Source organism: Janthinobacterium sp. UMAB-56 (assembly GCF_900095265.1).
In the GTDB taxonomy this organism is placed as follows: Bacteria; Pseudomonadota; Gammaproteobacteria; order Burkholderiales; family Burkholderiaceae_D; genus Janthinobacterium.
The window spans coordinates 1-56,232 of record NZ_LT607663.1 but is presented as its reverse complement, the minus strand read 5'-3'; the positions used below and the strand labels follow the sequence as shown (position 1 = coordinate 56,232).

Sequence of the window (56,232 nt, the reverse complement as noted above, 5' to 3'; positions counted from 1 at the left end):
GCAGCGACAGGTCCAGCGCACTCGTGCCCTCGATGATGACGCTGTCGGCGGCGATCGCCTCGCCCGGTTTCACGAGCATGATGTCGCCCACGGCCAGGCTGGCGGCCGGCACCAGGGTCGTGGCGCGGTTGTCGGGAAAGCCCGGCATCAGCGAGGCCGAGGCAGGCAAGGCGTGCTGCAGTCGTTCCAGCGCCGAAGCCGCCTTGCGGCGCGCCTGCAGCTCGAAGTAACGGCTGCACAGCAAGAGGAAGATGAACATCGTGGCCGAGTCGTAATACACCTCGCCGTGGCCCGTGAAGGTCGCCACCACGCTGCCGAAGAAGGCTGCCAGGATGCCCAGCGCCACCGGCACGTCCATGCCCAGTGTGCGCGCGCGCAGGCTGGCCCAGGCGCCCTGGAAGAAGGGCATGGCCGAATAGCAGATGGCCGGCAAGGTGAGCAGCAGGCTGGCCCAGCGCATCAGGCTGGCCATATTTTCGTCCAGCGTGCCATCCTCGGCGGCCAGGTAGGCGGGCGCCACATACATCATGACCTGCATCATCGACAGGCCGGCCACGAACAGCTGGCGGCCCAGGGTCTTGCTGGCCTTTTGCAGGCGCTCGCCATGGCGCACGGCGTCATACGGATAAGCCGTGTAGCCGACTTGCCGCACGGCTTGCAGGATGTCGCCCGGCTCGCATTCGGCGCGGCTCCAGCGCACGTACAGGCGCTCGGTGGCGACGTTCAGGCTGGCCGCCTGCACGCCGGGCAGGCGCGTCAGCTGGCGTTCGATCAGCCAGACGCAGGCGGCGCAGCGTATGCCTTCGACGGACAGGGTCGCTTCGCAGCTGCTGGCGTCGCGCGCGAATTGCGCGTCGTCATTGCTGTACAAACGCAGTTCGGGCGGCATCAGGGTGGCATCAAACGCGTTGACGGCGTACTCGTCGCGGTCGCGGTAATACGCGCTCTGGCCGATGTCGACGATGGTTTGCGCCACCGCTTCGCAGCCGGGGCAGCACATGGCGCGCGGCAGCTCGTCTATGGTGACGAGCCATTTACTGCCGGCAGGGACGGGCAAGCCGCAGTGGAAACAGGTAGTAGGTTTCAAGACAGCATTCATACGATTCTTTTCATGGATGACCCGTCACGCACAGGGCGTCGAGCCAGCCCAGCGACACGCCGTTAGCGGCGCGCAGCAGGCCCAGCAAGCCAAAGCCCAGCACCAGCAAGCCGCTGGCGATGCGCACGGGGCGGCGCTGCATCTGTGCGCGCAGCCGCGTGCCCAGCAAGCCCATGCCCAGCAGGGTGGGCAAGGTGCCCAGGCCGAAGGCGGCCATGGTGGCCGCGCCGTTGAGGGCCGAACCTTGCAGCATGGCCGTCAGCAGGGCGCTGTAGACCATGCCGCACGGCACCCAGCCCCACAGCCCGCCCACGGCCAGCGCCTTGAAAACGCTATCCATGGGCATCAAGGGCTTCAGCAGTGGCCGCACGCGGCGCCAGACGACGTTGCCGGCCGCTTCCAGGTGGGCCAGGCCACGCCAGGCATCCATCAGGTACAGGCCCAGGGCGACGAGCATCAGGTTGGCCAGCCAGTAGCCGGCCACCTGCAGTGACGCCATGTGCAGCATGCCTGCGCCGGCCAGGCTGCCAGCCAGGGCGCCGGCCAGCATATAGCTGCCTATGCGCCCGCCGTTGTAGGCCAGCACGCGCAGCACGTTCGATGGCAAGGCTGTCTGCATTGCAGGGCGCGCCACGGCGATGGAAATGACCGGGCGGACTGGCGCCGTCGGTGCGCCACCGCTGAGCGACAGGGCACCGACGATGCCGCCGCACATGCCGATGCAGTGCACGCTGCCGGCCAGGCCGACCATGAACATGGGCACGAGGCTCAGGGCGTTCATCGGGCGGCGTTACACCGTTTTCGAGTAGCGCAGCGGCTGCACCGCATCCGGCGCCGCGTTGGCGCGGGCCTGCGTCAGGTAGCGGTCGAAGACCATGCAGATATTGCGGATCAGCAAGCGCCCTTTCGGCGTCACCGTCAGCCAGTCTTCCTCGATGACGAGCAAGCCATCGCGCGCCAGTTCACGCAGTTTTTCCAGCTCGGCGGCGAAATAGCTGCGGAACTTCACGGGATGCGCTTGTTCGATGGTGGCGATCGACAACTCGAAATTGCACATCAGCATCTGGATGATGATGCGGCGCAATAAATCGTCCGTATCGAGCTTGATGCCGCGCGCGATCGGCAGCACGCCTTCGTCGAGCTTTTCATAGTACGCATCCAGCGTTTTCTCATTCTGGCTGTAGACGGCGCCGACGGAGCTGATGGCCGACACGCCGCAGGCGATCAGGTCCGCTTCCGCGCGCGTCGAGTAGCCCTGGAAGTTGCGGTGCAGGCGGCCCTGCCGCTGCGCCACGGCCAGGTCGTCCGTCGGCTTGGCAAAATGGTCCATGCCGATGTAGACATAACCGGCCGCCGTCAGGCGCGCGATGCACAGGCCCAGCATGGCCAGCTTGGTGGCGCTGTCGGGCATGTCGGCGTCGAGGATGCGGCGCTGCGGCTTGAACAAATGCGGCATGTGCGCGTAGTGGTACAGGGCGATACGGTCGGGGCTGGCGTTGATCACCTTGCGCAAGGTTTCCGTCATCGTCTCCAGGCTTTGCTTCGGCAAACCGTAGATCAGGTCAATGCTGATCGAGCGGAAACCGGCGTCGCGCGCCGCTTGCATGATGGCTACCGTTTCCGCTTCCGGCTGGATGCGGTTGACGGCTTTTTGCACGTCGGCGTCGAAATCCTGCACGCCCAGGCTGATGCGGTTGAAACCTTGCGCACGCAGGGAAAACACGCGCTCGCGCGACACGGTGCGCGGGTCGATTTCGATCGAATATTCGCCGTCTTCATCGGAAGCGAACTCGAAATGCTGGCGCAAATGCAGCATCAGCTCGTCCATCTGCTTTTCGCTCAGGTAAGTCGGCGTGCCGCCGCCGAAATGCAGCTGTTCGATCTGGTTCATGCCGGCAAACAGCTTGCCCTGCATGGCGATTTCCTGTTTCAGGTAACTGAGATAGGTGGCGGCCTTGCTGCGGTCTTTGGTGATGATCTTGTTGCAGGCGCAGTAGTAGCACAAGGTGTCGCAGAACGGCACATGCACGTACAGCGACAGCGGACGGCGGCCGCCGCGCAGGCGCAGCGCGGCCAGCGCTTCGAGGAAATTGCCGTAGCCGAAGTCGGCATGGAAGCGGTCGGCGGTCGGATACGAGGTGTAGCGGGGGCCGGACTGGCTCATCTTGCCGATGATGAGCGGATCGAACTCGACCACGGCATCCAGGTCGGCGGAAGCACTGCTGAGTAGTGTAGGCATGATGTGTGTAAAGTCTTGAAAGGTTTAGGCGGCCAGGCGTTTCATGGCAGGTTTGCCGGCGTTCGCGGCGCCTCCCTTGCCGCCAGGCATGGCGACACGGCGCGGTGGCGGCATCTTGCCGAAATTGAACAGGCTCACGGCTTGCGACAGGCTGGCCGCTTCTTCCGCCAGGCGCGTGGCGGCTGCGGCGGCTTCTTCCACCAGAGCCGCGTTCTGCTGCGTCACCTGGTCCATGTGGGCGATGGCCTGGTTGACCTGGTCGACGCCGATGCTCTGTTCGCGCGAGGCGATGGAAATTTCCTGCATGATGGCCGTCACCTGCTTGACGGAGCTGACCACCTGTTCCATGGTGGCGCCGGCGCGGTTCACCTGCAGCATGCCGGCGCCCACCTTGCCGACGGAAATTTCAATCAGCTGCTTGATGTCCTTGGCCGCCACGGATGAGCGCTGCGCCAGGTTGCGCACTTCGCCCGCCACGACGGCGAAGCCGCGGCCCTGTTCGCCCGCGCGGGCCGCTTCCACGGCCGCGTTCAGGGCCAGGATGTTGGTCTGGAAGGCGATGCCTTCGATCAGGGCGATGATGTCGACGATTTTCTTCGACGAGGTATTGATCTCGTCCATGGTGGTGATCACTTCGGCAACGATCTCGCCGCCCTGCACGGCCACTTTCGAGGCGGCCACGGCCAGCTCGTTCGCCTGCACCGAGTTGTCCGCGTTCTGTTTCACCGTCGACGAGAATTCCTCGATGCTCGACGCCGTTTCTTCCAGGCTGGCCGCCTGCGATTCCGTGCGGCCCGAGAGATCCATATTGCCGACGGCAATTTGCTTGGTGGCCACGGCCATGGTTTCCACGTTGATGCGCACGTCGCGGATGGTGGCGATCAAGTTGCTGTTCATCTGTTGCAGCGCGCGCAGCAATTGTCCCACTTCATCGGTGCTTTCCGTTTCAAAACTGCCCGACAGGTCGCCGGCGGCGATCGCCCGCGCGCCGTTCAGGGCCTTGCCCAGCGGCTTGAGCACGGACATGCGCAAGGTGTACCAGAGGAAAACGTTGATCAGGAAGCCAAACAGGGTGGCGCCGAAGATGGCGTAATTGGTGATCTTGCCGCCGCTGGCGAACAGGCTGATGACGCACACCAGCAGTTGCAGACAGTTGACGATGGAGGTGGCGGCCCAGATGCGCAGGTTGAGCGACATGTGCGTCAGCTTGTGCACCAGGAGCGCCAGGCCCGGGCGCACGATTTGCCCGTTCTTGATGATAATGTTGCCACCTTCCTTGTTGCGGATGGCGGCGTAGGCTTCTTCGGTCGCCTTGACCTGGTCTTTGTCGGCTTTCACGCGCACCGACATGTAGCCGATGGTCTTGCCTGCTTCGCGGATGGGCGTGACGTTGGCGCGCACCCAGTAAAAGTCGCCGTTCTTGCAGCGATTCTTGACCAGGCCCGTCCACGGCGTACCGGCCTGGATCGAGGTCCACAGGTCGGCAAACGCTTCGGCCGGCATGTCCGGATGGCGTACGATATTCTGGGGCGAACCGAGCAGCTCTGCCTCGCTGAAGCCGCTGACCTGGCTGAAGTAGGGATTCACATACACGATATTGCCGTTCATATCCGTTTTCGACACGATGGCCTGATCGTCCAAGACGAGGACTTCACGGTTAGTCACTGGCAAATTTTGGCGCATGGTCGCGGCTTCCTGATCAGTTAAACAGCTAATTGGTGAGTAAGACTTGCACAATTGCAAGAATGGAGATCAGTGTAAGGAGTCGCCTGCGCAAATTTATTGATGTAGATCAAAATCCTCCAGATTGGTCGTGCTTGCACGCATTTAGCGATAGCAATGCAGCATTGTTTTAAAGTCACTGTTTGTCGGCGGCGGCTAATCCACGCCCGCCGTCAGCGGTCGCAAGCCGCCCACGGCATAGCCTTGCGCGTAATCGATGCCCAACTCGCGGATGACGGCCAGGGTTTCCGCGTTTTCCACGTATTCGGCCACCGTTTTCAAGCCCATCACGTGGCCCACTTCATTGATGGCCTTGACCATCGCGCGGTTGATGGCATTGCTGGCGATGTCGCGCACGAAGACGCCATCGATTTTCAGGTAGTCGACGGGAAGCGCCTTCAGGTAGCCGAACGAGGAAAAGCCGCTGCCGAAGTCATCGAGCGAGAAGCGGCAGCCCATGGCCTTGAGCTGGCGCATGAATACTTGCGCCTTGGGCAGGTTGGCGATGACGGCCGTTTCCGTGATTTCAAAGCAGATTTGCTCGGGCGCAATGGCGTACTGCACGAACTGCCCGGTGATGTAGTCTTGCAGGCCCGTGTCGGCCAGCGACATGCCCGACAGGTTGACGGAATACAAGGCCGGGGCGCGGCGCAGGCTTTGCGCCAGCGCTTCCAGGGGCGGCAGGCTGTCGCGCACGCTCCGGATATGCGCGCAGACGGCGCGAATGACCCAGCGGTCGATGGACAGCATCATGTCGTAGCGTTCGGCGGCGGGAATGAAGGCGCCCGGCAAGATCAGATCACCCTGGCTGTTGCGGATGCGGATCAGCACTTCGTAGTGCTGTTCCGGGCTGTCGTGCAGGTGCACGATGGGCATGGCGTATAGGCGGAAATAATTGTGTTCGAAGGCTTCGTTCAGGCGTGAAATCCACAGCATTTCACCATGCCGCTGCGCCAGCATGACGTCGGACTCCTGGTACACGTGCAGGCGGTTGCGCCCCTGTTCCTTGGCCAGGTAGCAAGCCTGGTCGGCGGCGCTCAGCAACTCGCTCATGGACTTGCTGTCCTGGTTGATTTCCACGATGCCGATGCTCACGCCCAGCTCGAAGCTGCTTTCGTCCCAGGCGAAGTGGAATTGGCGGACGGACTGGCGCAGCTGGTCGCCGATCAGGCGCGCATGGTCGAGCGGACAGTGGGGTAGCAGCACGCCCAGCTCGTCGCCACCGAGGCGGGCCAGGATGTCGCTGTCGCGCATCTCTCCCTGCAGCATCTTGGCCAGCAACTGCAGCAGCACGTCGCCGGCGCCGTGGCCGCAGGTGTCGTTGATGACCTTGAATTGGTCCAGGTCCAGGTACAGCAGCGCATGCGCGTGGCCTTCCTGCTTGGCCGTGCGCAGTGCGCCGGCCACCAGGCGTTCGAACTCGCGCCGGTTGATCAAGCCCGTCAAGGTGTCGTGCGTGGCTTGCCACGACAACTGCTGGCTCAGCTTGCGTTCGTGGCTGACGTCGCGAAACACGACGACGGCGCCGAGGATGTCGCCGTCGCGCGACCAGATGGGGGCGGCGGAATCCTCGATGGCGATGCGCCGCCCTTCGCGCGTGATCAGCTGCGAGCGGCTCGATATGCCGATGGCCTGGCGCTGTTGCAGGCAGCGCATGGCCACGTGCTCGATGGCGGCGCCCGTGCGTTCATCGGCCAGCGGCAAGGTCAGTCCGATATCCAGGCCCTGCGCCATGTCATTGGTCCAGCCCGTCAATTGCTCGGCCACGCGGTTCAGGTAGCGCGTCTTGCCCCGCGGATCGGTGGTGATGACGCCGTCACCGATGGAGCTGAGCGTCACTTCGGCCAGCTCCTTGCGCTCGGCGATCATGAGTTCGCGCAGCATGTGCTCGGTGACATCCCAGATGATGCCCAGCGTGCGCTCGGGATGGCCGCCGCCATCCATGAAGACCTGGGCCTTGGCCGCCAGCCAGTGTTCGCTGCCGTCGGGCCAGACGATGCGGTATTGCAGGGCGTAGCTGCCACGCCGGCGCACGCCATCTTGCAGCACGCCGACGACCTTGTTGCGGTCGCTGACGTGCACCCAGTCGAGAAAGGTGCGGAATGGCTGTGTCAGCGCGCGTTCTTCCCGGCCCAGCAAGGCGGCGCCCTTGGCCGACCAGCTGACCGTGCCATCAATGACCTGGCCATCGACGATGCGCGAATCCCAAAGCGCCATGTGGGCCGCCTCCAGTGCCATCTGTAAACGTTTCTGCTGGTCGCCCATCACCCTCTCCCGACATGGATACAAAGATAGATGCGCCGCCGGTGTTTAAGTTCCCGGCGCCTCGGCCGGTGCGCCAGCCGAGGCGCGCGCCACGTCGCGCACATTCTTTTGCACGGCCACGGCCGCAAACAGGCTGAGCAGAAATGCCATGGCATAGAAACCCTTCTCGCTGTTTTGCAGGCTGGCGTTCCACAGGCCCACCGTCAATAACAGCAAGGCCAGCAGTACGGAAACCCAGCACAGGCCGAAGTAAATCCCCGTCACGGCGATACCCTCGCTGCGGTCGCGCACGGATTTTTGCAGCGAGATGGCGGCGAACAGGCCATACATGAGCAGCGTGAAGTAATAGCCCTTTTCGTTGAGAGCCATGCCGGCATTCCACAGGCCGGACACATAGGTGATGGCGCCGATCAGCAATGCCGCCCAGGAGGCGCCGATGAAGGCGCTGCTGGGACGGTGGATGGGGGTAGTCTGCATAGGGTCTCCATGGACAGCGGGCGCCGCCGGCATGGCCGGGACGGCAGGCACGGATGCGCCCGCCGTCCCATCAGACCAGAAAGCTCATTTGTGCGATTTGAGCCTGCGCAATAAAGCCGACACGGCCGTGACACCGGCCAGCACCAGGCCACCGGCGATGACGCCGGCCACGGCGTTGATCAGGCTGGGCGTGACGGCTGCCAGCACGGGGCCGATGCCGGCTACGCCGCCGAGGGCAATTTCCGCATGGTGCAGCAGGCCGCTGGCCCACGGCCAGCCGTGCGTCAAAATGCCGCCGCCGACCATGAACATGGCCAGCGTGCCCACCACGGAGAGAAATTTCATCAGTTTCGGCGCCGCCGACACCAGCATGCGGCCAAAGCCGCGCACGGCATTCATCAGCGCGCCGGTACCCTTGCGCGCGGCCAGATAAAATCCCGCGTCATCGAGCTTGACGATGCCGGCCACCAGGCCATACACGCCCACCGTCATGATGATGGCGATGCCGACGACGACGGTCACCTGCTGGGCGAAGGTGGCCGTGGCCACCGTGCCCAGGGCGATGACGATGATTTCCGCCGACAAAATGAAGTCGGTGCGGATGGCGCCCTTGATCTTGTCCTTTTCCAGCGCCACCAGGTCGACTTGCGGGTCGCGCAGCGCCTGTGCCAGTTCGGCCTTGTGGCTGTCGTCCGGATGTAGATACTTGTGGGCAATCTTCTCGAAACCCTCGAAGCACAGATAGGCACCGCCCACCATCAGCAGCGGCGTGATGGCCCACGGCGCAAATGCGCTGATGGCCAGCGCGGCGGGTACGAGGATGGCCTTTTTTTTCAGCGAGCCGATGGCGACGGCCCACACGACGGGCAGTTCGCGCTCGGCGCGCACGCCGGCCACCTGCTGCGCGTTCAGGGCCAGGTCGTCACCGAGCACGCCGGCCGTCTTCTTGGCGGCCACCTTGGTCATCAGGGAAACGTCGTCGAGGATGCTGGCGATGTCGTCGAGCAGGGCCAGCAGGCTGGAGCCGGCCATCTCAGCGGGCTCCCGCAGTGGTGGCAGAGAATCTTGGTACGAGGAAACTGTTGTTTTTCATGATGTTATTCTTGGTTGTACGGCAAGGGAAGGCGTGACGGTGATCTTACCTCAGGCTGAACCGGCAGGGCCGCACGGGCTGGGTTAAAATTGCTCCTCGTCACCATTTTTGGACATCGTATGCACCTGGCCACCTGGATCACCTTTGTCATCGCGGCCTCCATCATCGCCGTCTCGCCCGGCTCGGGCGCCGTGCTGTCGATGTCGCACGGCCTGTCGTACGGGGTGAAAAAAGCCAGCGCCACCATCCTCGGCCTGCAGCTGGGACTGCTTGTCGTGCTGGGCATCGCCGGCGCCGGCGTGGGTTCCCTGCTGCTGGCTTCCGAAGTGGCCTTCAATATCGTCAAGACGGTGGGCGCGCTGTACCTGATCTACCTGGGCCTGTCCCAGTGGCGCGCCAAGGCGGCCGTCACGGGCGACCTGCATGCCGATGCTGTCGTGCCTTCCATGCGCCGGCGCGTGCTGACGGGTTTTCTGACCAATGTGACGAATCCGAAGGGCATCATCTTCATGGTGGCGGTACTGCCGCAATTCATCAGCCCCACGGCGCCGCTACTGCCGCAACTGCTGATCCTGGCCGTCACCATGTGCACGATCGATCAGATCGTGATGCACAGCTACGCTTTCCTGGCATCGTCGATGCAGCGGTTTTTCCGCGACGCGCGCGCCGTGAAAAAGCAGAACCGCTTCTTTGGCGGCTTGCTGATGGCCGTCGGCGCCGCCCTGTTCTTCGTCAAGCGTGGCAGCCAGGCGGCTTCCTGAACCAGGACAACTTGCAAACATTTGTAAGCCCGCTTGCGATGCCGGCCGGATGCGGATGTAATCGCTAGCAATCACCCTTGTAAGTCCTGCCTGGAGCGCTGCCATGCGTCCGATCCTGTCTTTCCCCCTCCTCAACACCGTGTGCGCCGTACTGCTGTCGTCGGCGTGCTCCCTGGCTCTGGCCGGGGACCCGCCCGCCCGCGTGGGGCGCATTTCTACTGTCGAAGGGCAGGTGCTGGTGCGCGCCGGCGATGGCGAGGCGCAAAACGCCCTGCTGAACTGGCCCGTCACGACGGATAACCGCTTGACCACCCAGCGCGGTGCGCTGGCCGAATTGCGCGTGGGCGCAGCGGCCGTGCGCCTCGATGGCGATTCCGAGCTGGAAGTGAGCGAACTCGATGACGACAGTTTCAAGCTGCATCTTGGCTATGGCACAGTCAGCGTGCGGGTGCGCAATCCCGATGCGCTGCGCGGCTTCGCGCTGACCACGGCCCAGGCGCGCGTGACTCTCACCGAGCCGGGCTGGGTACGCATCGAGGCGGGGCGCCCGCCTGGCACCAGCGTCATCAGCGTGCTCGACGGGGCGGCCGAGGTGGATGGCGCGACGGGCAGCGTGACCTTGCGGGCGGGCAAGCGCGCCGAGTTGACGGACGAGCAATTGCGCACGGGCGCCGTGCAGAGGGTCGCCTTCGACAACTGGCCCGTAGCCTTGCCTGCCGCCGCGCCGGCCTTGCGCTATGTCACGGAAGATACCACCGGCTATGAAGAGCTGGACCGCTATGGCGCCTGGCAGGACGATGCGCAATATGGCCCCCTGTGGCTGCCCAGCACGGTGCCGGCCGGCTGGGCGCCCTACAGCGACGGGCGCTGGACGTGGATCGCGCCATGGGGCTGGACCTGGGTCGACAATGCGCCGTGGGGTTATGCACCCTCGCATTATGGCCGCTGGGTGCTGCTGGGCCACCGCTGGGGCTGGGCCCCTGGCCGCGAGCGCGCCCGCGTGCCTTGGGCGCCGGCCCTGGTGGGCTGGGTCGGTGGTGTTCATGGGCCGAATGCTCGGCCGCAGCAAGGATCGCGCCCCGACGTGGGCTGGTTTCCCTTGGCGCCGCACGAGCGCTACGTGCCCGGCTACCGCGCCAGCGCGGATTATGAACGCCGCATCAACCGCGTGGCCGAAGGGCGCCGCTCCGTGGCGGGTGAACGCGAACGCAGTCACCGCACCATCATGCCGCCACCGGTGCTGCAAAGCATGCCCTTGAGCACGCCGCCTGCGCCGGCGGGCAACTGGCAGCGCCCCGTGGAGGCGCCGCGCCAGCAAGATGGTTTCCGCCGCGACTGGGTCAACCGCCCTGGCCGCTTGCAGACGGACGATGGCCAGACGCACATGGCGCCGCGTCCCATGCAGCCGAATCGGCCACCCGTGCCGGTCCAGCCGCCGCAGCCCCTGATGCCGGCGATGCCGGCCTTGCCACCGGTGCAAGACCAGGTGGGCCGCCCCGGGTGGAGCGGCGAGGAGCGGCCCCGCGCCGAACGGCCTCAGCCGCGCCCTGGCATCGAGCGTCCCTTTGATGCGCGCGGTAGCGAGCGCGCCAATCCGCCGCGGGAGCGCAACCATGAGCGCGGCGGCCCCGGCCGCAATGGTCGGATGCAGGAAGCGCAGCGTTGACAGAGCTTGCCGCACCGCCTGTCGCGCCGTATCGACATTCAGGCCGAAAAAGCGGCAGTTCGTCGCATGCAGAGGGTAATGGCGGCGTATTTTGTCTACAGTACGACCACTGCTTCTCCACTGCATGACAACACCGATTTTTCCGGCTATTTTGTTCAAACGAAATAGTTTTCGCCAGCTTACAAAGCTGGCTTTTTTTTTCCGCCACGCCGGCGCCATGGCAACGGGCGCAGGCGCTGCCAAAGTTGGCTACAATACGCTTTTATGCAGTCGCCGCGCGCCATGCGCCGCGCCGCCTGTTCTGACCGGCACTGATTGGATTTCCCATGCAAACGACCCCACCCACCGAAGTCACGATTCCTCCCAGCGAATCGCTGATTGAATACCCGAGCGACTTTCCCATCAAGATCATGGGCCCGACGCATGTCGACTTCGCCCCGACCATGCTGGAACTGGTCATCAGCCACGATCCGACCTTCCACGTGGGCCGCATGGAAGAGCGCCCCTCGGGCAAGGGCAATTACACGGGCCTGACCGTCACCGTGCGCGCCATCAGCCGCGAACAGCTCGACGCGCTGTACATGGCGCTGTCGGGCCACCCGATGGTCAAGATCGTCATGTAAGACATGCTGTTGCCCTGGCGGGCTGGCGTTTCGTCAGCCGCCACACCAGGGCAAAGGCCGCGCTGGCCGCCGCCGTTACCCATAGCAGCGGTTTTTCGCTGCCGTCCGTGATGGCAGCGATGATGGCGCCGCAGCCGGCCGTGAGCGCCATCTGGACGAAGAAGAACAGGCCAGAGGCGCTGCCCGCCTGGGCGCCATACGGCTGCAGCACGGCCAGCTGGCAAGCCGGGATGGCCATGCCCACCGACACCATCACCAGCAGCATGGGCGCCACCAGCGACGCCACGTACTGCGGCGCCAGGCTGCCAGCCAGCAACAAGCAAGCCGCGCCCGCCACATTCAACAGCACCGCCACACCCAGCAGATAATCGGCACCCAGACGCGGTCCCAGGGCGCGGAACAGGCTCGACCCTGCGATATAGCCGCTGACCGTCAGCGCGAACACCAGCGCATAGGCGCCGGGCGACAGATGCATGCCTCTTTGCAACAACACGGACGATTCCGCGATGAAGGGGAAATACGTGCAATACACGCAGCCGATGGCCAGCGCATAGCGCAGGAAATACGCGTCGCCCAGCAGGCGTCGGTATAGCGCCAGGGTATTTCCCTGTGGAACGACGCTGGCCGGCTTGGTTTCCGGCACGTAGGCGGCGATCAAGCCCAGCGACAGCGCGCCCAGCAGGCACAGCACGCCAAATACGGCGCGCCAGCCGAACGCCGCATCGAGCACGCTGCCGGCCAGCGGCGCCAGGATCGGCGACAGGCCCATCACCATCGAGATTTTCCCCAGCATGCGCGCCTGCGTGGCGGCATCGAAGCGGTCGCGCACCATGACCCGGCCGATGATGGTGCCGCTGCAGCCGCCGAACGCCTGCAGCACGCGCGCGGCGATCAGCACATGCACATCGGAAGTGAGGCTGCAGACGATGCTGGCGAGCACATAAATGCCGGTGCCGGCCAGCAGCACGGGACGGCGGCCGTAACGGTCGGCCAGCGGCCCGCAAGCCAGCATCGAGGCGGCCGAGCCGGCCATGAACAGGCTCAGGGTCAGTTGCAGCTGGGCATCGCTGGCATGCAGGGCATCGGCCATGGCCGGCAGCGATGGTAAATAGATGTCGATGCTGATGCGCGACAGGCAGACCAGCAGCAGCACGATGCCGCCCCAGGCCCATACAGCGAGTTGTTTCTGCATTGTTTTACACGATCCTCTCATGTGTTCCTTCATGCGTGCGCCCCGCTGGCGCACCAGAACGGTGAGAGTAGAACGGTTGTGGTGTAATGCGAAGTGCCAGTCATCAGAAAACGCATTGGACCACTTGGACGATTATCATGCCGCGAGGAAAATCACCGCACGCCCTGGATTTGCCCCGCCCCACCAGCTGGCTAGCCAAGGCGGGCGTCAACAAGCAGGATGGCGCCTATGAAGCGCTGCGCTCGGCCATCCTGACGAAGATGCTGCCGGCGGGCAGCCGTTTGCCGTCCAGCCGCACCCTGGCCGAACGCTGGGAGTTGTCGCGCGGCACCATTGAAACGGTATTCGACCGCCTGCATGCGGAAGCGTACGTGACGCGCGTGCCCGGGTCCGGCACGCGCGTGTGCGCCGTGGTGCCGGAACGTTTCCTGATGGCAGGCTTCGGCGATGCCGCCCCGGCCGCGTCGGCCGTCGTGCCCGCATCGGCCCCGGACACGGGCGTGCGCGACGGCTTGCCCTTCGTTGCCCGGCGCGCCGACGCCAGCCTGTTTCCCATGGCCGCCTGGTCCAAGTGCGCCACGCGGGCGCTGGCGGCTGCCACGCCGGAGCAGCTGTGCAGCGCCGATCCGGCCGGCTTGCCCCAGTTGCGCCAGCAGATCGCCGATTTCCTCGCCAAGTACCGCGGCATCCGCTGCGATCCGCAAGACATCGTTGTCACGACCGGCATCCGCCACGCGATCGATTTGCTGGCGCGCAGCATCGTGCGCGATGGCGACAAGGTTTGCCTTGAAGAGCCCGGCTACCCGGCCGCGCGCGCCCTGTTCTCCCTGGCGGGTGCCGTGCCCGTGGACATAGCCGTCGACGCCGAGGGCATCGATTGCGCGGCCCTGGCCGCGCACGCGGACGCCAGCCTGGCGTATGTGACGCCGGCGCACCAGTCGCCGCTGGGCGTGACCATGTCCGTCACGCGCCGCCTGGCCTTGCTGGAATGGGCGAATGACCACGGTGCCTGGGTGGTGGAAGACGATTACGACAGCGAATTCAATTACCACAGCGCACCGCTGGCGGCCCTGAAGGCGCTGGACCAGTATCAGCGCGTGATCTATTGTGGTAGTTTTAACAAGACGCTGTTTGCCGGCCTGCGCGTGGGCTTCATGGTGCTGCCGCCCGCCTTGCGCCCGCAACTGTTGCGCATCGTGCAGTTGACGGGCCGCTCCGTGGGCGTGACCCAGCAGCTGGCGCTGGCCGCCTGGATGGAGGAAGGCGCTTTCGTGCGCCATCTGCGCCAGGCGCGCCTGGCCTACAAGGAGCGGCGCGATCTGCTGCTGGCCTGCCTCGAGCAGATCGCCCCCGGGCGCTACGCCATTTCCGGCCAGCAGGCGGGCTTCCATTGCGTGCTGTGGCTGCCGCCGGACAGCGACGAGCGGGCGTTTTGCGCGCGTGCCGCGCAGGAGGGGCTGGCGCTGCAGCCGCTTGGTGATTTTTGCCATAGCGCAAAGCTGGCGCCGGCCGTGCTGCTGGGCTACACGGCGCTGAGCCTGGCCCAGGTGCGCCACGCTGCACAAAAATTGGGCAATTTGTTGCTGTTGCCCGCGCCCGCGGCTGAATGAAATGGCGGCCTGGCTTATAATCACGGCTTCGCCGCTTGAGCACTGAATCTGTCATGACCACCACCCGAACCGAAGTGGCGCTGATCCGCGAGCTGGGCCGCGTCGATTACGAGCCGACCTTTGCCGCCATGCGCGCCTTCACCGATGCGCGCACGACGGACACGCGCGACGAATTGTGGATCGTCGAGCATCCGCCCGTGTTCACGCTGGGCCTGGCGGCCGACCGCGGCCATTTGCTGGCCGGCGCAGAGAATGTGCCTGTGGTGCAGACGGACCGGGGCGGCGAAGTGACGTTCCACGGTCCCGGCCAGGTGGTGATTTATTTGTTGATGGATCTGCGCCGCAACAAGCCGGGCGGCAAGCTGTATGCGCGCCAGTTCGTGCATAAAATCGAGCAAGCCATCATCAACGTGCTGGCGGCGTATAATCTCGCTGGCGAGCGCATCGATGGCGCGCCTGGCATCTATATTGCCGGCGGGCCTAGCAAGGGTGCGAAGATCGCCGCGCTGGGCTTGAAAGTGCGCGGCAACGGCTGCACCTACCATGGCGTATCGCTCAACGTGGCGATGGACCTGGCGCCGTTTTCCTGGATTAACCCCTGCGGCTATTCCGGCCTGAAGACGGTGGACATGCGCAGCATGGGCGTCGTGGTGCCGCTGGCCGAAGTGCAGCGGGCCCTGGCCCACGAATTGACCGTATTACTCGATGTAAGCGAAGTAAACAGCGCCGCAGGCGCGCCTCAGGCAGCAGATGCCTGAGCAAACAAACCAACTCGCCCGACAAGGGCTTGCAGCCATGACTTCTGAGACCATTTCCAGCACCGCCCCCGCCGCTCCCGCCTACAACCCGAGCGAAAAGCAAAAAGGCGCCAGCAAGACGTCGCGCATCCCGATCAAGATCGTCCCGATCGAGCAGATCGAGCGCCTGAAAAAGCCGGACTGGATCCGCGTCAAGGCCGCGTCGGCATCGACGCGTTTCTATGAAATCAAGGACATCCTGCGCGAAAACAAGCTCGTGACCGTGTGCGAAGAAGCCAGCTGCCCGAATATCGGTGAATGCTTCGGCAAGGGTACGGCCACTTTCATGATCATGGGTGACAAGTGCACGCGCCGCTGCCCGTTCTGCGACGTCGGCCATGGCCGTCCTGATCCGCTGGACAAGGAAGAGCCGGCCAACCTGTCGAAAACCATCGCCAAGCTGCGCTTGAACTACGTCGTCATCACTTCCGTCGACCGCGATGACTTGCGCGACGGCGGTGCCGGCCACTTCGTCGAGTGCATCCAGCAAACGCGCGCCCTGTCGCCGAACACCCGCATCGAAGTGCTGGTGCCGGACTTCCGTGGCCGCCTGGAAAAAGCCCTGCTGTTGTTCAAGGATGGCTTGCCTGACGTGATGAATCACAACCTGGAAACGGCGCCGCGCCTGTACAAGGAAGCGCGCCCTGGTTCGGACTACCTGCATTCCTTGAAACTGCTGAAAGATTTCAAGGCCATGTACCCTGACGTGAAAACCAAGTCGGGCATCATGGTGGGCCTGGGCGAGACGGACGAGGAAATCCTGCAAGTCATGCGCGACATGCGCGAGCACGACATCGACATGCTGACCATCGGCCAATACCTGGCACCGTCGAACAGCCACTTGCCCGTGCGCCGCTACGTGCACCCGGACGTGTTCAAGATGTTCGAAGAGGAAGCGTATAAAATGGGCTTCACGCACGCCGCCGTGGGCGCCATGGTGCGCAGCTCGTACCACGCGGATGAACAGGCGCATAGCGCCGGCGTGGAATCGGCGCTGAATTTCTAAGCCCCTTGCGCCAGATCAAAGCCGCCCGCTGCAGAGCCGGGCGGCTTTTTTTTGCTACTTCGCGCCTAGTGGGACGATAGCTGAGTCCTGACGGCAACCGACAGCGGCAGGCGTTGCACCCTGCCGCCGTCTTCGCACGTAACGGTTAAAAGCTTGTCGACAGGCCCGCGTACAGGCTGCGGCGGGCGCCGTATTGCGGTGCCCCCACGCCCACGCCGGAACCGTCGCGCAGCAGATACGACTTGTCGAACAGGTTGATCAGGGCCAGCCGTCCTTCCACCTTGCCGACCGGCGTATTTTTCCACGTGTGCGTGAGCGCCGTATTGACAGTGAAGTAACTCGGCAAATGTCCGGAATTCGGCGCGCCGCCGTCCGGGGTCAAGCGCAGGCCGCTGCCATACAGGAAGTCAGCGCTCACTTGTGAATCGCCAAAGTGATAATGGCCACCACCGGACAGCGTGTACTTCTGGTCGTGATCGAGGTAGACATAGTGTTTACTGATGTAATTCAACTCATCGGCGCCAAACAGCGCCTGGCCCGAATTGATGTTGCGTCCCTGCGCCTTTTGCGTACTGGCGTTGAGGAACAGGCCCCAGTTTTTCTCGCTGTAGATGGCGGATAACTCCAGGCCCTTGGCGTAGCCGTCCGCATAGTTGAATGGCGTCAAGATCAATGCCTGGCCGAACTGGCCTTCGTCCAGCAGGTTATTAATTTTTTTATAATACACATCCGCCGTCACGGTCAGCTTTTGGCTGACTTGGTGGCTGATGCCCACGTCGTAGTAATGCGTGCGCTCGGCCTTGACGTTGTCCGACTGGCCAATTTCCGGCGCATTCGTCGTGTTCGCATACAGGTCGATGCTGCCCTGCGCCGCCAGTTCCTGCGGCGGTGGCGTGAAGTAGCGCGAATAGCCTGCGTGCAGGGCCGTGCCCGGCGCGATCTGGTACGCCAGATTGACGCGCGGGCTCCATTGCTGCTCGCTCGTGTAGGCCGAGACCTTGTCGAAGCGGGCGCCATAGTTGAGGGTCAGGGGTTTGCTGATATGCCATTCATCCTGCAGGTAAAAACTGGCCAGGGTGCCCGTCTTGCCGCTGTTGTCCAGCACCGTGATCGGCGTGCTGGAGGTTTGCGCGCCGTCCATGGCGGGGAAGACGGCCACCGTGTTGTCGCTCGTCGTTTTCTGGCGCGTGTAGGCCAGGCCCGCGCGCACGGTGTGGTCCTGGTGCAATTTGTAGCTGATGTCGAACTGGGCACCGGAGGCGCTGTTCGCGCGGCGCGAGTCCGAGGCCACGCCGTTGTAGATCAGGTCGCCAATGGCATCGGGCGTGAAGTGCAGTTCCGAATACTGGTGGAAGGCCGACACCTGGTAATTGACGTCGCCCAGGCTTTTTTGCAGCGACAGCACGAGGAAGCGGTTCACTTCGCGCTGGTTTTCATTCAGCTGCGACGATGGCAGGCTGGACGTGCCCGCCTGCGCATCGCTGTGGCCATCGAGCGAAAAGCCCGGCGCCTGGTTCGGATTGTTGGGAATCTGGAAGCGGCCGTTATAGGTGCCGAACATGGCGCCCAGGCGCGTGTTGTCATCGAGGAAATATGACAGGCTGCCGAACGATTTATTCTGGCGCGTCTTGTCGTGCAGGGCACTGCGCGTGTCTTGCGGGTTTTCCACGCCCAGGGAATTGCCCAGGTAGCTGCCGGACAGGTAGTAATTGAACTTGCCGACGCTGCCGAAAAATTCGGCACTCGGCTCCACATGGTCGTGGCTGCCGACCATGATGCCGATGCGCCCGCCTGGCGTGAGTCCCCCCTCCTTCGTTTCAATATCGACAATCCCGGCCGTACGCAGGCCGAACTGGGCCGGCAAGGCGCCCGTCATGAAATCCGTCTTGTCGATCAAGCGCGTGTCGATCGACTGGCCGAAACCGCTGATGCTTTCCGGTAGCTGCACGCCATTGATGCGGTATTGCACATTGGCATGGTCGTCGCGCACGTGCAGCGCACCGGAACCCTTCGAATCCTGCGATACGCCCGGCAAGCGCAGCAGCACTTCATTGAATGGCGTGTTGTCGCCCTGGCCCAGCATGTCGACCATGTGGCTGTCGATGCTGTAGATGGTGGTGCCGACTTTCGGCGACAGTTCGATGCGCGCGCTTTTCAAATGGGCGGACGTGACTTGCACTTTTTGCATGTCTTGCGGTGCAGCATCGGTGGCGGTGGTGGCTTCGGCGGCGTGGGCGGAAACAGTAAACAGGCTGGCAAGGGCGAGCGACAGCGCGCTCAAACGGGGAGTGTGTTGCATGGTAAACCTCAAAAATAGTCAACGCCAGGCGGCCCGGCGCGCATGAAAGCGCGGCAAGGGACAACCTGAAAAAGGAAAGACAGCGTGGGAACTACAGTGAGGCGGCAGGCGGGCCGCGCACAGGCGGCAGGGTGAGGGCGGCGACGGGTGCCAGGGTGGCGGGCGCGATGGCCAGCAAGCGGTAGGGCAGTAACTGGGCGGGCGGTTCGGTGATGGCCGGCGGCACGGCGATATCGGCCACCTTGTCGATGACCGTGGCGCACAGCGCGCACTCTTCCGCGTCGAGGGTCGTCTTGTGCAGGTGCGAGGCGGCCGTCGACAGCAGGAACACGAGGGCCAGCGCACTGAACAGCGCCACGCACAGGCGCCACGGCGTGCGCGCGAGGGCGGCGGCACCGTGATGAGCAAGCTTGCGGGTGGGCTGGCGGGAAGACATGGGCGCATAGTAGCAAGAAAATCGCCCTGCTGTCAGCGCTTGTTGCGTATTTTGCGCTAGCGCGAGCTTACAGGGTGGCGCGCAAGTCGCGTGGCGACAGGCCGTAGTGCTGGCGGAAGCGGGCCGCAAAGCGCGACGGCGAGGCGTAGCCGCAGGCGGCGGCGATGTCGCCGATGGGTAAGATGCCAGATTGCAATTCCTGCAAGGCCAGTCCCAGGCGCACGTCTTCCAGGATGGCACGGAAATGGCGCTGTTCCAGGGCCAGCTGGCGGCGCAGGGTGGAAGCGCCCAGGTGCAATTTTGATGCCACCATGGCAACGCTCCAGTCTGCGCCCGGGTCCAGCAACAGTACTTGCTGCACGCGCGCGGCCAGCGGATCGCGGCGGTCCAGCAGCAGCGGGCCGCAATGGCCGCCCAAGGCCAGGGCCAGCAGCAAGCCTTCGGCCTGGTGCGCCAGCAGCGCGGGCGGGCTGCCCGTGGCCAGGCTGGCCATCAGCTGGTCCCAGGCCAGCGCTGCGTGGGGATCGAGCGGTACGCACAGGCTGGCCGTAGCCGCCTGCTGCAGCTGGGTATCGACGAGGCCGCCATGGCGCGCACGGAAACGGGCGATGAGGGCTGGTGAAAAACTCAGCACTTCCGCCCGGTAGCCTTGCGCGCCGGGCAGGTTGGCCACGCCCAGTTCCTGGCCCGCCGGCATCAGCACCACGTCGCCCGTGCCGGCGCGCGCCTGGCGAGCGCCCCATTCCAGCAGTTTTGTTCCTAGCCGCACGCGGCACAGGGCGCTCTGGAAGACGGGCACGCGGCGCAGGGTTTGCGCGCGGCGCGCCTCGATGGTGCCGTGGGCGATGCGCAGTTCGCTCAGGGCAACCGCTTCCATTTCATCTGCCATACAGTCCCGTCAGCTGCGCCTTGCCCAGTGCATTGGCGTTGAGCATGTAGCCGAGCATGGCGCCGCTGGCCTGCTGGTCCAGTGGCAGCTTGTCCACGCTCAAGGCCCAGACCGTGAGCTGGTAGCGGTGCGGCTGGTCGCCGGGCGGCGGGCAGGCGCCGCCGTAGGAGTTGTCGCCGTAATCGTTGCGTCCTTGCACGGCGCCCGCTGGCAGGGTGCTGGCCGTGGCGCCGCCCGGCAAGGAAGTAGTGCTGGCGGGCACATTGAAGACGCTCCAGTGCCACCAGCCGCTACCGGTAGGCGCGTCCGGGTCGTACAGGGTGATGGCATAGCTTTTGGTACCGGCTGGCGCAGCGTGCCACGACAATTGCGGCGACTGGTTGCCACCCGTGCAGCCGAAGCCCTGGAACACTTGCGCGCTCGCCAGGGTCTGGCCGGGGGCGATGTCGGTGCTCGATACCGTGAAATCGGCGGCATGGGCGCCCAGGTGCAGCAGTGGGCTGAGCAGGCCCAGCGTGACGGCGAGGAAGCGGGAGGGGGTCATGGTTTTCCTTTCGGTAAGTATAGGCGAAAGTGTATGCCGTGCAACATAACCCCGCGATGCCGATGCGCTCGACCATGGTGCCGAAACGCTCGTCTCTACCGTATTCCAACGTCATCGTGAGCGTGTTATTTGCTGTGACGCCGATTGTGCCTGTCTTTCATGCTATCGTTCCGCAGCCCAAAATTTACCAGAGTTTCCATGTCGCAACGCCCCAGCAAATGGTTGATCAGCAAACTGCACTTGTACGCGGGCCTGTGGTTCGGCGCCCTGTTCGTCCTGCTGGGCTTGACGGGTTCCGCCATCGCCTGGATGCCGGAACTCGACGCGTATCTGAATCCAACCCTGCTGCAGGCGAGCACGCCCGCGCCCGGCCAGGCTTTCCAGGTCACGCCGCGCACCTTGCAAGCGGTGGTGGACGCTCTCTCGGCCGATCCCGTCTACGGCAAGCCCTCGCAACTCAATCCGCCCGCCGATGCGCGCGATGTGTACGTGGCCTCATACCGCCAGGCCGGCAAGCCGTCCCCCTTCCGCCAGGCCATCGTGCGCCAGGTGATGGTCGATCCTTACACCTTGCAAGTCAAAGGCGAGCGCGATTGGGGCCGTTTCGGCCTCACGCGCCCGCTGCTGATGTCCGGCATGTTTCATTTGCACCGCTATTTATTATCCGGCGAGGCAGGCAAGACCATCACCGGCATCTCCGGCGTGATGCTGTTGCTGATGGCCTTGAGCGGCATCTATCTGTGGTGGCCTCGCCTGCAATGGACGGCCATCCGGCGCGCCTTGACGGTGTCGCATGGCGGTTCCTGGCCGCGTTTCCACTATACGTTTCACAAGGCGGCGGGCTTTTTTGCCGCACCCGTGCTGGCCGTGATCGCCTTTTCCGGTATCTATTTCAATTTGCCGCAACTGGTCGTGCCCTTGGTGGGCCTGGTGTCGACGCTGCCCGATAGCGTCAAACTGAAGAATGTGCAGCAGGACGGCGCCGTGCTCGATGCCGGCCAGGCGATGGCCGCCGCGCAGCAGTTGTATCCGCAGGCGCGCGTCTCGCGCCTCGTGCTGCCGGCCAGGACGGACCAGCCGTATGACGTCCGGGTGCGCCAGCCTGGCGAAATCGCCCATGGCGACGGCGCCACGCGCCTGACGCTGGACGCGCGCAGCGGCATCGCCCTGCGCATCCGCGATCCGCTCACGGCCTCGTATGGCGAGCGCTTCCTGGGTTGGCAATTCCCCCTGCATTCGGGCCAGGCCTTTGGCGTGGCCGGGCGGGCTTTCATTACCGTCTTCGGATTGATGCCCTTGCTGTTCTTGCTGACGGGCACCCTGGTATGGTGGAAACGGCGGCGCAAGCGGAAATAGCGGGCCACCAAACGGCTGCGGGGAAAGTTGCTATCATCATAGTATTTTCCGGCAGATCCGCTGTCCGGACTCACCCGCACAAGGACCAGCATGAGCAATCCCGAGATCACCGTCGCGATGTTGAATGAACGCGGCACAGGCCGCCTGCCTGCCCACCTGGGCATCGTCATCACAGCCGTGGGCGACGGCCAGCTGACGGCGCAATTGCCCGTGCTGCCACACTTGCTGGCGCCGAACGGCTACCTGCATGCGGGCAGCGTGGTGACCCTGGCCGACACGGCTTGCGGCTATGGCTGCATCGTCAACTTGCCCGAAGGCGCGAGCAATTTCACCACCATCGAACTGAAATCGAACCATCTGGGCACGGCCCGCGAAGGCACGCTCATCTGCACCGCGAAAGTGGAGCACAAGGGCCGTAACACGCAAGTGTGGGATGCCGTGGTGAAAAGCAAGGAAACGGGCAAGACCATCGCCCTGTTTCGCTGCACGCAGATGATTCTGTATCCCAAACCAGCTTAAATTTTTACCCAGTTACCTTTGTACAAGATTGGCCCCGTCGGTCCGTTCGGATCGGGCGAACCGCCTTTCGGCTCCAGGGTGACGGCCAGCAAGGCCACGTCGTTGCCGATGGCGCGCCGGGACAACGCCAGTGTCACGTTACCCTTGTCTGCCAACAAGCCCAGCGAACGGGGGTTGCCGCTCTTCGGCACGGCCCACAGTTCCAGGTCGCGATCAGCAGGCACGGGCGCGTTGCCCACCATGCGTACCTCGAGCGCGCCGTGGCGGCTGTCGGCCGTCAGCAGCAGGGCTGTTTGCGCTTTCTCGTCCGTCAGGCTGGCCACATAGCTGATTTGCGGCGCATCCATCACGCGCGTGGCCACGACGATGACCAGCAAGGCGGCGATGGCGCTCGATGCCATGCCCAGCGAACGCCAGAACGACAGCGAATCGCGCCATAGCGACCAGCCGCCCTGCGGCGCCAGGTGCAGGCGCTGCTCGATCTGCTGCCACACGCGCTTGGGCGGCGCCACGGGCGTGGCAAATTCCGCCATCGGTTCCAAACGCTGGCGCCATTCCGCCGTGATATTGCGCAAATCGGCGTCGTTGTGCAGCCAGCCTTCGAAACGCCGCCGCGCACCGCCTTTCAGGGTGCCCAGCACGTATTCGGACGCCAGCTTCTGGCGCAGCACGTCATTGCTGCGGATATTCATGATGCCTCCCGTTTCGCCAGGCACGTGCGCAGCCGTTCCAGGCTGCGCCGTATCCAGGTCTTCACGGTGCCGATCGGCAGCGACATTTGCTGCGCCACTTCGCTGTGCGACAGGTCATGGTAGAACGCCAGGGCGACCACCTGCCGGTGCAGCCCTTCCAGGGCCGACATGCAAAACGCCAGCGCCTTGGCATCACCGCTCAGTTGCAGTGATTCGATGGGCGTGGCCTGGGGGTCTCGGAGTGCATTCATGACTTCGCTATCAAACTGTTCGGCATCGATTTCCACGGTATCGTCGCTGCGCCGCAGCACATCGAACGCCTTGTTGCGCACGATGGTGGCCATCCACGTCATCGGCGCCGCCAGATGGCTCTGGTAAGCGGCGGCGTTGTTCCAGATGGCGACGAACCCCTCTTGCAAGGCTTCTTCAGCGAGCTCTTGCTTATGCAATATACGCAGCGCGAAGCCAAACAGTTTCGATGAGGTGGAGTTATATAGTTGGCGGAACGCGGTGGCGTCCTTGTTGCCGGCGGCGAGCAGCCAGATTTTGAGTTGTTGCGGGTCGAGCGATTGAGCGGCAAGGGACACGGCTGGCCTTCACAAGGTGAATGGGATCACGCCTGGGAAGGTTATAACAACTTGGCAAGCTTTAGCAACAAGGTTTTGTGCGCTGTCTGGTCTTAGCCGGCGATGGCTGATTCGAGCAGCTTGTGCAATTCGGCAAATTCCGGCTTGCCTACGTAGCGCTTGAGGATCTTGCCCTGCTTGTCGAGCACGAAGGTGGTGGGCGTGAGGGCCACGTCGCCGTAGGCCTTGGCCGCTTCGCCCGTCACGTCGAGCGCCACCTTGAATGGCAGCTGGCGCGTTTCGGCGAAGTTCAGCACGTAGTTGGCCGGATCGTATTTCATGGCCACGGCCACGAATTCCAGGCCCTGCCCCTTGTACTTGTTGTAGGTGTCGACCATGTCCGGCATTTCCGCCACGCAAGTGGTGCACGAGGTAGCCCAGAAATTGACCATCACCACCTTGCCGCGCAGGCTGGCCGAGGTGATCTTCTCGCCATGGATGCCGTGGAACGTCACGTCCGGCGCGCTTTGCTTGTCATTCAGCGACAGATAGCCAGCCGCCGCCACGCCCGCCACGAAGACGGCGAGGAGGGTTGGCTTGATCCAGGATTTGGCAGTCGATGTTGACATAGTTTTCACACCAGATAACGTAACGATGGGGCCATTATAGCCCCATCGTTCTGTTCACGGCCCAGGGGGATTACTGTCCGACGGAGTTGTTGACGCGCGCTGGCGCCGGGTCCGGTTGCAATTGCTTCAGCTCCGCTTCCGAAATGTAGTCGAACAGCTTGACTACTTTCTGCACGCCGCCCACGCCGCGCGCCACGTCGGTCGCGACCGTGCCTTCGCGCTGGGTGACGCGCCCCATCAGGAAGACGGTGCCGTTCTCGGTGACGACCTTGAACGAGGCGGCCGAGATGGTTTTCATGTCCACCAGGCTGGCCTTGACCTTGGTGGTGATCAGCGCATCGTTCGAGCGCGAGGTGTAGCTGGCCGGGCCGGCGATGATCAATTCATTGGCCACCGATTCCACGCCTTCGATATTGCGCACTTCGCGCTCGACGGCATTTTTCATCGCGTCGTCGCGCACTTCGCCCGTCAGCAGGACGCGGCGGTTGAAGCTGGTGACATTCACATGGCCGGCATCGCCGACGAGGGAGGGGATGCGCGACTCGCCTTTGAGGGCGATCGACTTGTCTTCGGTCTGTGCGCCCAGGGTGCGGCGGTCTGCCGCGGCAACGCCGCCCATCACTGCGCCGCCGACCATCAGTTCGATGCAGCCGGTGAGCGAGGTGAGCATGGCGCCGCACAAGAGTGCGGTGGCCAGTGGGCGTTGTACGCGTTTCCAGCCTGGGCCAGTACCGAATTTAGTCATTCACGTCTCCTCCGAATAGCGCGACATCGATGCCGTCGCAGATGCAATGTATGGTGGTCAGATGGACTTCCTGGATACGCGCCGTGCGCTCGGCCGGCACGCAGATATGCACGTCGGCATCCGTCAGCATCTTGCCGATGGCGCCGCCGTCCTTGCCCGTCAGCGCCACGACGCGCATTTCGCGCTCGAGCGCCGCTTCCACGGCGGCCATCACGTTGGCCGAATTGCCCGACGTGGAGATGGCCAGCAGGATGTCGCCGGCCTGGCCGAAGGCCTGCACCTGCTTCGAGAAAATCTCGCGGTAGCTGTAGTCATTGGCCACGGCCGTCAGGATAGACGTATCCGTCGTCAGCGCCAGGGCCGGCAGCGGAAAGCGCTCGCGTTCGAAGCGCCCGACCAGCTCGGCCGCGAAATGCTGGCAGTCGGCGGCGGAACCGCCGTTGCCGCAGGCCAGGATCTTGTTGCCGTTGGACAATGCATAAAACATCAGGTCAATCGCCTGCGCAATGGGTTGCGCCAGTACGGTAGCGGCCTGGATCTTGAGTTCGGCACTTTCGTGGAAGTGCGAGAGGATGCGTTGATTATTCATAGTCTGCCGATTATAGTGCAGGCGCGCGGCATGGCGGACAAGCACTGTTAAAAATGCTTACATATCGAGGATGTTCTTCAGCCAACTGATGTGTCCGCCATCGATGGCCAGCGCGTCGAAGCGGCATGGCGGCAGCGTCTTTTGCCCCTGCAGCCAGGTTTGCGCGGCCAGCGCCATGCGCCGCTGCTTGGCTGGCGTGATGCTGGCCAGGGCGCCGCCGAAGGCGGCAGTGCTGCGTAAGCGCACCTCGACGAAAACGATGGAGGGGCCATCGCGCATGATCAGGTCCAGTTCGCCGCCCTTGCACAGATAGTTGCGTTCCAGCAGTACCAAGCCGTGCAGCAACAGATACGCGAGCGCATCGTCTTCCGCCTGCCGTCCCCGCGCCTGTGTATTCTGGAATGGCAGGGGCGGCATGGCGTGTTCTTATTGGGCCGGTGGCAAGGCGGCGGGCGTTGCTGCCGCAGCCGGTGGCCAGGTGCCCAGCACGCCCTGCTGATAGGTGGCGGCTTGTTCCGTGCGTTCGAACACGCTTTGATTCTCTTCGAAGCGCACGGCCAGGCGGCCCGTTACGCCATCGAGCGTGAACGGCGCGTTTGGCCGCAGCGCCACTTCGCGCGCCACGCGGAAGGCATCGATGCCCAGTGCGTACAGGCGCTCCATGTCGGCCGTCAGGCGGCCGTCGCCTGGCTGCTGCGGCTGTGGATACACCATCACTTGCGGATGCTCGCGCTGCACTTGCCATGGCAAGTCCAGCAGGCGCGCGCCGTCGAGCTCGGGACCGCTGGCGCCGCGCCCGGCGCCGGGATTCAGGGATGAAGTGCCATACAGTGGCAAGTCGCTGCCGATGGCCACGCGCAGCTGGCGCGCCTGGTCGGCGTCGAGCGCGGCAAACAGCAGGCCCGGAGGCGTCGCTGCCAGGCGCGCGCGTAGCTGCACCAGCTCGGCGTCGCTCAGGTAGCCATTCGTGGCCGTCAAGTCCATCGTCTCGATCTTGCCGCCCTGGCGCAGCCATTCCTGCTTGAAGGCGGCGCTGATGCGGCGCTGCGAGGGCGAACCGGCCGACAGGATCAGCGCGCTGGCGCCCGGCTGTTCGCTGGCGGCCCAGGCGGCGACCTGGCGTGCCTCCGCCTCGATCGACAGCCCCATCACCAGCAGCTTGGCCGGCAGGCGCGCGTCGCCGCGATTGTCCGGGTGGTTCAGGGCAATCGTCGGTTTGCGCACCAGGTCGCTATTTGCCACGGCCGTGACGGCCGAGCGCGACAAAGGGCCGACGACGATGTCCTGTTCCTCTTGCGCTTGGGCAAACTTGTTCAATACATCACTGCTGCCGTCGCCCGTGTCGATCACCGCCACTTCGAAGCCGCTGCGGTCGCGCTCGTATGCGGCCATGAAGCCGGCGCGCAGCAATTCGGCGGCCGGACCCAGGGAAGCCGAGCGCAGCGGCAGCAGCAGGCCGATGTGGTGGACCTTGCCATCGGCGGGCGCCGGCGCGGTGGCCGCTGGCATGTCCTGCGGCGTGCCTGTCGCCGGCCTGGTGGTGGTGGGCGCCAGCGGCGCGCCATTCCCGTCGTATGCGGTAATATCGGGCACGGCCACGGCAAACGTCACCGGTTCGGGCGGTTGCGGCTTGGGCGGCACGGGCGGCGGCAGCTTCGGTGGCGGCAGCGCCCTTGTGTTAGATTCAATAGGCGCGCACAATTGCCCGGGCGCGTCGCAAGGCGTGCTGCAAGCGCTCAGCATGCCGGTCGCGGCACAAACAAGCAGTAACTTCACACTATTAGCAAGCATTTAACCTCCAAAATGACCGTACAAGAAATCAGTTCCATCGCCAGCCTGCCCATCATGACAGAGGCGGCGCATCAGGTCTATCCTATCGCAACATTGTATATAGTGGCCACGCCAATCGGCAATGTGACCGATATCAGCCTGCGCGCGCTGCATTTGCTGAGCCTTGCCGACGCCGTTGCCTGTGAAGATACGCGCAACACGGCGCACCTGCTGACGCGCTTTGGCCTGAACAAGCCGTTGATTGCGGCGCATCAACATAATGAACGCGAAGTGGCGCAAACCCTGATCGCGCGCCTGCAGGCCGGCGAGCGCATCGCCCTCGTTTCCGACGCCGGCACGCCCGCCGTATCCGACCCGGGCGCGCGTATCGTCGACGCCGTGCGTGCGGCCGGCTTGCGCGTGCTGCCCCTGCCCGGCCCGTCGGCGGCCATCACGGCCATTTCTGCCAGCGGCTTATTGAATGACCAGTTTTACTTTGTCGGCTTCCTGCCGGCCAAGGCCAAGCAGCGTGAAAACATCTTGCACAGCCTGCGCGGCGTGACGGCCACCATGGTGTTCTATGAGGCGCCGCACCGCATCCTCGATTGCGCTACGGCCCTGGTGGAAGCGTTCGAGCCCACGCGCCAGGTGGTGTTCGCGCGCGAATTGACGAAAATGTTCGAGGAAATCCACCGCTGTCCCCTGTCGGAAGCGGAAAGCTGGATCCGTGCCGACGCGCACCGCGAAAAGGGCGAGTTCGTCGTCCTGCTGGAAGGCGCCACCGAAGCGCAGGACGCGGAAGACGTGGAAGCGGAACGCATCCTCAATATCCTGCTGGCCGAATGCAGCGTCAAGCAGGCGGCCAACCTGACGGCGCAAATCACGGGGCGCAAGAAAAACGCCCTGTATGAGCGGGCGCTGCAGTTGAAGGGGCAGGAATAACTTCTCCGGCACGCCCCAAATAGGCGCATTGTTAAATCATTACCACTTGCAGCCGCTATCCTTCTTGTCGAGCAACATCAGCACGGGCGCCAGCAAGCCTGCGCCGGCATAGGCGGTGCGGCAATCGCCGCGCTTGCCTTGTGCGATGTCGCGCGCCAACTGGGTTTCCGTTTGCAGCGGCTTGTCGGGAATTTGCCCCACGGCCGTGCCCACCTTGGACGGGTCGCGTTCGCCGGCCATCTTGCGCGCCGTCCTCCTGGCCGCTTCCATGTCGAACTTTGGCGTTTCTGGCGTGTAGGTGTCGGGACTGGCCGTCGGCGTGGCCGGTGATGCCGGCACGACAGTGATGGCTTGCGGGCTGGATGCTGGTGCTGTGGCCGCTGCTGGCGTTTCCCGGGCAGTGGCGAGTTTCGGCTTGCTGATGGGCTTGGGTTCGCGTTTCGGCTTGACCACCTCGACCGGCGGCGGTGGCGGCTTGGCGGCCAGCGGACGTATCCATACGGCGATCGATTCCACGCGCGGGGCCGTGTCTATCCGTGCGGCTGGCTGTACATGGCGCCACAGATAGATCAAGGCGCCATGCAGCAGCAAGGATACGCCGACGCCCAGCACGATGCTGCGGCCCTTCGGCATGGGCCGGCCACCGTCGCTTCTTTCCATACTGAAATCCATTGCCGTCGTCGCCTTCATGTCTGATCGGGAAAACTTGCGTAGTGAGTGTCGCATATTTCATGCATGTTGAAAAATACAGGCGTTCCTGTGCCGCGCGTAAATAATTTACACAGAGTTTCACCTGACCCTTGACCGAAGTCGATACGGCCTGTATTATCTTGGTCTTCGGAGTGTGGCGCAGCCCGGTAGCGCACCTGGTTTGGGACCAGGGGGTCCAAGGTTCGAATCCTTGTACTCCGACCAAATTTGTAGAAAAAAACCCAAGAGTTTCGGCTCTTGGGTTTTTTTTCGTCTGTAGCGCCTGTAGCAAAAAGGGGCCATCGGCCCCTTTTGTTTATGCGGCGCGTTTCGCCGCGATGGCGTTGCCGGCACGGCTGGAACCCTTGCGCCCCAGTTGCTGCGAGATGAACTGGCCCGCGTCCACCACCAGATCCAGGTCGATGCCGGTGGCAATGCCCAGTCCCTGCATCATGTACAGCACGTCCTCGGTGGCCACGTTGCCGGTGGCGCCCTTGGCGTAGGGACAGCCGCCCAGGCCGGAGACGGACGAGTGATAGATTGCAATCCCCGTTTCCAGGCTGGCGTAGATATTCGCCAGCGCCTGGCCATAGGTATCGTGGAAGTGGCCGGACAGGCCGCCCACGTGGAAAGCGGCGATGGCGCGCTGCATCACCGCCTGCGTTTTGCGCGGCGTGGCCACGCCGATGGTGTCGGCGATGTCGATCTCGTCGCAACCGAGGTCGCGCATGCGACCCACCACGTCGGCCACGGCGTCGAGCGGCACGTCACCCTGGTAGGGGCAGCCGAAGGCGCAGCTGATGCTGCCGCGCAGGCGCAGGCCGTGTTCCTTGGCCGCCTTCGCCACGCCTTCGAAGCGGGCGATCGATTCGGCAATCGAGCAATTGATGTTCTTTTGCGAGAACGCCTCGGAGGCAGAACCGAAGATCACTACTTCATCGGCCTGCGCCGCCAGCGCCGCCTCGAAACCCTGCATGTTCGGCGTCAGCGCCGAATACATCGTGCCGGGGCGGCGTGCGATTTTCTCCATCACTTCGGCGCTGGTGGCCATCTGCGGCACCCATTTTGGCGAGACGAAGGACGCCGCCTCGATATTGGCGAAGCCGGCCAGGGTCAGGCGGTTCACCAGCTCGATCTTGACGGCGGCGCTGATGGTTTCCTTCTCGTTTTGCAGGCCGTCGCGCGGGCCCACTTCGACGATCTTGACCTGTTTCGGCAAACTAGCTTGAGCATTCATTTCAATATCCTTGCAAACGGTTGACGATGCCGGCGACTGCTTCTCCGGCGTGCAGGCGGCGCATCTTGGCGGCGATCTGCGCCACGCTTTCGCGGCGCAGGGTGGCGGCCGAAATATGCGGCGTGATGGTGATGCGTGGTTCTTGCCAGAACGGGTGCTGTTGCGGCAGCGGCTCGTTGCGAAACACGTCGAGTGTCGCCCCGGCGATATGCCCGGAGCGGATCAGCGTCAGCAGATCCGGTTCGGCGAGATGCGCGCCGCGCGCCACGTTGATGACATAGGCGCCCGGCAGCAGCATGGACAGGCGCGTGCGGTCGAGCAGGTTGTGCGTCTCGGGCGTGAGCGGCAGCATGCACACCAGCACGCGCGTGCCGCGCAAGAATGCTTCGAGCCCCTCTTCGTCAGCGTAGCACTGCACGCCATCGATGTGTTTCTGGCTGCGGCTCCAGCCGCGCAAGGGGAATTCGAACTGTGCCAGCGCGCCCAGCACACGGGTGCCCAGCACGCCCAGGCCCAGCACGCCGACAGGAAAGTCCACCTTGTCGAAAGCGGGTAGCGGCTGCCAGATGCCGGCGCGGTTCTGCGCCTCGTAATCGTCGAAACGGCGGAAGTGGCGCAGCACGGCGTGGCTCACATATTCAGCCATCTGCACGCCCATGCCCGCGTCGTCCAGGCGTACCAGCGGCACGTGGGAAGGCAGCGCCTCGCCGAATTTCAAAAGCGCGTCGACGCCGGCGCCCGTGTTGAAGATGGCTTTCACGTGGGCCAGTTCGGGCAGCATGGCGGCGGGCGGCTGCCACACGACGGCGTAGTCGCACGGCGCCACCGTTTCCCCTTCGCGCCAGAAGGTCATTTCGGCCTCTGGCAGCAAGTCCTTGAAATCGGCGATCCACGCCGCTTCCTTGCCGTCCGAACGTTGTAACAGGATGCGCATCGTGGCTGCCTCTACGCGGCGGCCTTGAAGGCCAGCAGCGGCGCGCCATCGGCCACCTGGTCGCCGACCGCGTACAGCACGTCTTCCACCAGGCCGTCGTGCGGCGCGGCGATGGTGTGCTCCATCTTCATCGCTTCCATGATGACCAGAGGCTCGCCCTTTTTGACGTCCTGGCCTTTGTTGACCAGCACGGCAACGACCTTGCCCGGCATCGGCGCCGTCAGGCGCCCGCCTTCCGCTTCCACTTCACCCGCATGCGCCATCGGGTCGCTGTAATGCAGTGTGGTGTGCAAGCCATTGGTGAACACGTGGAACTGCTCGCCATCGCGCAGCACCGTGCCGTGCACGGCACGCTCGCCCAGCTTGATATGCAGCTCGTTGCCTTTGCGCGCCGTCAGGGTGAGTGGCTGGCCGTTGAACAGCCAGCCCTCCGTCTTGTAGGCGATGCGCGCGGCATAGGCCTTGCTGTCGCCGGCCAGCGCGAATTCATCGGCGAACGACAGGCTGCGTCCCAGGGTGCTGTTCAGACGCCAGCCCAGGGCATTGCCCCACGGGTCGGCGCGATTGGCCGATTGCGCTTCGGCGGCCGCTTTCTCTTCCAGCAGCAGGGCGACGGACGCCAGCGCCAGTGCGGTGTCGGGCGCCGCCTGCAGTGCGGGGAACAGCGTGTCTTGATTGCGCTCGATCAAACCCGTATCGAGGTCGGCGCTGGCAAATGCCTGGCCTTCGACCAGGCGTTTCAAAAAGGCGATATTGCTGGCCAGGCCGACGATCTGGTATTCGGCCAGCGCCTGCGTCATGCGCGCCAGCGCCTCGCGGCGGTCCGCGCCCCAGACGATCAGCTTGGCGATCATCGGGTCGTAGAATGGCGAAATCGCATCGCCTTCGCGCACGCCCGAATCGATGCGTACGGCAGCCGGAACCACCGTGCCACCCAGCTCGAACGTCACGGCCGATGGCGACTGCATGTGGCGCAAGGTGCCGATCGACGGCAAAAAGCCCTTTTCCGGATTTTCCGCGTAGATGCGTGCCTCGATGGCGTGGCCGTGAATCGTCAATTCATTCTGTTTTTTCGGCAGCGTTTCGCCAAAGGCGACGCGTAACTGCCATTCCACCAGGTCGGTGCCGGTGATCATTTCTGTCACCGGATGCTCCACCTGCAGGCGCGTGTTCATCTCCATGAAGTAGAACGAGCCATCCTGGTTGGCGATGAATTCCACCGTGCCCGCGCCCACGTAGCCGACGGCCTTGGCGGCGGCGACGGCCGCTTCGCCCATGGCGGCGCGGCGGTCAAACGACATGCCGGGCGCAGGCGCTTCTTCCAGCACCTTTTGATGACGGCGCTGTACCGAGCAATCGCGCTCAAACAGGTAGATGCAGTTGCCGAGCGTGTCGGCGAACACCTGGATTTCGATATGCCGCGGGCGCGACAGGTATTTTTCGGCCAGCACCTTGTCGTCGCCGAAAGAGCTGATCGCTTCGCGCTTGCACGAGGCCAGCGCAGCCTTGAAGTCGGCGCTGTTGTCGATGACGCGCATGCCCTTGCCGCCGCCGCCAGCCGACGCCTTCAGCAGGACGGGATAGCCGATCTTGTCGGCTTGGCCGTGCAGGAAGTCCGCATCCTGTTCTTCGCCGTGGTAGCCGGGCACCAGCGGCACGTTGGCTTTTTCCATCAGCGACTTGGCGGCCGACTTGGAGCCCATGGCGCGCATGGCGGATGCCGGCGGGCCGATGAAGACCAGGCCCGCTTGCGCGCAGGCGTCGGCGAAGTCGGCGTTTTCGGACAAAAAGCCGTAGCCGGGGTGGATCGCCTGCGCCCCTGTCGCCAGCGCCACGGCGATGATCTTGTCGCCGCACAAATAGCTTTCCTTGGCCGGCGCGGGGCCGATCAAGACGGCTTCGTCGCACACGGCGACGTGCTTGGCGTTGGCGTCCGCTTCCGAATACACGGCGACAGTCTGGATGCCCATGCGGCGCGCGGTGGCGGCGACACGGCAAGCGATTTCGCCGCGGTTGGCGATCAGGATTTTAGTGAACATGGTCTCTCTCTTTGCAGCTCGTGGCTGGAAGTTTTTTATCTGAGGTGTCGCGATGAAGGAATGCGCCCTGGTGGGGCGCATTCCGATGGCTGCATCAGCAGCCGCACTTCTCTTTCTGTACCGAGTCCAGCATGGCGCCGCGCGTTTGCAAGCCCAGTTTACCCAGCAGGGTGCGGTCGTCTTCCGCTTCCGGGTTGTCGGTGGTGAGCAGCTTGTCGCCGTAGAAGATGGAATTGGCGCCAGCCAGGAAGCACATGGCTTGCACGGCTTCGCCCATCTGGCGGCGACCGGCCGACAAACGCACGCGCGCCTTTGGCATGGTGATGCGGGCCACAGCGATCGTGCGCACGAATTCGAACGGGTCGAGCGCTTCCAGGCCAAACAAAGGCGTGCCTTCGACTTGCACCAGGTGGTTCACGGGCACCGATTCCGGATACGGATTCAGGTTTGCCAGCTGGGCGATCAGGCCCGCGCGTTGCAAGCGTGTTTCGCCCATGCCGACGATGCCGCCGCAGCACACTTTCAAGCCTGCTTCGCGCACTCGGCCCAAAGTATCGAGGCGGTCCTGGTATTCGCGCGTCGAGATGACGTTATCGTAGAACTCGGGCGCTGTGTCGAGGTTGTGGTTATAGAAGTCGAGGCCCGCATTTTTCAGGCGGTCGGCTTGTCCTTCTTCCAGCATGCCCAGGGTGGCGCAGGTTTCCAGGCCTAGCGCTTTCACTTTGCTGACCATTTCTTCGACTTTGTCCATGTCGCGGTCCTTCGGGCCGCGCCATGCTGCGCCCATGCAAAAGCGCGTGGCGCCATTGGCTTTTGCCTGGCGGGCCGCGTCAAGCACCGTGTCGATGTCGAGGATTTTCTTCGCTTCCACGCCCGTGTCGTAGCGGGCCGCCTGCGGGCAGTAGCCGCAGTCTTCCTCGCAGCCGCCTGTCTTGATCGACAACAGGGTCGCCAGTTCCACGTCGCCATCGGGGAAGTTGATGCGGTGCGTTTGCTGGGCCTTGAACATCAGGTCATTGAAAGGCAGGTCGAACAGGGCGAGTACATCGGCGACCGGCCAGGTGGCAGCCTCCGGCACGGTGATGCGCGCCGCAGGGCGGTGCAGTTCGACGGTTTTTGCTGCTTCTTGGACGTGAGACATGGTGATTCCTTCGCTTCTATTTTTGGATACGTTTAAGTGTTTGGATGCTGCGCCGGCCAGTTGGGCAAGCCGGTGAAATCGAGATACGCCGCCGCCGCTTCTGCGCTCGGTTGCGCCAGGCGCGGCACCTTGCCTAGCAGCGGCGCCGGGATGCGCTCGATCAGCGCATCGATATTTTCGTCGAGGAAGCGCATTTCCACTTCCAGGGTATTGGCAACCCAGCCGATCACCGTCAAGCCGCGCGCTTCGATGGCTTCCACCGTCAGCAAGGCCTGGCTGATGCAGCCCAGGCGCATGCCGACCACGAGGACCACGGGCAAATCGAGTTGCTGCGCCAGGTCGGCTGAATCAAAGCCGGGAGACAGCGGCACGCGGAAGCCGCCCACGCCTTCGACCACGACGGCGTCCGAGGCGGCGGCGATTTCCAGGTAGGCGGCCAGGATCGGCACCGATTCGATGCTGACGCCTTCGAGTGCGGCGGCGATGTGCGGCGCTGCCGGTTCCTTGAGCATGTAAGGCGTGGTCAGGCTGCGCAGCATGGTGACGTTGCCGGCGGCGATCAGGCTGTCGGCGTCTTCATTATGCAGTTCGCCGTCGCGCATCTCGGCGCCGGCGGCGACCGGTTTCATGCCGCAGGCGCGCACGCCGCGCGCGACCAGCGCATGCAGCAGGGCCGACGAGGTCAGGGTCTTGCCGATTTCCGTGTCGGTGCCGGTGACGAAACAGGCAAAGCGCGATGGCAGGCCGGCAATGGCTGGAGCCGGCTGCACGGCCGGTACCAGGTCCGCCAGCACTTCGGCCACGATGGGGTCATCAAGGCTCATGGCGAGTCCTTTCGAGGGTGTTGACTGCGTTGATCAATTGCGCCACTTCCTGCGCCGTGTGGCCGGCCGACAGGGTGACGCGCAGGCGCGCCGTGCCCACAGGGACGGTAGGTGGGCGGATCGCGCCGACCCACAGGCCTTGCTGGTACAGGGTGGCGGCGATATCCAGCATGTCCGCGTTGTCACCGATGATGACGGGCTGGATGGCACTCAATGACGGCAAGGCTTGCCAGTGCTGCAGCCGCAAGCCCTCGTTCCATTGCGCCACCAACGCCGCCAGGTGCACCCGACGTTGTTTTCCTTCGTCACCGGCGATGATGTCCAGGCTGGCCAGCAGCGCATGCGCCAGCGCCGGTGCCGCCGCCGTGGTGAAGATATAGGGGCGCGCCTTCTGGATCAGGGTTTCGATCACGGCTTCATGCGCGCAAACAAAGGCGCCGCCCACGCCAGCCGATTTGCCCAGGGTGCCCACGTACACCAGGAGCGGCGAATGCAGGTCGAAGTGTTCGAGTGCGCCACGGCCATTCTCGCCCAGGGCGCCGAAGCCATGCGCGTCGTCGACCACCAGCCAGGCGCCGTACTGCTCGCACAGGGCCAGCAACGCGGGCAGCGGCGCCAGGTCGCCATCCATGCTGAAGACGCTGTCGGTGACGACGATTTTGCTTGTCGCCGTGCTATCCGCCAGCAGGGCCGCCAAGGCATCGAGGTCGGCGTGCGGATACACGCGCGTTTTCACGCGTGCCAGGCGCGTGCCGTCGATCAGCGAAGCATGGTTCAGCGCTTCCGAGAAGATCTCGGCTTCGGCATCACCGGCGGCCAGGGCCGTCAGCACAGCTAAATTAGCCATGTAACCGGTGCAAAAATACAGGGCGCGCGCCTGTTCCAGGTTGGCGCCCACGAAATCGGCCAGGCGTTCTTCCAGCAGTGCGTGGGCGCGGCTATGGCCACTGATCAGGTGCGAAGCGCCGCTGCCGGCGCCATACAGGTCGGCGCCCTCTTTCAGCGCTGCCACGATGCGCGGATGCGACGCCAGGCCCAGGTAGTCATTGCTGCAAAAGGCCAGCATGTCGCGGCCATCGACCGTCAGGCGCGGCGCGCACGGCGTGTCGACGGTGCGGCGGCGGCGTATCAGGCTGCGCTCTTCCAGCCCTTGCAGTTGCTGTTGTAATCGCGCGATCAGCTCCATCTCAGGCTCCGATCACTTGGTTGAAGACGGCCAGCGTCTGCTGGCCCAGGCCCGCGATTTCCCCGTCGTCGAGGATGTACGGCGGCATCAGGTAGACGGTCGAGCCGATGGGACGCATCAAGAGTTCGTGTTCCAGCGCCGTGCCGAAGAAGCGGCGCGAAAAGTCGGGCGCCGCATCGATGGCGTCAAAGGCCCAGATCATGCCCTGCTGGCGGAAGTGTTTTACTTTTTCATGCTGTGCCAGCGGCGCCAGGGCGCGCGTGATCTTTTCGGCGCGTACCCGGTTGGCCACCAGTACATCGTCTTCCTCGAAAATCGACAAGGTCGCCAGCGCGGCGCGGCAGGCCAGCGGGTTGCCCGTGTACGAGTGCGAATGCAAGAAGCCGCGGCGTACGTCGGTGCTGTAGAAGGCTTGATAAATGTCTTCGCGCGTCATCACCAGCGATAAAGGCAGGTAGCCGCCGCTGATGCCCTTCGACAGGCAGACGAAGTCGGGCCAGATGCCGGCCTGTTCGCAGGCAAAGAAAGTGCCCGTACGCCCGCAGCCGACGGCGATTTCATCGAGGATCAGGTGTACCTGGTAGCGGTCGCACAGGGCGCGCACCAGCGACAGGTATAGCGGATCGTGCATGGCCATGCCGGTGGCGCACTGCACCAGCGGCTCGATGATGATGGCGGCGATTTTGTCGGCCTTCTGCTGGAACAGCCGTTCCACCTCAAAGGCCGCGCGGCGTGCCACTTCCTGGGCGGATTCGCCCTCGGCCGCCTGGCGGAAGTCGGGCGACATCACCGTCTGCGTGGCGCGCAGCAGGGGACCGTAGGCATCCTTGAACAGGGCGACATCGGTGACGGCCAGCGCGCCGATGGTTTCGCCGTGGTAGCTGCCCTTCAGACAGACGAATTCCTGTTTCTCGCTTTTGCCGCTGTTACGCCACGCATGAAAGCTCATTTTCAGGGCGATTTCCACGGCCGAGGCCCCGTCGGAGGCATAAAAGCTGTGACCGAGCACGCCACCCGTCAAGGCGGAGAGTTTTTCCGACAGTTCGATCACCGGTTCATGCGTAAAACCGGCCAGCATGGCGTGTTCCAGCCGGTCCAGTTGATCCTTGAGTTCCGCATTGATGCGCGGGTTGGCATGGCCGAACAGGTTCACCCACCAGGAGCTGATGGCGTCCAGGTAGCGTCGGCCTTCGTGGTCATACAGCCAGGCGCCGCGGCCGTGGCTGACGGGGATGAGCGGTACAGTCTCATGATGCTGCATCTGTGTGCAGGGGTGCCACACGCTGCGCAGACTGCGTTCGACCCAGCCCGATTGTTTTTCTGCTTTCAAAAATGCTCCAATGATATTGCTAGCCCATGAGCCAACTCGGCTTGCGCTTGTCGAGGAAGGATTGCACGCCTTCGCGTCCCTGCTCCGACGCGCGGATCTGCGCGATGCGCTCGGCGGTGTCCGCCAGCAGCGCGTCATCGACCGGCTGGCCGGCGATCTCGCGCACCAGCGTTTTCGCTTGCGCCACGGCGTGCGGGCTGTTGCCCGTCAGCGCTTTGAGCACGTCAAAGGTTTTCGCGTCCAGCGCGTCGCCAGCGACTACCTCGTGGGCAAAGCCGATGCGCAGCGCTTCCTGTGCGGAGAATCGCTCCGCGGTCAGGAAATAGCGGCGTGCCGCGTTTTCGCCCATGGCCTTGATGACATACGGTGAAATAGTGGCAGGGATCAGTCCCAGCCGCACTTCGCTCAGGCAGAAATGCACGTCTTCCGCAGCCAGAATGATATCGCATGCGGCGACCAGGCCCATGCCGCCCGCATAACAGTCGCCCTGGATCTTCGCCACCACGGGCTTGGGACACAGGTAAATCGTGCGCAGCATCTGCGCCAGCTGCAGCGCGTCGGCCTGGTTTTCGGCATGCGTGTAGCCGGCCATCTTCTTCATCCAGTGCAAGTCTGCGCCGGCGCAAAAGGCTGCGCCATTGGCCGCCAGCACGATGGCGCGCACCATCTCGCTGCGTCCCAGGCCCTCGAAGGCGCGCGCCAGCTCGGCGATCGTCGTCTCGTTGAAGGCGTTGCGCACATCGGGGCGGTTCAGGGTCACGGTGGCGACATTGCCCTCGATGACCAGCTTTAAGGTTTCAAATTCCATTCTCTTCTCCCTGAATGCCGCTTACATGCGGAATACGCCGAACTTCGTGTCCGGGATTTCCGCGTTCAAGGCGGCCGACAGGCCCAGGCCCAGTACCATGCGGGTGTCGGCCGGGTCGATCACGCCATCGTCCCACAGGCGCGCGGTGGCATAGTATGGGTGTCCCTGGTGTTCATATTGATCCTTGATCGGCTGCTTGAAGGTCGCTTCTTCTTCCGCGCTCCATGCGCCGCCCTTGCCCTCGATGCCGTCGCGCTTGACAGTGGCCAGCACGGAAGCTGCCTGGTCGCCGCCCATGACGGAAATGCGCGCATTCGGCCACATCCACATGAAACGTGGAGAGAAGGCGCGGCCGCACATGCCGTAATTGCCGGCGCCGAAGCTGCCGCCGATGATGACCGTGAATTTCGGCACGGCGGCCGTGGCGACGGCCGTGACCATCTTGGCGCCATTGCGGGCAATCCCCTCGTTTTCGTACTTGCGGCCCACCATGAAGCCCGTGATATTTTGCAGGAAGACGAGCGGGATCTTGCGCTGGCAGCACAATTCGATGAAATGCGTGCCTTTCAGGGCCGATTCGGAGAACAGAATGCCGTTGTTGGCGATGATGCCCACCTTGACGCCATAAATATGCGCGAAGCCGCAGATCAGGGTAGTGCCGTAGCGGGCCTTGAATTCGTCGAAATCGCTGCCGTCGACGATGCGCGCGATCACTTCGCGCACATCGAAGGGCTTGCGCGTGTCGACGGGGATCACGCCATACAGTTCCTGCGTCGGGTATTTGGGCTCGACGGACTCGCGCAAGGCCATCTGCTGCGGCTTGGTGCGGTTCAGGTTGGAGACGATGGTGCGCGCCAGCGACAGCGCGTGCAAATCATTCTGCGCCAGATGGTCGACCACGCCGGACAACCGCGTGTGCACGTCGCCGCCGCCCAGGTCTTCGGCCGTCACCACCTCACCGGTGGCCGCCTTGACCAGCGGAGGGCCGCCGAGGAAAATCGTGCCCTGCTCCTTGACGATGATCGATTCGTCGCTCATGGCCGGCACGTAGGCGCCGCCTGCCGTGCAAGAACCCATCACCACGGCGATTTGCGGGATACCCTTGGCCGACAGATTCGCCTGGTTGTAGAAGATGCGGCCGAAATGGTCGCGGTCGGGGAAGACGTCGTCCTGGTTCGGCAAGTTGGCGCCGCCCGAATCGACCAGATAAATGCAGGGCAAGTTGTTCTGGTCGGCGATTTCCTGGGCGCGCAAGTGCTTTTTCACCGTCATCGGGTAATAGGTGCCGCCCTTGACGGTGGCGTCGTTGCAGACGATGACGCATTCCTGGCCCGAGACCCTGCCGATGCCCGTGATGATGCCGGCGGAAGGCGCCGTATCGACGCCTTTGGCATCCTGGTACATGGCGTAGGCCGCCATCTGGGAAAACTCGAGGAAGGGCGTGCCGGGATCGAGCAGCATCTGCACGCGGTCGCGCGGTAGCAGTTTTCCGCGCGCCAGGTGCTTGGCGGCCGCCGCTTCGCCGCCGCCGGCCGCGATTTTCTCCACCTTGTCGCGCAAATCGTCGACGATGGCTTGCATGGCCGCGGCATTGGCCTTGAAATCTTCACTGCGCGGATTGAGTTTGCTTTCGATGTGCGGCATTGCGGTTCCTTTTTATGATCGCCCGGTCTCTCGGGTCGCGCTATTCGGGAAAACTGCCGTCGAGATAAAACCAGCGCAGCGCACCACCGCCCTCTTGCGCCTCGCGCACGAAGCGGCTCACTTCATGCAGGCGGTGCGCGCGGCCGTTGACCTTGTAGCGGGCCACGAATTCCACGCTGTCGCGGTTTGTCTCTTTGGCTTGATCTGCTGATACTGCTTTACGTTGACGTAAACGTAAAGCAGATTTTACCTCAAGTCCCAGCCAGTGGACTTTTTCTTCTTCGGCAAATAAAGCATCGCTGGGGCATGTGCTGACATGCCAGGTGGCGCGCAGGTATGGCTCATTGCGCAAGGTAAACGCCGTGTAGCGCGAGCGCATCAGGGCTTCGGCCGTGGGCGGCAAGGCGTCGCCCGCGATATACGGGCCGCAGCAACTGGCGTAGGAGGCGCCGCCACAGGGGCAGGCGGCAGAGTTTGACGGTGTGGACATGCGGCAGCAGACAGGGAACAGGAAAATTCCGCAATTATCCGCCATAACGGCGGCGCCGGGCGCCGCTGCCGCTGGTACGCCTATTTTCGAGGCGCGAGGAAGTCCAGCGCGAACGGTGGCGCCTTGCCGGCCATAAGATCGGCGAGGATGCGCGCCGTGCCGGCGGCAAAGGTAAAACCCAGCGGACCATGGCCCACGTTGAGCCACAGATTGGTGTACTTGCTGGCGCCCACCAGTGGCGCGCTGTTCGGCGTGGCGGGGCGCAGGCCGGCCCAGGCCGTGGCCTGCTCGTAATCGGCGCCGTGCGGCATGGCTTCGCGCGCCAGCCGCGTCAGGCCGGCGATGCGGTTCCAGTCGATGCTATTGTCGGCACCCACCATGTCGACCATGGCGGCCACGCGCAAATCGCTGCCGATGCGCGCATACAGTACCTTGCGTTCGAAATCCGTGATGCTGATCTCGGGCGCGCGGTCTTGCGCGCGGATGGGCGCCGTCAGGCTGTAGCCTTTGAGCGGATACAGGGGCAGGTAAATACCCGCCGTGGCGGCCAGGTCGCGGCTCTGGATGCCGGCCGCCAGCACATAGTGATCTGCCTGCAACAGGCCCAGGCTGGTGTCGACGCCGGTGATCTTGCCCTTGTGCGTGACGAGGCGGCGCGCCTCGCCTTTTAAAATGCGTGAACAATTCGGGTGCTGCAGCAGGCGCGCTTCCAGCGCCAGGCAAAAGGCGTGGCAATCGGCCACCGCCTCGCCCTCGGTAAAGATGCCGCCCGCCAGGGCGCCCTGCAAGGCCCCCAGCGCCGGTTCGCGCTGCACCGCTTCGGCCGGTGACAGCACGATGCGCGCCTCTTCCGACTCGGGCCGCGCCACGGCCCGCTGAAAGATGGCGGGCGAGCGGTAGACGATGAGTTTGCCTGCATTGCGCCAGGCATACGCTTCGGGCGGCACGGTCAATTCCAGCTGTGCCATGCCGGCGCGGCTCCATTCTCCCAATTGCAGCAGTTTGGCCGTCGTGCGGGCATTGCTGGTGGCATTGCAATTGCGCAGGAAACTGGCCAGCCAGCGCCACTGGCGCCAGTCGGCCTCGGGGCGGAAGCGCAGCGGGCCGTCTTTCTGCAGCAGCCATTGCAGGGCTTTGAAGGGCACGCCGGCGTCCGCCAGCGGCGCCACATAGCGGTAGCTGAGCTGGCCGCCATTGCGGTAGCTGGCGGCGATCGCCACCTGTTCATTGCGTTCCAATACCGTGACCCTGTAGCCGGCCTCTGCCAGCCACCAGGCCGATGTCAGGCCGACGATGCCGCCGCCGATAATGATGACTTGTTGCTGCATGTTGCCTCGCTGCGTTGCGCTCCCATGGTGCGGGAGCATTCGGGAAGAGCTTAGAGGCTGGCCATCACGGGAGCCAATGAAACATCATGGTGCAGCCATAACTTTCAGGAATGCACTATTTCAGTGCAAATCATTCATGCTTGCCAATTGCGCCATGGTATAGAGTGGTGAGTATCAATTCTTCGCTGCGCCCCATGGCGGAATACGTGCCCGGATAGCGTTCGGGGTCGCTGCCCGTGCCACCCACCAGCATCACCATGCCATTCTTGTTCTTGAAATCGAGCACGAAGGCGGAGACCAGGCCATACGCCTCTCCCAGGTGGCCAACCGCATCAAAACTGGCGCCCTCGACCAGGCCGTTGCCCCGCCCCGTCACTGCATCGAACTGCTGGTTGCCCAGGCCCCAGGCGCGGTACAGGCCCCGCTCACTGTCGCCATTGCCGGCATCTGGCCCCAGTTGCCATTGCCGGCCAAACATCAAGGCGATGCTGGCGGGCTGCAATAGTTGCTTGCCCTGGTAGGTGCCATCGTCGAGCAGCATCTGCATGACCTTGCCCAGGTCGGCAGCGGAGATGCGCAAGCCGCCCGTGGGACTGAAAACGGTGGCGTTGCTGCCAATCACGTAGTTGGCCAAGCTGGCGGGCGCGGCGGGTGGGCGGGCGTGAAAATCGTCGACCTGGGCGAGCCATGGCCCTTGCGGCTGCCACACTTCCGTTTCCACTGTGCGCTTGCGGTACAGCGTGGCCGTGTTCGCCACTTCATCGGCCGTGAACGCCGCCGGGTTGTAGCCGCCGCGCAGCTCCATGGGGTCGAGCAGCAAACGCCGCATCAGCAAGTCGAAACGCTCGCCCGTGACTTTTTCCATCACGCTGCCGATCACGCCCCAGTTGAGGTTGGAATAGCTAAAGTAACTGCCTGGTGCCGCAGCCGCATCCCACATGCTATCGCCGCCAGCCGTAAACACGTCGCGCAAGCTGTGCTCGGGGCCCCAGGCATAGCCGCCCGCGTCGCGCAGCGAGGAAGTATGGCTGAGCAGGCGGCGCAGGGTCAGTGCTTGCTGGGGGAAGTGCGGGTTGCGCAGCGAAAAGCCCAGATAGAATCCCACGTCCTGGTCCAGGCTCAGCTTGCCCTGCTCGACCAGCCGCATCAGGCCCAGGGTGGTCATCATCTTTGAGATGGACGCGATGCGGAACAGGGTGGCTGACGTCACGGGCAAGCTGTCCGCTGGCGTAACGCCGATGTAGCGGTAGCCGAATTGTTGTTGATACGACACCTTGCCCTGGCGGATGGCCAGCACGGACAGGCTGGCCAGCGGGTGGGCCGGGTCATCGACGATGGCCGAAAGCGTGGCATCGAGTGCGCGCTGCCGCTCGTGTTGCACGAGTTGCTCGGTGCCGCTGCCGGGCGGGGCAGCCAACGCGGTCCAGGTCGTGCCCAGTAGCAGCAAGCCCAGTAAGCCCGTCATTTTATTATGCATGTTTCCCTGTTTCTCGGTGTAATGGAGGCATCGCCAGCATAGGGCGGGATGCCGTCCAAGGCCAATGAAAATTGCTTATTTATCTATAATGCCAAGCTATACGTACGGTAAAACATTGTTTTTTTAAGTGTATAACCGTTATTTATACCCATTTTCCATTTATTCATGGGCGGACGGGCTACGCGCAAGCGCCATCGCTATTACACTAGGAGGACAAGGAGAACTGTATGAGCCAGACCAGCGTAGAACTCAAGGTCGATTTAAATGACAATTCGCCTTTATATATGCAGATCGCCCGCAAGCTGAGCGATGACGTACGCAATGGCCGCTACCAGGTAGACCAGGCCCTGCCATCCGAACGTACCCTGTCCGAACTGCTCGACGTATCGCGCGTGACTGCCCGCAAGGCCATCGACCAGCTCGTCGAGCAAGGCCTCGTCGTGCGTCGCCGTGGATCGGGCAATTATATTGCCCCACGCATCGAGCAGCCGCTGTCGAACCTGTCGAGCTTTTCCGAGCAACTGCAGCAGCGCGGCTACCGCCCCGGCTCGCGCTGGCTCAAGCGCGAAGTCGTCATCGCCAGCAGCGATGAACAGCTGAGCCTGGGCCTGGCGCAGAATACGAAAGTGGCGCGCCTGGAGCGCTTGCGCCTGGCCGACGACGTGGTGATGGCGTATGAAGTGAGCGTGCTGCCCTTCAGCGTGGTGCCGGAGCCGGCCGCCATGGGCGATTCGCTGTATGAATACTTGAGCAGCATCAAGAAGGCCCCCGTGCGCGCCTTGCAGCACATCCGCGCCATGAATGCGACGGACGTGCTGGCCAAGCAACTGGGCATCCCCGATGGCCAGGCCGTGCTGTTCATCACGCGCATCGCCTATCTGGAGTCGGGCGAGGCGGTGGAACTGACGCATTCGTATTGCCGCAGCGACCATTACGATTTTGTGGCGGAGATGCGCCGCGCCCCATAAATCTACTGCCCGAACAGGCGGATCATGGATTCGGCCACGCCGACGGACGATTCCCAGCTCATGCCGGTCACTAGCCGGCCATCGACCTCGACGTGACTCTTGCCGTTGGCGCCGTGCCTGAATATGCCGCCATGGCGCTTGATGCTGCCTTCTGCCGAAAAGGGATAGGCCTTGTAGATCGGCGATTCCTTGTTCAGAAACGCATCGGGGAACGAGGTGAGCACCTTGCCCTGGATGAGGAAAGTACCGTCACTGAGCTTCAGATTCTTGATGCCCTCGGTGCCATGGCAGATGGCCGCGATCACCCCGCCCTGTTGTTCGTAGATACGCAAGGCGATGTCCTGCAGCGGCTTGTTGTCCGGGACACCGACGATGGCCGCGCCGCCGCCGACGAAAGCCATGCCCGCATACTCGTCTGCCCTGACCTCGGAGACGGGCTTGGTATGGGCCAGTGCCCACATGAAATCACTGTCGTACAGATGCCTTTTTAATAACTCGTCCGACGTGACGATCATTTCCAGCGGAATGGCGCCACCCTCGGGACTGACGAAGTCGACCGCGTACCCTGCTTTGCGAAAGGCATCATAGGTATAGGCAAGCTCGGGAAAATTATTGCCGGCGTTAATTTTCGTGCCGGGATATTGATGCACATTCGACACGACCAGCAGCACCTTGCGTGCTTGGCGCGCGGCTGCTGGTTCGCGATGGGCCGACTTGCTGACGATCTTCCAGTTGCCGGCGATCTTTTTCAACAGAAATACATCCACATAGCGGACCCCTTGCTGGGGAATGTGGATCTCGGCCTTGGCGGTGGCCACCTTGCCGCTCACATCCACCTTGATCAGTCGCCCGTGGCGCCCATTGAATAGCCCTATTTTCTCTTGGGAAAAGAGTTTTGCGTATTCCGGACCGCTCAACTCCCATTCCGCATCGTTTTTGCCGTTCAGGTAAAGGCGGGCGGTTGCATGGAAGGCCTGCTTGATCTCGTCCTGTACGTTGAAGCTGGTGCCATGCAGATACAAGCGCACGGTCTCCCGGATGGCATTTTCGTCCTGGTCTGCACTTGCGGCGCTTCCAACGGCGGCGATGCTTAGCAAGCAACAGGCGAGTACCGTTCGCAATAAAGACTGAATCATGGCTTTACCCTCAATGAAGAACTACGTTTATCGGAGCAACGACTATTTCATATCGTTGCTGGTCGATAAGTTATCGAAATGCAGGGGAATGGATGTCGCCAAACATGATTTCAGACTCCGGAATGGCGATTCCGGAGAGGTTTTACGCGGAAACGGCCCTGGCCGCCTGGCCAGATTGGGCGCGGAAGCTGGCGGGCGTCTGCCCGGCAACTTTCTTGAAGGTGGAGTAGAAAGTGGAACTGGAATTGAAGCCGCAGCGCTCGGCAACGATATCCAGGTTCAGTTGCGGCTCGTCGGTCAATACCTGCTTCGCTTCGGCGATACGGTATGCGTTGACGTAGGTATTGAAGCTCTTGCTCAGCTTGTCATTCAGTACCTGCGACACCTGCGCCTGCGTGCATCCGGCCCGCTTGGCCAGTTGGGCCAGGGTCAGATTCGGATTCAGATAGGATTGTTGCACGCTCATCAGTTGTTCCAGCGCAGCGAGCACGGCAAGTGCATCTTCGTGTGTCAGGCGGCTATTCCGGTACTTCTGCTTCGGCTCGGCAGGCGTCAAGGTTTCCTTTCTCAGCAGAAAGACCATGACCGCGACATGCAGCGAGAAGGTGAATGACAAGGCGCCGACAATATAGGACGTGAACGGCGTGCTCGCGTATGCCGCCAACATGACACAGCTGCCGGCAAAGACGCTCAGCAGGAGCACGCTGCTGGTCGCCAGCCGATGCCCGTCGTTCAACCATGCATGGCGGCTTTGCCAGAGCAACTTGGCAGTTGCCAGCAGGTAGCATAGCCAGAACACATGGATGGCATGGCTCGACAGGTCCCACACAGAGCGGTACGCGGAATACGGAAAGGCAACGCCCATGCCTATCAGCAGGCAGGACAAGCCGAGATGCCAACGCCATTGTTGTCCAGCAGGCAGTTGCGCGAGTCCGGCGATGAAACAGCGCACATAGAGATAGGTCAAGGGACCGATCAGCAGGCAGGCCGACAGGCCCAGCTGGCGGAATTCGAGTGCGATCGCAGGGTTGAAGAAGAGGAAGGCGGATTTGGCGGTGCGCACCCCGACGGCAAGCAGCAATGCACTCAGGATGCAGTCGGCGAGGCAGCGAGGCCGACGGCTGAAAAAATAGACGGCCAGAAAAATGCCGTTGATGGCGCCAAGGGCGCTAAACAGGAACAGCAATTGGCTAGCGATCATGGGGCATGTCGTTGATGAGGGCGTCGAGCTGAAGTATAGACACAAATGGGAGCGTATCGAAGTACATGTAGCACGCCACCTTCCTGCACTAGCCATAAGCTCCCGTTATGCCCGCCTGCCAAGCTTTCATGGTTGATCTCGCTCGTTGGTATTAAACTGGTTTCACCTTCAACCATGTTCTGAAATCATGTTGAAAACTGAAACCCCGAGCCGGCGGCATCCGGATCTGGACCTGTATCCGGTGGAGCAACTGGTGGCGGCGCTGGTTGATGACCAGTTCTGGGCCGTCGAAGCCGTGCGGCTGGCGTCGCCGCAGATCGCTGCCGCCATCACTGCCGCCTTGCCGCGTATCGCCGCAGGCGGACGGCTGTTGTACGTGGGTGCGGGCACATCGGGCCGGCTTGGCGTGCTCGATAGCGTTGAATTGAATCCCACGTTTTCCTGGCCGCCCGAGCGGGCTGTCGCCATCCTGGCCGGTGGCGCGGGCGCCATGTTTGTGGCCGTGGAAGGGGCGGAAGATGATTTATTGCAAGGCGAGAAGGATTTGCTGGCCCTGCAGCCGCAAACCAATGATGTCGTGATCCTGCTGGCCGCCTCCGGCGCCACGCCTTACGTGCTGGGCGCGCTACTGGCGGCGCGCACGGCGGGCGCCTTGACCATCGGCATCGCCAACAATGTGGATGCCCCCGTGGCGCACGAGGCACAATGCGGCATCGTGCTTGACACGGGCATGGAAGTCATATCCGGCAGCACGCGCTTGAAAGCGGGCACGGCGCAAAAAATCACCCTGAACACAATTTCCAGTTCCTTGATGGTGGGTTTGCATAAAACTTACGGAAACTTGATGGTAGACTTGAAGCCGACCAACGCCAAGCTGATCTGGCGGGCGGTGCGTCTGACCATGCATGCCACCGGCGCCAGCGAAATGCAGGCCAGGGCCGTGTTGGAACAATGCCACTATCACGTCAAGGTGGCGATTGTTGCCTTGATCAAAAAAATCAACACAAACCAGGCACAGGCATTGCTGGCCGGCGCGGATGGCAGTGTGCGGGCAGCACTGGCGGCGTGATCCGATGGCGCGGCATTCTTCTGTCTGGCAGACTATGAAGGATGTATGGAGCTAGTGAAACAAAGCGCACCGGCGCGCGCGAAAAAACCGTGGCTGTGGATCCCCTCCCTGTATTTTGGCCAGGGCATCCCCTATGTAGTGGTCATGACCTTGTCCGTGATCATGTACAAGAACTATGGTTTCAGCAATACGGATATCGCGCTGTACACGAGCTGGTTGTACTTGCCCTGGGTTATCAAGCCGCTATGGTCTCCCTTCATCGATATGTACCGCACCAAGCGTTTCTGGATCGTCGGCTTGCAGCTGGTGATCGGTGCCGCGCTGGCGCTGGTCGCCCTGACGACGTCATTGCCGCATTTTTTCCAGATCAGCCTAGCCATCTTCTGGCTGATGGCTTTTAGTTCTGCCACGCATGATATTGCCGCCGACGGCTTTTATATGCTGGGACTGGAGGAACATCAGCAGGCGGCCTTCGTCGGCGTGCGCAGCACATTCTATCGATTGGCGATGATCGCCGGCCAGGGTGGCCTGGTGTTTCTGGCTGGCTATTTGACGCATGCGACGGGCAATGTGCAGCTGGCCTGGTCCGTCGTGTTCGCCATCCTGGCGGGCCTGTTCATCGCCCTCTTCCTGTACCACTATTTTGTCTTGCCGAAACCGAAGGAGGACCAGCCCAGCATCCAGGGCGCCGGTATTTCGCCGGTGCAGGAATTCCTCGCCACCTTTGCTTCCTTCTTCAAGAAGAAGGATATTTTTGTCATCCTGGGATTTTTGCTGCTGTTCCGCCTCGGTGAAGCGCAATTGCTCAAATTGGCCGCGCCCTTCCTGCTCGACCCTGTCGCCAAGGGCGGCCTGGGCCTCAGCACGGAACAGGTGGGTCTGGTCTACGGCACCATCGGCGTGATCGCGCTGACCCTCGGCGGTTTGCTGGGCGGATTCATCATTTCCCGCTTCGGCTTGAAACGCTGCCTGTGGATCATGGTGCTGTCCGTCCACTTGCCCGACCTGGTCTTCGTTTTCCTGGCCAGCACCTTGCCCAGCAGTATCTATGTGATTGCCGGTGGCATCGCCCTGGAGCAATTTGGCTATGGCTTCGGTTTCGCGTCCTACATGTTGTACATGATCATGGTCTCCGATGGCGCGCATAAAACGGCCCACTACGCCATCTGCACGGGTTTCATGGCGCTGGGCATGATGCTGCCCGGCATGGCCAGCGGCTGGATACAGCAAATGCTCGGCTACCAGCATTTCTTCATCTGGGTATGCATCGCCACCATTCCCGCCTTCATCATGGCCGCACTGGTCAAGATCGATCCCGAATTCGGCAAGAAGGCCGAGGCCTGATTCTTTTGAACGGTGCGCCCGCAAGGATGGCGGGCGCACAGTAAAATGCCCGCACCGATAGACCTGCGCTCCACCACTGCAAGGAATTGTTTTGTTGTCTACTTTCAAAAAACGCCTGGGCGCCTGTGCCGGCGTACTGGCCGCGCTGGCCGCCGCCACATTGCTCAGCAGCTGTACCAGCACCAAGATGCCCTCCGCTGTGACGCCGGGCGACGCGGGTTTGCCAGCCGTGCCGCCCGTGCAGCACATCACGGGCGAAGTGCCGCCGCCGGCGCCGCGCGAATTTCGCGCCGCCTGGGTCTCGACGGTCGCCAATATCGACTGGCCCAGCCGTAGCAATTTGCCGGTTGCCAAGCAGCAAGCCGAGGCCATCGCCATCCTCGACCGCGCCAAGTCCTTGAATCTGAACGCGATTGTCTTGCAGGTGCGGCCCAGCGCCGATACGATTTACCCATCGCAGCTGGAACCGTGGTCGGAATACCTGACCGGTAAGCAAGGCCAGCCGCCGTTGCCCATGTATGACCCACTGGCTTTCTGGGTAGCCCAGGCGCATGCGCGCGGCCTGGAATTGCACGCCTGGTTCAACCCGTACCGGGCCCGTCACGCGACGGCCAAGTCGCCGCTGGCGCGCGACAGTTTCGCGTCCACCAACCCGGCGTCCGTCAAGCAATACGGCCGCTACCTGTGGATGGACCCGGGCGACGCCGCCGCGTCCAGGCACACGACGGACGTGGTGCTCGACGTGGTGCGCCGCTACGATATCGATGGCGTGCACATCGACGATTACTTTTATCCGTATCCGATCGACGCGCCTGGCGCCGGCGCCGGTGCCGGTGCCGAAACAGCCGCGCTGGACGCGGGCAATGGCGGCGCCAGGCGTGAACTGCCGTTTCCCGATGAGCCTTCCTGGCAGCAATATCTGCTGGCCGGTGGCCAGCTGGACCGTGCTTCCTGGCGCCGCCAGAACGTCAATCAGTTGATCGAAGCGTTATACACAGGTATCCACCGCGAAAAGAGCTGGGTGCGCTTCGGCATCAGTCCATTCGGCATCGGTCGTCCGGACCGTCGCCCTGCCGGCATCGTCGGTTTCAGCCAGTACGACAAATTGTATGCGGATGCAGAGTTGTGGCTGGCCAAGGGCTGGCTCGATTATCTGTCGCCGCAGCTCTACTGGCCCGTGGCGCAGGCGCCGCAAGCGTTCGGCGTGCTGCTCGACTACTGGCTGGCGCATAACCCGTATGGCCGCCATGTGTGGCCAGGCCTGTACACGAGCCGCATCGACAATTCCGCCAAGTCCTTCACGCCGCAAGAGATCATCAAGCAGATCGAAGTGACGCGCACGCGCCCCGGCGCGAATGGACATGTGCATTTCAGCATGGTGCCCCTGATGCAGAACCGCAAGGGTGTCAGCGAACAACTCAAGGCGAGCGTGTACCAAAGCCCTGCCCTGATTCCCGCCACGCCGTGGCTGGGCAAGGAAGCACCGGGTACGCCCGTGCTGGCACTGCGTCGCGATGCCACCAGCCTGAACGTCAAATTGACGACGGGTGGCGGCAAAGCCGTGGCCCAGTATGCCGTGTGGGCGCGCTATGGCGAAGACTGGCGCTTTACCGTGGTCACGGGCGTGCAGGGCGAGCTGACGCTGTTGGACGATGCCACCGGTAAAGTCAACGCGGTGGTGGTCAGTGCCGTGGACCGCCTCGGCAATGAAAGCCCACGCGTCACCGTGCGCGCACCGTTTACGGCCCCCGCCAAGTAATTGTTAACGGTAGTCCATAACCTGCAGGCATGAAACATGCGCAAGCTTTCATGCCTGCAAGTTCAGCTTGGCTTTACACTCACGCCATGATTTCCTTCCCTGCAACCAATACTGACACTGCCGTGCTCGGGCTGGGCATCGACGCGGGCGGCACGCAGACGCGCTGGGCGCTGGCCACCGTTGACGGCGTGATCGTGGCCGACGGCGCCGTGGAAGGTTTGTCTGCCTTGCAAATGGGCAGCGATGGGGGTCGCGCCGCCGTGCACGCCACGTTTGCCAGGCTGTGCCAGGCTGTGCTGGCCGTTGGCCGACCGCGTGCCGTGATGGCGGGCTTGACGGGCTTTGGCGGCGATGATGTTGTGCTGGCGCAAACACTGGCCACCTTGCTGGCGGTCGATGCCGCCAACGTCAGCGTGGGTAACGACATTGACATTGCCTATCGCGACAGTTTTGAACCGGGTGCCGGTTATCTGGTCTACGCTGGCACCGGTTCGATTGCCGCCTGGATCGATGCGGATGGGGGATTTCACCGTGCTGGCGGGCGCGGCGTGTTGCTTGACGATGGCGGCGGCGGCTACTGGATTGCGCGCGAAGCCTTGCGCCATATTTGGCGCCGCGAAGACGAGGCGCCCGGCAGTTGGCAAGCCTCGCCCATGGCCGAAGCCGTGTTTGCCCATCTGGGCGGGAGCGACTGGTCGCAGTCGCGCGCCTTCATGTATGGCCAGGACCGGGGCGCCATTGGCCGGCTGGCGCTGGCCGTAGCCGCCAGTGCGGATGCCGACCCGCTGGCGCTGGACATCTTGCAGCGTGCGGGACAGGAACTGGCGCGATTGGCGCTGGCCCTGACGGCGCGCTATGGTCCGCGTCCCGTGGTGCTGGCGGGCCGCGCGGCGCAATTGCACCCGGCCATCGCTGCTGCCATGCGCGCCGCTTTGCCTGTATCGTTGATGATGGAGCAAAAAGTTGCCCGATCACATGAGGCCGCGGCCAAGTTGGCAGCCAGGACGGCCAGCTTGTGTGCCGGCAAAGACTGATTATTTTATTAACCCGAACATGGATCTTTCATGAAAAAAATCGCCCTCGCCCTGCTGGTGGCCCTGCTCTCCGCCTGTACCACGCCCGCGCCGCACCTCGACCATAGTTTGAACGCACGCAGCCAGAGCCCGCGCGTGAAATTCATCGTCATCCATTACACGGTCAGCGACTTGCCCCGCTCGATCAAGATACTGACGGAACAAGTGGTCAGCAGCCATTATTTGCTGACGGATACGGACAAGCCGAAGTTTTACGTGCTGGTCGACGAATCGCGCCAGGCCAATCACGCGGGTGTGAGTAACTGGAAGACTTATACACAGTTGAATGTCAGCTCGATCGGCATCGAGATCGTCAATCCCGGCTACAAGGACACGCCGGAAGGCCGCCTCTGGTATCCCTTCCCGCAGGCGCAGATCGATGAGTTGATTCCGCTGTTGAAAGATATCCAGGCGCGCTACAACATCGCGCCGGAAAACATCCTTGGCCACAATGAAATCGCGCCGCAGCGCAAGCAGGACCCGGGCCCCCTGTTCCCATGGCGCCAGCTGGCCGATGCGGGCCTGATCGTCTGGCCCGATGCGAACCGCGTGGCCGCCCAACGAATGATTTTTGAGCAGCAAGTGCCGGACGCCGTCTGGTTCCAGAAAAAGCTGGCCCAGCACGGTTATGCCACGCCGAATACGGGCATCTTTGACGAAGCGACGCGCAATGTGCTCATCGCCTTCCAGATGAAATACCGCAATACGCTGTTCGACGGCATGCCCGATGGCGAAACGGCGGCCTTGCTGGAAGTGCTGACGACGCCGGCGCCAGCTGTTGTAGCAAAGTAGCACGACCGTTCCAGCCCATGCCTTTTTCTTATATGCTGAACGTTGATGGCCCGAATGGCCAAAGCAAGGTAAAGGAATAGCTCATGCGGCTGCGTCATATCGAAGTGTTTCACGCCATCATGCAAGTTGGCACCATCAGCGGCGCCGCCCAGGTGCTGCATATCTCGCAGCCTGCCGTGACCAAGGTCTTGCAGCATTGCGAGTTGCAACTGGGCATGCCGCTGTTCGAGCGCGTGCGGGGCAAGCTGTACCCGAAGCCGGAGGCGCACCGGCTGTTTGTCGAGACGGAAAAGCTCAACCGCGATTTATTGGGTATCCGCCGCCTGGCGGCCAGCCTGAAGGGGCACGCGGTGGAAACCATCCGCCTGGTGTCGACGCCGACGCTCGCCATCAGCGTCTTGCCGTTCGCCATGACGCAGTGGCGCCGCGACTTTCCCCATACGCGTTGCCAGCTGGCCACGCATCACACGGGTGAGATCGTCAATACCTTGCGCCTCGGCGAAGCGGACCTGGCCGTGTCCTTGCAAGACCCGCGCCATCCGGGCATCGTGGCCGAACCGATTGCGCAGGGCGTCATGACGGTGATCGCGCCGGCCGGCACCTGGCATGCGGCCGATTGCGGCACGCCTTTGACGGCGCATGGCCTGAATGGCGAGCTGATCGGCCATGCGGACAACGATCCGCTGGGTGAACTGGTGGTGGCCGCCTGCGAGGCGCAGGACATCCACCCCGTCTTCAGTACGGTAGTGCAAACCTATCAAATTGCCCGCTCGCTGGTGGAAGCGGGCGCCGGCATGGCCGTGGTCGACCCATTTACGGCTGCGTCAGGTTCGCCCGAGCGGCTGCAGCGCCGGCCTTGGGCGCCCACGATACCCATACAACTGTATTTATTGACGGCGAGCCACTCGCCGCTGTCGCATGGCGCGCGGCGCCTGGCCGACAGCATTGGCGTAGCGGCGCGTCAGTGCCTGGAAAGAAGAGCTTAATGTCTGTTGCTAGTTTGCAATTGGAAGCGGTCGGTAGCGATCCGCAATTTCGCCACCTGAGCAGCATCGCCGGCATCGCCGTCGACTTGCGCTATGCCACGCCCGACAATTTCGTCGGCCGCGACTTATATAGCCCCATCGATTGCGCCTGGCTGCACCGCGATGCGGCCGCCGCACTGGAAAAGGCCGTGGCCTGGCTGGCCGCGCATCGCCCCGGTCATCATCTGTTGGTGCTCGACGCCTTGCGCCCGCAACGGGTGCAGCAGCAATTGTGGGATGCGCTGCAGGGGACGGAGTTGCTCGGCTATATAGCCGAACCATCGCGCGGCTCGATCCACTCGTTCGGCATGGCGCTCGACATCACCATCGTCGGGCCGGATGGGCAGGAACTGGACATGGGTACGGGTTTTGATGATCTGAGTGAGCGCTCGCACCCGGCGCTGGAGTTGGTCTTGCTGGACAAGGGGGAGATTTCCGAAGAGCACGTGGCGCATCGCCGCTTGTTGCGCGACGCCATGTTCCAGGCGGGTTTCTTCGGCATCAACAGCGAATGGTGGCATTTTGATTGCGGTGACCGGGTGCTGGTGCGCCAGACCTACACCCGGGTACTCTAGTTACAAGACTTTCATCCCTTTCAACATCACGATCAGGATCAGCACGGGCGAGACAAAGCGCAGCAGGAACAGCAGCACATGCGCCAAGGCTTTGTTCTGCAACTGGCCGTGATTGCTGATCGCATCGATGAAATGGTGCTTGCCCCAGGCCCAGCCTGTAAACAAGGCAATCGCGATGCCGCCTACCGGCAGCAAGATATTCGACGAGACGAAGTCGAACAGATCAAACATATTCAAATTAAACAGCTTGAAGTCCGCCAGGGTACTGTTACTCAGCGCGCACACGGAACCGAGTACGGCCAGCAGCAGCATGGTCACGACGGTGGCCCTGGTGCGCGTCCAGCCGAAGCGTTCATGGAAAATGACCACGGGCACTTCCATCAGCGACAGCATCGCGCCCGTTGCGGCGACGGCAGCCAGGATGAAAAACACCACCATCAGGACTTGCCCCATCGGAATTTGCGAGAAAACTGCCGGAATCGTGATGAACACCAGCGACGGTCCCGCACTAGGGGCGAAACCAAACGTGAACACGGCGGGGAAGATGGCGATGCCAGCCAGCATCGATACGCCGAGGTCGGCCGCCATCACGCGCAAGGTGGTGACAGGGATATCCTGGTCATCGCGGAAATAGCTGCCGTAGGTCATCATCGTGCCCATGCCGACGGACAACTTGAAGAAGGCCAGGCCCATGGCCGTCAGTACAACGGAAGCCGTCAGCTTGGAAAAATCAGGACGGAACAGAAAGGCCAGGCCTACACCCGCTTTATCGAGCGACAGGCTGACCGCACATAGCAGCAGTAGTAACAGAAATAGCAGCGGCATCAGTTTCTTGGCGATCGCTTCGATGCCCTTGGTCACGCCCAGCATCAATATGCCGCCGATAAACAGCAGCACGCCCCATTGCCACAACAGCGATTGCAAGGGATTGCGGATCAGCGAAGCGAATGCCGCTTCCGTTACCAGCTTGTCGCTGCTGAGGATGGAGCCGTCGATGGCTTTGGCGATGTAGGCAAACACCCAACCCACCACTTCCGAGTAAAACGCGACGATGAGGAAGGCGGCGATCATACCGATGAAGCCGACCAGCCACCAGGGCTTGCCCTTTGGGGCCAGTTGTTCCATGGCGGAGATCGGGTTGACCTTGGCGCGGCGCCCGAGGGTAATTTCTGCAATCATCACGGGCAGGCCTACCAATAAGGTGGCGAGTAAATAGATGAGCAGGAAGCCGGCGCCACCATTGGCACCGGTTAGATAGGGGAACTTCCAGATATTGCCAAGACCGACTGCGGAACCGAGGGTGGCGGCGAGCACGCCAAAGCCAGTGCTGAAGCCAGCTCGTTTCAGGGACAGGCCTGATCCTTGAGCTTGTTGTTTCATGGTGAATCTTCTATGTATGGACGCGGATTTGCGCTGAGGGGGCGAAATTGTAGCAGTTGGCGGCAAATACTCCTGAAAAGCCTTGCTACTACCAGGGCGCTTTGCTATAGTTCGCCTCCCCGATGAGACGCACTAGTTTGCGGCACAAGAGGGACAGCCTTCCGGGGCTGGGTAGTAAAAGAAGGTGTTGACGAATTTAGCGAAATGCTTCATACTCTTCCTTCTTCGCAGCTGACAAACACAACGCTTTGTCGAT

The 56,232-nt window shown here is 63.0% G+C and carries 53 protein-coding genes and 1 tRNA gene (1 of these 54 only partly in view); 19 read left to right on the top strand and 35 right to left on the bottom strand.

Translation table 11 applies throughout. The features are described 5' to 3' along the window. The 7 genes from K0F85_RS20495 to K0F85_RS20465 all read right to left on the bottom strand — a co-directional run. Nucleotides 1–1,099: the 5' portion of a heavy metal translocating P-type ATPase gene (locus K0F85_RS20495; protein WP_219117795.1), read on the bottom strand. Its footprint begins 1,343 nt before the window's first position; 1,099 of the gene's 2,442 nt are visible here — the first part of the coding sequence; its start codon is at nt 1,097–1,099; its stop codon lies beyond the left edge, outside the window. 10 nt (nt 1,100–1,109) lie between these two features. Continuing rightward, on the bottom strand, nt 1,110–1,880 hold the full coding sequence (locus K0F85_RS20490) for a sulfite exporter TauE/SafE family protein (protein WP_219117794.1): 771 nt from the start codon (nt 1,878–1,880) through the stop codon (nt 1,110–1,112). 9 nt (nt 1,881–1,889) lie between these two features. Further along, nucleotides 1,890–3,338, bottom strand: coding sequence for an oxygen-independent coproporphyrinogen III oxidase (gene hemN, locus K0F85_RS20485; protein WP_219117793.1), 1,449 nt, complete (start codon nt 3,336–3,338; stop codon nt 1,890–1,892). A 24-nt stretch (nt 3,339–3,362) separates the two neighbouring features. Beyond that, the gene (locus K0F85_RS20480) at nt 3,363–5,021 is read right to left on the bottom strand and encodes a PAS domain-containing methyl-accepting chemotaxis protein (RefSeq protein ID WP_219117792.1); all 1,659 of its coding nucleotides are present in this window, start codon (nt 5,019–5,021) and stop codon (nt 3,363–3,365) included. 195 nt (nt 5,022–5,216) lie between these two features. Next, a complete protein-coding gene (locus tag K0F85_RS20475; RefSeq protein WP_219117791.1) occupies nt 5,217–7,325 on the bottom strand; it encodes an EAL domain-containing protein in 2,109 nt (702 codons plus the stop codon). A 45-nt stretch (nt 7,326–7,370) separates the two neighbouring features. Then, nucleotides 7,371–7,802 (bottom strand): inner membrane protein YiaA, encoded by a 432-nt coding sequence (gene yiaA, locus K0F85_RS20470; RefSeq protein WP_219117790.1) that lies wholly within the window; start codon nt 7,800–7,802, stop codon nt 7,371–7,373. Between the two features lie 84 nt (nt 7,803–7,886). After that, complete coding sequence (locus K0F85_RS20465) at nt 7,887–8,834, bottom strand: DUF808 domain-containing protein (RefSeq protein ID WP_219117789.1); 948 nt, start codon at nt 8,832–8,834, stop codon at nt 7,887–7,889. A 180-nt stretch (nt 8,835–9,014) separates the two neighbouring features. Here K0F85_RS20465 and K0F85_RS20460 point away from each other — a divergent pair, with 180 nt between their 5' ends. The 4 genes from K0F85_RS20460 (at nt 9,015) to K0F85_RS20445 (ending at nt 11,945) form a co-directional block, all read left to right on the top strand. Beyond that, complete coding sequence (locus tag K0F85_RS20460) at nt 9,015–9,656, top strand: LysE family transporter (RefSeq protein WP_219117788.1); 642 nt, start codon at nt 9,015–9,017, stop codon at nt 9,654–9,656. Nucleotides 9,657–9,759: 103 nt separating this feature from the next. Next, on the top strand, nt 9,760–11,322 hold the full coding sequence (locus K0F85_RS20455) for a DUF6600 domain-containing protein (protein WP_219117787.1): 1,563 nt from the start codon (nt 9,760–9,762) through the stop codon (nt 11,320–11,322). Between the two features lie 6 nt (nt 11,323–11,328). After that, nucleotides 11,329–11,490 (top strand): hypothetical protein, encoded by a 162-nt coding sequence (locus K0F85_RS20450; protein WP_219117786.1) that lies wholly within the window; start codon nt 11,329–11,331, stop codon nt 11,488–11,490. 158 nt (nt 11,491–11,648) lie between these two features. Further along, nucleotides 11,649–11,945, top strand: a complete 297-nt coding sequence (locus K0F85_RS20445) for a DUF493 family protein (RefSeq protein ID WP_070223235.1) — start codon at nt 11,649–11,651, stop codon at nt 11,943–11,945. Here the strand turns inward: K0F85_RS20445 and K0F85_RS20440 are convergent. Further along, entirely contained in the window at nt 11,938–13,137 is a 1,200-nt protein-coding gene (locus tag K0F85_RS20440; RefSeq protein WP_219117785.1) for a multidrug effflux MFS transporter, read from the bottom strand. The two genes, K0F85_RS20445 and K0F85_RS20440, sit on opposite strands and share 8 nt — an antisense overlap. Nucleotides 13,138–13,274: 137 nt before the next feature. Here K0F85_RS20440 and K0F85_RS20435 point away from each other — a divergent pair, with 137 nt between their 5' ends. The 3 genes from K0F85_RS20435 to lipA are packed head-to-tail and all read left to right on the top strand — an operon-like array spanning nt 13,275 to nt 16,550. Continuing rightward, nucleotides 13,275–14,747 carry a PLP-dependent aminotransferase family protein gene (locus K0F85_RS20435; protein WP_219117784.1) on the top strand — a complete coding sequence of 491 codons (1,473 nt, stop codon included), beginning with the start codon at nt 13,275–13,277 and terminating at the stop codon, nt 14,745–14,747. A 53-nt stretch (nt 14,748–14,800) separates the two neighbouring features. Beyond that, nucleotides 14,801–15,505 carry a lipoyl(octanoyl) transferase LipB gene (gene lipB, locus K0F85_RS20430; RefSeq protein WP_219117783.1) on the top strand — a complete coding sequence of 235 codons (705 nt, stop codon included), beginning with the start codon at nt 14,801–14,803 and terminating at the stop codon, nt 15,503–15,505. Nucleotides 15,506–15,542: 37 nt separating this feature from the next. Beyond that, nucleotides 15,543–16,550, top strand: coding sequence for a lipoyl synthase (lipA, locus tag K0F85_RS20425; RefSeq protein ID WP_215410192.1), 1,008 nt, complete (start codon nt 15,543–15,545; stop codon nt 16,548–16,550). Between the two features lie 145 nt (nt 16,551–16,695). Here lipA and K0F85_RS20420 read toward each other — a convergent pair whose 3' ends face one another. The 4 genes from K0F85_RS20420 to K0F85_RS20405 form a co-directional block, all read right to left on the bottom strand. Then, entirely contained in the window at nt 16,696–18,849 is a 2,154-nt protein-coding gene (locus K0F85_RS20420; protein ID WP_219117782.1) for a TonB-dependent receptor, read from the bottom strand. 91 nt (nt 18,850–18,940) lie between these two features. Beyond that, complete coding sequence (locus K0F85_RS20415; protein WP_219117781.1) at nt 18,941–19,285, bottom strand: hypothetical protein; 345 nt, start codon at nt 19,283–19,285, stop codon at nt 18,941–18,943. A gap of 67 nt (nt 19,286–19,352) precedes the next feature. After that, nucleotides 19,353–20,174 (bottom strand): helix-turn-helix transcriptional regulator, encoded by an 822-nt coding sequence (locus tag K0F85_RS20410; protein WP_219117780.1) that lies wholly within the window; start codon nt 20,172–20,174, stop codon nt 19,353–19,355. After that, nucleotides 20,164–20,718, bottom strand: coding sequence for a YbhB/YbcL family Raf kinase inhibitor-like protein (locus K0F85_RS20405; protein ID WP_219117779.1), 555 nt, complete (start codon nt 20,716–20,718; stop codon nt 20,164–20,166). The genes K0F85_RS20410 and K0F85_RS20405 overlap by 11 nt, the downstream gene beginning before the upstream one ends. Before the next feature lie 198 nt (nt 20,719–20,916). Between K0F85_RS20405 and K0F85_RS20400 the strand changes: the two genes are divergently transcribed. Continuing rightward, a complete protein-coding gene (locus tag K0F85_RS20400) occupies nt 20,917–22,074 on the top strand; it encodes a PepSY domain-containing protein (RefSeq protein WP_219117778.1) in 1,158 nt (385 codons plus the stop codon). 90 nt (nt 22,075–22,164) lie between these two features. Continuing rightward, complete coding sequence (locus tag K0F85_RS20395; RefSeq protein ID WP_219117777.1) at nt 22,165–22,593, top strand: PaaI family thioesterase; 429 nt, start codon at nt 22,165–22,167, stop codon at nt 22,591–22,593. Here K0F85_RS20395 and K0F85_RS20390 read toward each other — a convergent pair. The 7 genes from K0F85_RS20390 to K0F85_RS20360 form a co-directional block, all read right to left on the bottom strand. Next, the gene (locus K0F85_RS20390; protein ID WP_219117776.1) at nt 22,590–23,285 is read right to left on the bottom strand and encodes an anti-sigma factor domain-containing protein; all 696 of its coding nucleotides are present in this window, start codon (nt 23,283–23,285) and stop codon (nt 22,590–22,592) included. The genes K0F85_RS20395 and K0F85_RS20390 overlap by 4 nt on opposite strands. After that, entirely contained in the window at nt 23,282–23,872 is a 591-nt protein-coding gene (locus tag K0F85_RS20385; protein ID WP_219117775.1) for a sigma-70 family RNA polymerase sigma factor, read from the bottom strand. The genes K0F85_RS20390 and K0F85_RS20385 overlap by 4 nt, the downstream gene beginning before the upstream one ends. 92 nt (nt 23,873–23,964) lie before the next feature. After that, the gene (locus tag K0F85_RS20380) at nt 23,965–24,480 is read right to left on the bottom strand and encodes a peroxiredoxin (RefSeq protein ID WP_219117774.1); all 516 of its coding nucleotides are present in this window, start codon (nt 24,478–24,480) and stop codon (nt 23,965–23,967) included. 70 nt (nt 24,481–24,550) lie between these two features. Beyond that, nucleotides 24,551–25,225, bottom strand: a complete 675-nt coding sequence (locus K0F85_RS20375; protein WP_219117773.1) for a BON domain-containing protein — start codon at nt 25,223–25,225, stop codon at nt 24,551–24,553. Beyond that, nucleotides 25,218–25,814, bottom strand: a complete 597-nt coding sequence (locus K0F85_RS20370; RefSeq protein WP_034752465.1) for a phosphoheptose isomerase — start codon at nt 25,812–25,814, stop codon at nt 25,218–25,220. The genes K0F85_RS20375 and K0F85_RS20370 overlap by 8 nt, the downstream gene beginning before the upstream one ends. Nucleotides 25,815–25,871: 57 nt before the next feature. After that, the gene (locus K0F85_RS20365; RefSeq protein WP_219117772.1) at nt 25,872–26,231 is read right to left on the bottom strand and encodes a YraN family protein; all 360 of its coding nucleotides are present in this window, start codon (nt 26,229–26,231) and stop codon (nt 25,872–25,874) included. Between the two features lie 9 nt (nt 26,232–26,240). Beyond that, complete coding sequence (locus tag K0F85_RS20360; protein ID WP_257572930.1) at nt 26,241–27,605, bottom strand: penicillin-binding protein activator; 1,365 nt, start codon at nt 27,603–27,605, stop codon at nt 26,241–26,243. Between the two features lie 12 nt (nt 27,606–27,617). Here K0F85_RS20360 and rsmI point away from each other — a divergent pair, with 12 nt between their 5' ends. Then, nucleotides 27,618–28,526: a 16S rRNA (cytidine(1402)-2'-O)-methyltransferase gene (gene rsmI, locus K0F85_RS20355; protein WP_219117771.1), complete on the top strand. Its 909-nt coding sequence runs from the start codon at nt 27,618–27,620 to the stop codon at nt 28,524–28,526. Nucleotides 28,527–28,565: 39 nt separating this feature from the next. On the opposite strand, the gene K0F85_RS20350 is transcribed toward rsmI, so the two are convergent. Continuing rightward, the gene (locus tag K0F85_RS20350; RefSeq protein WP_219117770.1) at nt 28,566–29,186 is read right to left on the bottom strand and encodes a hypothetical protein; all 621 of its coding nucleotides are present in this window, start codon (nt 29,184–29,186) and stop codon (nt 28,566–28,568) included. A 178-nt stretch (nt 29,187–29,364) separates the two neighbouring features. Here K0F85_RS20350 and K0F85_RS20345 point away from each other — a divergent pair. Then, a tRNA-Pro gene (locus K0F85_RS20345) sits at nt 29,365–29,441 on the top strand. A gap of 91 nt (nt 29,442–29,532) precedes the next feature. On the opposite strand, the gene K0F85_RS20340 is transcribed toward K0F85_RS20345, so the two are convergent. From K0F85_RS20340 to K0F85_RS20285, 12 genes are all read right to left on the bottom strand, one after another. Then, entirely contained in the window at nt 29,533–30,453 is a 921-nt protein-coding gene (locus K0F85_RS20340; RefSeq protein ID WP_219117769.1) for a hydroxymethylglutaryl-CoA lyase, read from the bottom strand. A gap of 1 nt (nt 30,454) precedes the next feature. After that, nucleotides 30,455–31,387, bottom strand: a complete 933-nt coding sequence (locus tag K0F85_RS20335) for a glyoxylate/hydroxypyruvate reductase A (RefSeq protein ID WP_219117768.1) — start codon at nt 31,385–31,387, stop codon at nt 30,455–30,457. Between the two features lie 11 nt (nt 31,388–31,398). Further along, the gene (locus tag K0F85_RS20330) at nt 31,399–33,426 is read right to left on the bottom strand and encodes an acetyl/propionyl/methylcrotonyl-CoA carboxylase subunit alpha (protein WP_219117767.1); all 2,028 of its coding nucleotides are present in this window, start codon (nt 33,424–33,426) and stop codon (nt 31,399–31,401) included. A gap of 94 nt (nt 33,427–33,520) precedes the next feature. After that, entirely contained in the window at nt 33,521–34,567 is a 1,047-nt protein-coding gene (bioB, locus tag K0F85_RS20325; protein WP_219117766.1) for a biotin synthase BioB, read from the bottom strand. Between the two features lie 32 nt (nt 34,568–34,599). Next, nucleotides 34,600–35,391, bottom strand: coding sequence for a dethiobiotin synthase (gene bioD / locus K0F85_RS20320; protein WP_219117765.1), 792 nt, complete (start codon nt 35,389–35,391; stop codon nt 34,600–34,602). Beyond that, nucleotides 35,381–36,577, bottom strand: a complete 1,197-nt coding sequence (gene bioF / locus K0F85_RS20315; RefSeq protein WP_219117764.1) for an 8-amino-7-oxononanoate synthase — start codon at nt 36,575–36,577, stop codon at nt 35,381–35,383. Before bioF ends, bioD begins: the two co-directional genes overlap by 11 nt. A gap of 1 nt (nt 36,578) precedes the next feature. After that, complete coding sequence (gene bioA / locus K0F85_RS20310) at nt 36,579–37,907, bottom strand: adenosylmethionine--8-amino-7-oxononanoate transaminase (RefSeq protein ID WP_257572926.1); 1,329 nt, start codon at nt 37,905–37,907, stop codon at nt 36,579–36,581. Between the two features lie 19 nt (nt 37,908–37,926). Beyond that, the gene (locus tag K0F85_RS20305) at nt 37,927–38,715 is read right to left on the bottom strand and encodes an enoyl-CoA hydratase/isomerase family protein (RefSeq protein WP_219117762.1); all 789 of its coding nucleotides are present in this window, start codon (nt 38,713–38,715) and stop codon (nt 37,927–37,929) included. A 21-nt stretch (nt 38,716–38,736) separates the two neighbouring features. Continuing rightward, on the bottom strand, nt 38,737–40,359 hold the full coding sequence (locus K0F85_RS20300; protein ID WP_219117761.1) for a carboxyl transferase domain-containing protein: 1,623 nt from the start codon (nt 40,357–40,359) through the stop codon (nt 38,737–38,739). A 40-nt stretch (nt 40,360–40,399) separates the two neighbouring features. After that, the gene (locus K0F85_RS20295) at nt 40,400–40,849 is read right to left on the bottom strand and encodes a YchJ family protein (RefSeq protein ID WP_219117760.1); all 450 of its coding nucleotides are present in this window, start codon (nt 40,847–40,849) and stop codon (nt 40,400–40,402) included. A gap of 80 nt (nt 40,850–40,929) precedes the next feature. Beyond that, complete coding sequence (locus tag K0F85_RS20290; RefSeq protein ID WP_219117759.1) at nt 40,930–42,216, bottom strand: D-amino acid dehydrogenase; 1,287 nt, start codon at nt 42,214–42,216, stop codon at nt 40,930–40,932. 91 nt (nt 42,217–42,307) lie between these two features. Continuing rightward, nucleotides 42,308–43,654 carry a serine hydrolase gene (locus K0F85_RS20285; RefSeq protein ID WP_219117758.1) on the bottom strand — a complete coding sequence of 449 codons (1,347 nt, stop codon included), beginning with the start codon at nt 43,652–43,654 and terminating at the stop codon, nt 42,308–42,310. Nucleotides 43,655–43,881: 227 nt separating this feature from the next. Here K0F85_RS20285 and K0F85_RS20280 point away from each other — a divergent pair, with 227 nt between their 5' ends. Next, a complete protein-coding gene (locus K0F85_RS20280; protein ID WP_219117757.1) occupies nt 43,882–44,622 on the top strand; it encodes a GntR family transcriptional regulator in 741 nt (246 codons plus the stop codon). Between the two features lie 2 nt (nt 44,623–44,624). On the opposite strand, the gene K0F85_RS20275 is transcribed toward K0F85_RS20280, so the two are convergent. Together K0F85_RS20275 and K0F85_RS20270 are read right to left on the bottom strand one after the other, a co-directional pair. Then, nucleotides 44,625–45,758, bottom strand: coding sequence for a nuclear transport factor 2 family protein (locus K0F85_RS20275; RefSeq protein ID WP_219117756.1), 1,134 nt, complete (start codon nt 45,756–45,758; stop codon nt 44,625–44,627). A gap of 142 nt (nt 45,759–45,900) precedes the next feature. Continuing rightward, entirely contained in the window at nt 45,901–46,959 is a 1,059-nt protein-coding gene (locus tag K0F85_RS20270) for a helix-turn-helix transcriptional regulator (RefSeq protein ID WP_219117755.1), read from the bottom strand. A 187-nt stretch (nt 46,960–47,146) separates the two neighbouring features. Here K0F85_RS20270 and K0F85_RS20265 point away from each other — a divergent pair, with 187 nt between their 5' ends. The 7 genes from K0F85_RS20265 (at nt 47,147) to K0F85_RS20235 (ending at nt 54,596) form a co-directional block, all read left to right on the top strand. Further along, a complete protein-coding gene (locus tag K0F85_RS20265; protein WP_219117754.1) occupies nt 47,147–48,028 on the top strand; it encodes an N-acetylmuramic acid 6-phosphate etherase in 882 nt (293 codons plus the stop codon). A 45-nt stretch (nt 48,029–48,073) separates the two neighbouring features. Next, nucleotides 48,074–49,372 carry an MFS transporter gene (locus tag K0F85_RS20260; RefSeq protein WP_219117753.1) on the top strand — a complete coding sequence of 433 codons (1,299 nt, stop codon included), beginning with the start codon at nt 48,074–48,076 and terminating at the stop codon, nt 49,370–49,372. Between the two features lie 91 nt (nt 49,373–49,463). Further along, entirely contained in the window at nt 49,464–51,131 is a 1,668-nt protein-coding gene (locus K0F85_RS20255; protein ID WP_257572925.1) for a glycoside hydrolase family 10 protein, read from the top strand. Between the two features lie 86 nt (nt 51,132–51,217). Then, a complete protein-coding gene (locus tag K0F85_RS20250; protein WP_257572924.1) occupies nt 51,218–52,165 on the top strand; it encodes a BadF/BadG/BcrA/BcrD ATPase family protein in 948 nt (315 codons plus the stop codon). A gap of 30 nt (nt 52,166–52,195) precedes the next feature. Next, a complete protein-coding gene (locus K0F85_RS20245; protein WP_219117751.1) occupies nt 52,196–52,996 on the top strand; it encodes an N-acetylmuramoyl-L-alanine amidase in 801 nt (266 codons plus the stop codon). Nucleotides 52,997–53,079: 83 nt separating this feature from the next. Beyond that, nucleotides 53,080–53,982, top strand: a complete 903-nt coding sequence (locus tag K0F85_RS20240) for a LysR family transcriptional regulator (protein WP_219117750.1) — start codon at nt 53,080–53,082, stop codon at nt 53,980–53,982. Then, the gene (locus tag K0F85_RS20235) at nt 53,982–54,596 is read left to right on the top strand and encodes a M15 family metallopeptidase (protein WP_219117749.1); all 615 of its coding nucleotides are present in this window, start codon (nt 53,982–53,984) and stop codon (nt 54,594–54,596) included. The genes K0F85_RS20240 and K0F85_RS20235 overlap by 1 nt, the downstream gene beginning before the upstream one ends. Here the strand turns inward: K0F85_RS20235 and K0F85_RS20230 are convergent, their stop codons facing one another. Next, nucleotides 54,597–55,976, bottom strand: a complete 1,380-nt coding sequence (locus tag K0F85_RS20230; RefSeq protein WP_219117748.1) for a sodium-dependent transporter — start codon at nt 55,974–55,976, stop codon at nt 54,597–54,599. It lies immediately after the preceding gene. Nucleotides 55,977–56,232 lie beyond the last annotated feature (256 nt).

What these genes read in the sequence shown, in the direction of transcription:
- K0F85_RS20490 (WP_219117794.1), bottom strand. Translation starts at nt 1,880, where the DNA reads ATGAACGCCCTGAGCCTCGTGCCCATGTTCATGGTCGGCCTGGCCGGC.
- hemN (WP_219117793.1), bottom strand. Translation starts at nt 3,338, where the DNA reads ATGCCTACACTACTCAGCAGTGCTTCCGCCGACCTGGATGCCGTGGTC.
- K0F85_RS20480 (WP_219117792.1), bottom strand. Translation starts at nt 5,021, where the DNA reads ATGCGCCAAAATTTGCCAGTGACTAACCGTGAAGTCCTCGTCTTGGAC.
- K0F85_RS20475 (WP_219117791.1), bottom strand. Translation starts at nt 7,325, where the DNA reads ATGGGCGACCAGCAGAAACGTTTACAGATGGCACTGGAGGCGGCCCAC.
- yiaA (WP_219117790.1), bottom strand. Translation starts at nt 7,802, where the DNA reads ATGCAGACTACCCCCATCCACCGTCCCAGCAGCGCCTTCATCGGCGCC.
- K0F85_RS20465 (WP_219117789.1), bottom strand. Translation starts at nt 8,834, where the DNA reads ATGGCCGGCTCCAGCCTGCTGGCCCTGCTCGACGACATCGCCAGCATC.
- K0F85_RS20460 (WP_219117788.1), top strand. Translation starts at nt 9,015, where the DNA reads ATGCACCTGGCCACCTGGATCACCTTTGTCATCGCGGCCTCCATCATC.
- K0F85_RS20455 (WP_219117787.1), top strand. Translation starts at nt 9,760, where the DNA reads ATGCGTCCGATCCTGTCTTTCCCCCTCCTCAACACCGTGTGCGCCGTA.
- K0F85_RS20445 (WP_070223235.1), top strand. Translation starts at nt 11,649, where the DNA reads ATGCAAACGACCCCACCCACCGAAGTCACGATTCCTCCCAGCGAATCG.
- K0F85_RS20440 (WP_219117785.1), bottom strand. Translation starts at nt 13,137, where the DNA reads ATGCAGAAACAACTCGCTGTATGGGCCTGGGGCGGCATCGTGCTGCTG.
- K0F85_RS20435 (WP_219117784.1), top strand. Translation starts at nt 13,275, where the DNA reads ATGCCGCGAGGAAAATCACCGCACGCCCTGGATTTGCCCCGCCCCACC.
- lipB (WP_219117783.1), top strand. Translation starts at nt 14,801, where the DNA reads ATGACCACCACCCGAACCGAAGTGGCGCTGATCCGCGAGCTGGGCCGC.
- lipA (WP_215410192.1), top strand. Translation starts at nt 15,543, where the DNA reads ATGACTTCTGAGACCATTTCCAGCACCGCCCCCGCCGCTCCCGCCTAC.
- K0F85_RS20420 (WP_219117782.1), bottom strand. Translation starts at nt 18,849, where the DNA reads ATGCAACACACTCCCCGTTTGAGCGCGCTGTCGCTCGCCCTTGCCAGC.
- K0F85_RS20415 (WP_219117781.1), bottom strand. Translation starts at nt 19,285, where the DNA reads ATGTCTTCCCGCCAGCCCACCCGCAAGCTTGCTCATCACGGTGCCGCC.
- K0F85_RS20410 (WP_219117780.1), bottom strand. Translation starts at nt 20,174, where the DNA reads ATGGCAGATGAAATGGAAGCGGTTGCCCTGAGCGAACTGCGCATCGCC.
- K0F85_RS20405 (WP_219117779.1), bottom strand. Translation starts at nt 20,718, where the DNA reads ATGACCCCCTCCCGCTTCCTCGCCGTCACGCTGGGCCTGCTCAGCCCA.
- K0F85_RS20400 (WP_219117778.1), top strand. Translation starts at nt 20,917, where the DNA reads ATGTCGCAACGCCCCAGCAAATGGTTGATCAGCAAACTGCACTTGTAC.
- K0F85_RS20395 (WP_219117777.1), top strand. Translation starts at nt 22,165, where the DNA reads ATGAGCAATCCCGAGATCACCGTCGCGATGTTGAATGAACGCGGCACA.
- K0F85_RS20390 (WP_219117776.1), bottom strand. Translation starts at nt 23,285, where the DNA reads ATGAATATCCGCAGCAATGACGTGCTGCGCCAGAAGCTGGCGTCCGAA.
- K0F85_RS20380 (WP_219117774.1), bottom strand. Translation starts at nt 24,480, where the DNA reads ATGTCAACATCGACTGCCAAATCCTGGATCAAGCCAACCCTCCTCGCC.
- K0F85_RS20375 (WP_219117773.1), bottom strand. Translation starts at nt 25,225, where the DNA reads ATGACTAAATTCGGTACTGGCCCAGGCTGGAAACGCGTACAACGCCCA.
- K0F85_RS20370 (WP_034752465.1), bottom strand. Translation starts at nt 25,814, where the DNA reads ATGAATAATCAACGCATCCTCTCGCACTTCCACGAAAGTGCCGAACTC.
- K0F85_RS20365 (WP_219117772.1), bottom strand. Translation starts at nt 26,231, where the DNA reads ATGCCGCCCCTGCCATTCCAGAATACACAGGCGCGGGGACGGCAGGCG.
- K0F85_RS20360 (WP_257572930.1), bottom strand. Translation starts at nt 27,605, where the DNA reads ATGCTTGCTAATAGTGTGAAGTTACTGCTTGTTTGTGCCGCGACCGGC.
- rsmI (WP_219117771.1), top strand. Translation starts at nt 27,618, where the DNA reads ATGACCGTACAAGAAATCAGTTCCATCGCCAGCCTGCCCATCATGACA.
- K0F85_RS20350 (WP_219117770.1), bottom strand. Translation starts at nt 29,186, where the DNA reads ATGGAAAGAAGCGACGGTGGCCGGCCCATGCCGAAGGGCCGCAGCATC.
- K0F85_RS20340 (WP_219117769.1), bottom strand. Translation starts at nt 30,453, where the DNA reads ATGAATGCTCAAGCTAGTTTGCCGAAACAGGTCAAGATCGTCGAAGTG.
- K0F85_RS20335 (WP_219117768.1), bottom strand. Translation starts at nt 31,387, where the DNA reads ATGCGCATCCTGTTACAACGTTCGGACGGCAAGGAAGCGGCGTGGATC.
- K0F85_RS20330 (WP_219117767.1), bottom strand. Translation starts at nt 33,426, where the DNA reads ATGTTCACTAAAATCCTGATCGCCAACCGCGGCGAAATCGCTTGCCGT.
- bioB (WP_219117766.1), bottom strand. Translation starts at nt 34,567, where the DNA reads ATGTCTCACGTCCAAGAAGCAGCAAAAACCGTCGAACTGCACCGCCCT.
- bioD (WP_219117765.1), bottom strand. Translation starts at nt 35,391, where the DNA reads ATGAGCCTTGATGACCCCATCGTGGCCGAAGTGCTGGCGGACCTGGTA.
- bioF (WP_219117764.1), bottom strand. Translation starts at nt 36,577, where the DNA reads ATGGAGCTGATCGCGCGATTACAACAGCAACTGCAAGGGCTGGAAGAG.
- K0F85_RS20305 (WP_219117762.1), bottom strand. Translation starts at nt 38,715, where the DNA reads ATGGAATTTGAAACCTTAAAGCTGGTCATCGAGGGCAATGTCGCCACC.
- K0F85_RS20300 (WP_219117761.1), bottom strand. Translation starts at nt 40,359, where the DNA reads ATGCCGCACATCGAAAGCAAACTCAATCCGCGCAGTGAAGATTTCAAG.
- K0F85_RS20295 (WP_219117760.1), bottom strand. Translation starts at nt 40,849, where the DNA reads ATGTCCACACCGTCAAACTCTGCCGCCTGCCCCTGTGGCGGCGCCTCC.
- K0F85_RS20290 (WP_219117759.1), bottom strand. Translation starts at nt 42,216, where the DNA reads ATGCTCCCGCACCATGGGAGCGCAACGCAGCGAGGCAACATGCAGCAA.
- K0F85_RS20285 (WP_219117758.1), bottom strand. Translation starts at nt 43,654, where the DNA reads ATGCATAATAAAATGACGGGCTTACTGGGCTTGCTGCTACTGGGCACG.
- K0F85_RS20280 (WP_219117757.1), top strand. Translation starts at nt 43,882, where the DNA reads ATGAGCCAGACCAGCGTAGAACTCAAGGTCGATTTAAATGACAATTCG.
- K0F85_RS20275 (WP_219117756.1), bottom strand. Translation starts at nt 45,758, where the DNA reads ATGATTCAGTCTTTATTGCGAACGGTACTCGCCTGTTGCTTGCTAAGC.
- K0F85_RS20270 (WP_219117755.1), bottom strand. Translation starts at nt 46,959, where the DNA reads ATGATCGCTAGCCAATTGCTGTTCCTGTTTAGCGCCCTTGGCGCCATC.
- K0F85_RS20265 (WP_219117754.1), top strand. Translation starts at nt 47,147, where the DNA reads ATGTTGAAAACTGAAACCCCGAGCCGGCGGCATCCGGATCTGGACCTG.
- K0F85_RS20260 (WP_219117753.1), top strand. Translation starts at nt 48,074, where the DNA reads ATGGAGCTAGTGAAACAAAGCGCACCGGCGCGCGCGAAAAAACCGTGG.
- K0F85_RS20250 (WP_257572924.1), top strand. Translation starts at nt 51,218, where the DNA reads ATGATTTCCTTCCCTGCAACCAATACTGACACTGCCGTGCTCGGGCTG.
- K0F85_RS20245 (WP_219117751.1), top strand. Translation starts at nt 52,196, where the DNA reads ATGAAAAAAATCGCCCTCGCCCTGCTGGTGGCCCTGCTCTCCGCCTGT.
- K0F85_RS20240 (WP_219117750.1), top strand. Translation starts at nt 53,080, where the DNA reads ATGCGGCTGCGTCATATCGAAGTGTTTCACGCCATCATGCAAGTTGGC.
- K0F85_RS20235 (WP_219117749.1), top strand. Translation starts at nt 53,982, where the DNA reads ATGTCTGTTGCTAGTTTGCAATTGGAAGCGGTCGGTAGCGATCCGCAA.
- K0F85_RS20230 (WP_219117748.1), bottom strand. Translation starts at nt 55,976, where the DNA reads ATGAAACAACAAGCTCAAGGATCAGGCCTGTCCCTGAAACGAGCTGGC.